General features: G+C 37.2%; 44 protein-coding genes and 5 tRNA genes (1 of these 49 running past the window's edge). 29 read left to right on the forward strand and 20 right to left on the reverse strand.

Features of this window, described 5'->3' with window-relative positions; translation table 11 throughout:
* Nucleotides 1–88 precede the first annotated feature (88 nt).
* The 5 genes from rpsA to DNK84_RS02505 all read right to left on the reverse strand — a co-directional run bounded on the left by rpsA (nucleotide 89) and on the right by DNK84_RS02505 (nucleotide 5,632).
* Nucleotides 89–1,750, reverse strand: coding sequence for a 30S ribosomal protein S1 (gene rpsA, locus DNK84_RS02485; RefSeq protein ID WP_119342999.1), 1,662 nt, complete (start codon nucleotides 1,748–1,750; stop codon nucleotides 89–91).
* Between the two features lie 173 nt (nucleotides 1,751–1,923).
* Complete coding sequence (locus DNK84_RS02490) at nucleotides 1,924–2,961, reverse strand: HlyD family secretion protein (protein ID WP_119343000.1); 1,038 nt, start codon at nucleotides 2,959–2,961, stop codon at nucleotides 1,924–1,926.
* A 12-nt stretch (nucleotides 2,962–2,973) separates the two neighbouring features.
* Nucleotides 2,974–4,290, reverse strand: a complete 1,317-nt coding sequence (locus DNK84_RS02495; protein WP_119343001.1) for a glycosyltransferase family 2 protein — start codon at nucleotides 4,288–4,290, stop codon at nucleotides 2,974–2,976.
* A complete protein-coding gene (locus DNK84_RS02500) occupies nucleotides 4,290–4,502 on the reverse strand; it encodes a hypothetical protein (protein ID WP_119343002.1) in 213 nt (70 codons plus the stop codon). The genes DNK84_RS02495 and DNK84_RS02500 overlap by 1 nt, the downstream gene beginning before the upstream one ends.
* 35 nt (nucleotides 4,503–4,537) lie before the next feature.
* Nucleotides 4,538–5,632 (reverse strand): TackOD1 domain-containing metal-binding protein, encoded by a 1,095-nt coding sequence (locus tag DNK84_RS02505; RefSeq protein WP_119343003.1) that lies wholly within the window; start codon nucleotides 5,630–5,632, stop codon nucleotides 4,538–4,540.
* 180 nt (nucleotides 5,633–5,812) lie between these two features.
* Here DNK84_RS02505 and DNK84_RS02510 point away from each other — a divergent pair, with 180 nt between their 5' ends.
* On the forward strand, nucleotides 5,813–6,280 hold the full coding sequence (locus DNK84_RS02510; RefSeq protein WP_119343004.1) for a nucleotidyl cyclase domain-containing protein: 468 nt from the start codon (nucleotides 5,813–5,815) through the stop codon (nucleotides 6,278–6,280).
* A 16-nt stretch (nucleotides 6,281–6,296) separates the two neighbouring features.
* On the opposite strand, the gene DNK84_RS02515 is transcribed toward DNK84_RS02510, so the two are convergent.
* Both DNK84_RS02515 and DNK84_RS02520 read right to left on the reverse strand, forming a co-directional pair.
* Nucleotides 6,297–8,030: a two-component system response regulator gene (locus DNK84_RS02515; protein WP_162902167.1), complete on the reverse strand. Its 1,734-nt coding sequence runs from the start codon at nucleotides 8,028–8,030 to the stop codon at nucleotides 6,297–6,299.
* A 16-nt stretch (nucleotides 8,031–8,046) separates the two neighbouring features.
* On the reverse strand, nucleotides 8,047–11,169 hold the full coding sequence (locus tag DNK84_RS02520) for an ATP-binding protein (RefSeq protein ID WP_119343006.1): 3,123 nt from the start codon (nucleotides 11,167–11,169) through the stop codon (nucleotides 8,047–8,049).
* A gap of 316 nt (nucleotides 11,170–11,485) precedes the next feature.
* Between DNK84_RS02520 and DNK84_RS02525 the strand changes: the two genes are divergently transcribed.
* From DNK84_RS02525 to murB, 4 genes are all read left to right on the forward strand, one after another.
* Nucleotides 11,486–13,879: an EAL domain-containing protein gene (locus DNK84_RS02525; RefSeq protein ID WP_119343007.1), complete on the forward strand. Its 2,394-nt coding sequence runs from the start codon at nucleotides 11,486–11,488 to the stop codon at nucleotides 13,877–13,879.
* A 230-nt stretch (nucleotides 13,880–14,109) separates the two neighbouring features.
* Nucleotides 14,110–15,570: a ribosome biogenesis GTPase Der gene (gene der / locus DNK84_RS02530; protein ID WP_119343051.1), complete on the forward strand. Its 1,461-nt coding sequence runs from the start codon at nucleotides 14,110–14,112 to the stop codon at nucleotides 15,568–15,570.
* A gap of 6 nt (nucleotides 15,571–15,576) precedes the next feature.
* Nucleotides 15,577–16,875 (forward strand): UDP-N-acetylglucosamine 1-carboxyvinyltransferase, encoded by a 1,299-nt coding sequence (locus DNK84_RS02535; protein ID WP_235826804.1) that lies wholly within the window; start codon nucleotides 15,577–15,579, stop codon nucleotides 16,873–16,875.
* Nucleotides 16,872–17,711, forward strand: a complete 840-nt coding sequence (gene murB, locus DNK84_RS02540) for a UDP-N-acetylmuramate dehydrogenase (RefSeq protein WP_119343009.1) — start codon at nucleotides 16,872–16,874, stop codon at nucleotides 17,709–17,711. The genes DNK84_RS02535 and murB overlap by 4 nt, the downstream gene beginning before the upstream one ends.
* A 13-nt stretch (nucleotides 17,712–17,724) precedes the next feature.
* On the opposite strand, the gene DNK84_RS02545 is transcribed toward murB, so the two are convergent.
* Both DNK84_RS02545 and DNK84_RS02550 read right to left on the reverse strand, forming a co-directional pair.
* The gene (locus tag DNK84_RS02545) at nucleotides 17,725–18,978 is read right to left on the reverse strand and encodes a dicarboxylate/amino acid:cation symporter (RefSeq protein WP_119343010.1); all 1,254 of its coding nucleotides are present in this window, start codon (nucleotides 18,976–18,978) and stop codon (nucleotides 17,725–17,727) included.
* 24 nt (nucleotides 18,979–19,002) lie between these two features.
* Nucleotides 19,003–19,527 carry a superoxide dismutase family protein gene (locus tag DNK84_RS02550; RefSeq protein WP_208123240.1) on the reverse strand — a complete coding sequence of 175 codons (525 nt, stop codon included), beginning with the start codon at nucleotides 19,525–19,527 and terminating at the stop codon, nucleotides 19,003–19,005.
* A gap of 264 nt (nucleotides 19,528–19,791) precedes the next feature.
* On the opposite strand from DNK84_RS02550, the gene DNK84_RS02555 reads away from it, so the two are divergent.
* The 10 genes from DNK84_RS02555 (at nucleotide 19,792) to DNK84_RS14975 (ending at nucleotide 25,961) form a co-directional block, all read left to right on the forward strand.
* Nucleotides 19,792–21,927 (forward strand): adenosylcobalamin-dependent ribonucleoside-diphosphate reductase, encoded by a 2,136-nt coding sequence (locus DNK84_RS02555; RefSeq protein ID WP_119343012.1) that lies wholly within the window; start codon nucleotides 19,792–19,794, stop codon nucleotides 21,925–21,927.
* 21 nt (nucleotides 21,928–21,948) lie between these two features.
* Nucleotides 21,949–22,635 (forward strand): TSCPD domain-containing protein, encoded by a 687-nt coding sequence (locus tag DNK84_RS02560; RefSeq protein ID WP_119343013.1) that lies wholly within the window; start codon nucleotides 21,949–21,951, stop codon nucleotides 22,633–22,635.
* An 88-nt stretch (nucleotides 22,636–22,723) separates the two neighbouring features.
* Nucleotides 22,724–23,143, forward strand: a complete 420-nt coding sequence (locus DNK84_RS02565) for a hypothetical protein (protein ID WP_162902168.1) — start codon at nucleotides 22,724–22,726, stop codon at nucleotides 23,141–23,143.
* 105 nt (nucleotides 23,144–23,248) lie between these two features.
* Nucleotides 23,249–24,754 (forward strand): NAD(P)H-hydrate dehydratase, encoded by a 1,506-nt coding sequence (locus DNK84_RS02570; protein WP_119343015.1) that lies wholly within the window; start codon nucleotides 23,249–23,251, stop codon nucleotides 24,752–24,754.
* Between the two features lie 103 nt (nucleotides 24,755–24,857).
* Nucleotides 24,858–24,933, forward strand: a tRNA-Phe gene (locus DNK84_RS02575).
* A gap of 6 nt (nucleotides 24,934–24,939) precedes the next feature.
* A tRNA-Pro gene (locus tag DNK84_RS02580) sits at nucleotides 24,940–25,016 on the forward strand.
* A gap of 34 nt (nucleotides 25,017–25,050) precedes the next feature.
* A tRNA-Arg gene (locus DNK84_RS02585) sits at nucleotides 25,051–25,127 on the forward strand.
* Between the two features lie 176 nt (nucleotides 25,128–25,303).
* Nucleotides 25,304–25,379, forward strand: a tRNA-His gene (locus tag DNK84_RS02590).
* 5 nt (nucleotides 25,380–25,384) lie between these two features.
* A tRNA-Leu gene (locus DNK84_RS02595) sits at nucleotides 25,385–25,467 on the forward strand.
* Nucleotides 25,468–25,652: 185 nt separating this feature from the next.
* Nucleotides 25,653–25,961 carry an Arm DNA-binding domain-containing protein gene (locus tag DNK84_RS14975; protein ID WP_162902169.1) on the forward strand — a complete coding sequence of 103 codons (309 nt, stop codon included), beginning with the start codon at nucleotides 25,653–25,655 and terminating at the stop codon, nucleotides 25,959–25,961.
* On the opposite strand, the gene DNK84_RS02605 is transcribed toward DNK84_RS14975, so the two are convergent.
* Nucleotides 25,950–27,368, reverse strand: a complete 1,419-nt coding sequence (locus DNK84_RS02605; RefSeq protein WP_119343017.1) for a sphingomyelin phosphodiesterase — start codon at nucleotides 27,366–27,368, stop codon at nucleotides 25,950–25,952. The two genes, DNK84_RS14975 and DNK84_RS02605, sit on opposite strands and share 12 nt — an antisense overlap.
* Before the next feature lie 469 nt (nucleotides 27,369–27,837).
* On the opposite strand from DNK84_RS02605, the gene DNK84_RS02615 reads away from it, so the two are divergent.
* From DNK84_RS02615 to DNK84_RS02625, 3 genes are all read left to right on the forward strand, one after another.
* A complete protein-coding gene (locus DNK84_RS02615) occupies nucleotides 27,838–28,230 on the forward strand; it encodes a hypothetical protein (RefSeq protein WP_119343019.1) in 393 nt (130 codons plus the stop codon).
* Nucleotides 28,231–28,365: 135 nt separating this feature from the next.
* Nucleotides 28,366–29,760: an MFS transporter gene (locus DNK84_RS02620; protein WP_162902170.1), complete on the forward strand. Its 1,395-nt coding sequence runs from the start codon at nucleotides 28,366–28,368 to the stop codon at nucleotides 29,758–29,760.
* A 94-nt stretch (nucleotides 29,761–29,854) separates the two neighbouring features.
* Nucleotides 29,855–31,267, forward strand: coding sequence for a coniferyl aldehyde dehydrogenase (locus DNK84_RS02625; RefSeq protein ID WP_119343021.1), 1,413 nt, complete (start codon nucleotides 29,855–29,857; stop codon nucleotides 31,265–31,267).
* Between the two features lie 13 nt (nucleotides 31,268–31,280).
* On the opposite strand, the gene purH is transcribed toward DNK84_RS02625, so the two are convergent.
* The 5 genes from purH to DNK84_RS02650 all read right to left on the reverse strand — a co-directional run bounded on the left by purH (nucleotide 31,281) and on the right by DNK84_RS02650 (nucleotide 36,715).
* Nucleotides 31,281–32,852 (reverse strand): bifunctional phosphoribosylaminoimidazolecarboxamide formyltransferase/IMP cyclohydrolase, encoded by a 1,572-nt coding sequence (purH, locus tag DNK84_RS02630; RefSeq protein WP_119343022.1) that lies wholly within the window; start codon nucleotides 32,850–32,852, stop codon nucleotides 31,281–31,283.
* Nucleotides 32,853–33,014: 162 nt separating this feature from the next.
* On the reverse strand, nucleotides 33,015–34,190 hold the full coding sequence (ftsY, locus tag DNK84_RS02635; RefSeq protein ID WP_235826805.1) for a signal recognition particle-docking protein FtsY: 1,176 nt from the start codon (nucleotides 34,188–34,190) through the stop codon (nucleotides 33,015–33,017).
* Nucleotides 34,191–34,225: 35 nt separating this feature from the next.
* Nucleotides 34,226–34,996, reverse strand: a complete 771-nt coding sequence (locus DNK84_RS02640) for an acetolactate decarboxylase (protein WP_119343023.1) — start codon at nucleotides 34,994–34,996, stop codon at nucleotides 34,226–34,228.
* A gap of 161 nt (nucleotides 34,997–35,157) precedes the next feature.
* Nucleotides 35,158–35,643: a hypothetical protein gene (locus DNK84_RS02645; protein WP_119343024.1), complete on the reverse strand. Its 486-nt coding sequence runs from the start codon at nucleotides 35,641–35,643 to the stop codon at nucleotides 35,158–35,160.
* 79 nt (nucleotides 35,644–35,722) lie between these two features.
* The gene (locus DNK84_RS02650) at nucleotides 35,723–36,715 is read right to left on the reverse strand and encodes a type IV pilus assembly protein FimV (RefSeq protein ID WP_119343025.1); all 993 of its coding nucleotides are present in this window, start codon (nucleotides 36,713–36,715) and stop codon (nucleotides 35,723–35,725) included.
* A 349-nt stretch (nucleotides 36,716–37,064) separates the two neighbouring features.
* Between DNK84_RS02650 and DNK84_RS02655 the strand changes: the two genes are divergently transcribed.
* The gene (locus DNK84_RS02655; protein ID WP_119343026.1) at nucleotides 37,065–38,888 is read left to right on the forward strand and encodes a leucine-rich repeat domain-containing protein; all 1,824 of its coding nucleotides are present in this window, start codon (nucleotides 37,065–37,067) and stop codon (nucleotides 38,886–38,888) included.
* On the opposite strand, the gene murJ is transcribed toward DNK84_RS02655, so the two are convergent.
* Nucleotides 38,885–40,459, reverse strand: coding sequence for a murein biosynthesis integral membrane protein MurJ (gene murJ, locus DNK84_RS02660; protein ID WP_119343027.1), 1,575 nt, complete (start codon nucleotides 40,457–40,459; stop codon nucleotides 38,885–38,887). The genes DNK84_RS02655 and murJ overlap by 4 nt on opposite strands.
* A 40-nt stretch (nucleotides 40,460–40,499) precedes the next feature.
* Entirely contained in the window at nucleotides 40,500–41,903 is a 1,404-nt protein-coding gene (gene asnS, locus DNK84_RS02665; protein ID WP_119343028.1) for an asparagine--tRNA ligase, read from the reverse strand.
* A 203-nt stretch (nucleotides 41,904–42,106) separates the two neighbouring features.
* Here asnS and prpB point away from each other — a divergent pair, with 203 nt between their 5' ends.
* Together prpB and acnA are read left to right on the forward strand one after the other, a co-directional pair.
* Nucleotides 42,107–42,964 (forward strand): methylisocitrate lyase, encoded by an 858-nt coding sequence (gene prpB / locus DNK84_RS02670; protein WP_119343029.1) that lies wholly within the window; start codon nucleotides 42,107–42,109, stop codon nucleotides 42,962–42,964.
* Nucleotides 42,965–43,059: 95 nt separating this feature from the next.
* Nucleotides 43,060–45,750, forward strand: coding sequence for an aconitate hydratase AcnA (gene acnA, locus DNK84_RS02675; RefSeq protein ID WP_119343030.1), 2,691 nt, complete (start codon nucleotides 43,060–43,062; stop codon nucleotides 45,748–45,750).
* A gap of 109 nt (nucleotides 45,751–45,859) precedes the next feature.
* Here the strand turns inward: acnA and DNK84_RS02680 are convergent, their stop codons facing one another.
* The gene (locus DNK84_RS02680; RefSeq protein ID WP_119343031.1) at nucleotides 45,860–46,090 is read right to left on the reverse strand and encodes a DUF378 domain-containing protein; all 231 of its coding nucleotides are present in this window, start codon (nucleotides 46,088–46,090) and stop codon (nucleotides 45,860–45,862) included.
* 243 nt (nucleotides 46,091–46,333) lie between these two features.
* Between DNK84_RS02680 and DNK84_RS02685 the strand changes: the two genes are divergently transcribed.
* Nucleotides 46,334–47,143, forward strand: a complete 810-nt coding sequence (locus DNK84_RS02685) for a helix-turn-helix transcriptional regulator (RefSeq protein WP_119343032.1) — start codon at nucleotides 46,334–46,336, stop codon at nucleotides 47,141–47,143.
* Here the strand turns inward: DNK84_RS02685 and DNK84_RS02690 are convergent.
* Together DNK84_RS02690 and DNK84_RS14190 are read right to left on the reverse strand one after the other, a co-directional pair.
* Nucleotides 47,105–47,875, reverse strand: coding sequence for a hypothetical protein (locus tag DNK84_RS02690; RefSeq protein WP_119343033.1), 771 nt, complete (start codon nucleotides 47,873–47,875; stop codon nucleotides 47,105–47,107). The two genes, DNK84_RS02685 and DNK84_RS02690, sit on opposite strands and share 39 nt — an antisense overlap.
* 11 nt (nucleotides 47,876–47,886) lie before the next feature.
* Nucleotides 47,887–48,267, reverse strand: coding sequence for a response regulator transcription factor (locus DNK84_RS14190; protein ID WP_162902172.1), 381 nt, complete (start codon nucleotides 48,265–48,267; stop codon nucleotides 47,887–47,889).
* A gap of 784 nt (nucleotides 48,268–49,051) precedes the next feature.
* Between DNK84_RS14190 and DNK84_RS02700 the strand changes: the two genes are divergently transcribed.
* The 7 genes from DNK84_RS02700 to DNK84_RS02730 form a co-directional block, all read left to right on the forward strand.
* Nucleotides 49,052–50,236, forward strand: coding sequence for an MFS transporter (locus DNK84_RS02700; RefSeq protein WP_162902173.1), 1,185 nt, complete (start codon nucleotides 49,052–49,054; stop codon nucleotides 50,234–50,236).
* A complete protein-coding gene (locus DNK84_RS02705) occupies nucleotides 50,233–51,000 on the forward strand; it encodes a helix-turn-helix domain-containing protein (RefSeq protein WP_162902174.1) in 768 nt (255 codons plus the stop codon). Before DNK84_RS02700 ends, DNK84_RS02705 begins: the two co-directional genes overlap by 4 nt.
* 223 nt (nucleotides 51,001–51,223) lie before the next feature.
* Nucleotides 51,224–52,306, forward strand: a complete 1,083-nt coding sequence (locus DNK84_RS02710) for a hypothetical protein (RefSeq protein ID WP_119343037.1) — start codon at nucleotides 51,224–51,226, stop codon at nucleotides 52,304–52,306.
* Between the two features lie 37 nt (nucleotides 52,307–52,343).
* The gene (locus DNK84_RS02715) at nucleotides 52,344–53,933 is read left to right on the forward strand and encodes a hypothetical protein (RefSeq protein ID WP_119343038.1); all 1,590 of its coding nucleotides are present in this window, start codon (nucleotides 52,344–52,346) and stop codon (nucleotides 53,931–53,933) included.
* Between the two features lie 135 nt (nucleotides 53,934–54,068).
* Nucleotides 54,069–54,692: a DotI/IcmL/TraM family protein gene (locus DNK84_RS02720; protein WP_119343039.1), complete on the forward strand. Its 624-nt coding sequence runs from the start codon at nucleotides 54,069–54,071 to the stop codon at nucleotides 54,690–54,692.
* A gap of 8 nt (nucleotides 54,693–54,700) precedes the next feature.
* A complete protein-coding gene (locus DNK84_RS02725) occupies nucleotides 54,701–55,144 on the forward strand; it encodes a hypothetical protein (RefSeq protein ID WP_119343040.1) in 444 nt (147 codons plus the stop codon).
* Nucleotides 55,137–57,671, forward strand: the 5' portion of a protein-coding gene (locus DNK84_RS02730; RefSeq protein ID WP_119343041.1) for a DotA/TraY family protein. The gene runs 867 nt beyond the window's last position; only the first 2,535 of its 3,402 coding nucleotides appear in the window; it begins with the start codon at nucleotides 55,137–55,139; the stop codon falls past the right edge of the window. The genes DNK84_RS02725 and DNK84_RS02730 overlap by 8 nt, the downstream gene beginning before the upstream one ends.

A 57,671-nucleotide genomic window follows, 5' to 3' on the forward strand; every position in this document is an offset into this window, starting at 1 on the left:
ATGGAAAAGGTACTAGTTAGAAAGGTGATATGAAAATCAGGGTTGCCATATACCTTGGCTTATGCACTTAAATATATGGCGTTGGCTTTTATTTATTTAGCTTTTCTTTAATCAAGTCACCGATAGTTGTTGGTGCCATTTGCTCAGCTTTATAGTTAGCTTTAGCAGACTTCTCGACATCTTCATCAAGTGCTTTGATTGAAAGGTTAATGCTACGACGCTTAGTATCAATATTGGTTATGCGTGCTTCAATCTCCTGTCCATTTTTTAGGATATGACGCGCATCTTCAGTATGTTCACGAGCGATATCTGCAACACGAATAAAGCCTTCAACTTCTGGTGTTAACGCAACTGTTGCACCATTTTGTTGAACATTGGTAATCACACCTTTTACTTTAGCGCCTTTTTCATTAGCAGCAGTAAATTGTGTGAATGGGTCTTCAGATAACTGTTTTATGCCAAGCGCGATACGTTCACGCTCAATGTCAACAGATAGCATAACCGCTTCAACATCTTCGCCTTTCTTGAACTGTTTAACCACTTCTTCAGGCTTATTCCAGGCAGCATCAGAAATATGAACAAGACCATCGATATTGCCTTCAAGACCAATAAAGATACCAAAGTCAGTGATAGAACGGATCTTACCAGTTACTTTGTCACCTGGTTGGTGCTTATCAGCAAATGCTTTCCATGGGTTGATCTGACATTGCTTCATACCAAGAGAAATTCGATGACGCGCTGCATCAACTTCTAATACCATGACTTCAACTTCTTGGCCAAGTGTAACGATCTTGTGCGGGTTGGCATTTTTGTTTGTCCAATCCATCTCTGAAGTATGTACAAGGCCTTCAATACCTTCTTTAAGCTTAACAAAGCAGCCATAGTCTGTGATGTTTGTGACAGTGCCCATAAGCTTGGTGCCAACAGCCAACTCTTCAGCAACGTTTGCCCAAGGATCTTCACCAAGCTGTTTAATGCCTAATGAAATACGGCCTTTGTCATTGTCAAATTTAATAATTTTCACATCGATTTCATCACCTAAAGCAAGCATGTCACTTGGGTGTTTGATGCGGCTCCAAGACATATCTGTGATATGAAGAAGGCCGTCAACGCCACCAAGATCAATAAATGCACCAAAGTCAGTGATGTTTTTAACAACACCCTTAACAACAGCGCCTTCACTTAACTTCTCAAATAATGCGTCACGATCTTCTTGCGTTTCAGCTTCGATGACTGCGCGGCGTGAAACAACAATATTGTTGCGTTTTGCATCAAGCTTAACGATTTTAAGATCAATATCTTTATCTTCTAAGTGTGATACATCACGTAGTGGGCGAACATCAACCAGTGAGCCTGGTAAGAATGCACGCAAGCCTTTGACTTCAACGGTGTAACCACCACGAACATGATTTGTGATACGTCCTAGTACAGTTTCTTGTGTTTCACATGCTTGCTCTAATGCGCTCCACGCTTCGATACGCTTGGCTTTATCACGTGAAAGTCTTGTTTCACCAAAACTGTTATCTAAGGCATCAAGAACTACATCAATTTCATCGCCAACAGCAACTTCAACTTCACCTTGATCGTTTTTAAACTGATCTAAAGGAACGATTGATTCAGATTTTAAACCTGCATCAACCCAGGCAAATTCTCTATCAATTGCAACAACAGTTGCTTTGATGATTTTGCCAACACGCATTTCAGTTTCTTGTAACGACGCTTCAAAGAGTTCTTTAAAATTTTCTGTCATGTTTTTTTCCAAATTATCTAAATTCCCAGTGTCTGGTTGTACATCAAATTGAATCACTCACTGGAATGTAATTCAATCCGGCCTAAAAGGTGCCAGCTATTCTAACTGAAAAAGCAATTTTTTTCAAACAGATTGTATTTGTTTTGCACATAATTTTATGAAAATGTGCTGGTTTAGCTTCGATCAATATCAATGAAAACAGGAAGACCATATATCTGATAGCCCTTGGGAATTTTTTCGGTTGGCTTGACAATCAAAATGATTTTTCTATCTTGCGATTTGAATATATTTACCTGTGTATTATCAATGTGTGAGAAGGTTGGTGTCTGGGTGATTTCCCCGGCAAATTTTTTATTATCTGGGAAGTAAATAGTAACTTTTTTCTCAGCATAGACATAGGGCAAATATTTGGCATCAAGGTATGCTCTAATATGCAGATTATTTCTTGTTGATAGCATCATAAGGGCCTGCCCTTTCATAACAAATTCACCTTGCTTTGCATAAATCTGTTGGATGAAGGCTTTTTGTGGCCACTGGATGGTTAATTTTTCTAATTTTGTTTCCAGGGTTTTCAGCCTTACCTCAAGGGCTCTGATGTCTTGCAAATAACTATTTTCTGTATCACGTTTATAAGTACTTTGATTTTGAGCGATTAAGTTATCAATATTAATCAATGATTGTCTTGCTTCATGCAAATCATTATAAGCTTTTTGTAGATCTAAAATAGAAAGCATACCTCTATTGTGATACTTTTGCAGACGTTGATAATAATCTCCGCTATCATCGACAAACTGCTGTGCTTTTTGCCTTAATTTTTTTAGATACGCTAACTGTTTTTTATTCTGAAATAAAGCTTTGGATTCTTTTAACTTGGATAGCTGTGTTTTTATCAGTTGAAATTCCTTTTCTAATGATGGCGAAGAAAGTATCACTAATGTTTGTTGTGGTGCAACAGTATCACCCAGTGAAACATACATGTTTTTGATATAAGCACTCTCTGGGGCTCTTATTGTGTAGACATCAAACTGAAGGACTCCTTTAGCGGTGATAAACCAGTGTGTGTTGATAAGCACCCAGGCTAAGTAAATCAATGGACTTAGTATAATAATAACAATAAAATACCAGCGCCATTTTGAAATGTTTTTCTTATGCTGGTAATTGACATTATTGCTTTGCCTGCTTTTTTGTGGTTTTTTGAAATGCAATGACATCTGTAATAACCTTTATTTAACTTTTCTGTTTATCCAGCTTGGTGCCATGGTACTGTCTTTGTGTGATTTAATGAGTATCTCTGCTAAAAGCGCAATGCATGCAATAACTTTTACTATAGCCATATAAAATGGCATAAAAACCAAAAGAGGGAAGTAACCCAGGTCACTTTTCTTACGCTCTGAGACAAATACAATAAAAATGGAATAAAGCAACGTGTTGATTACTAAGTAATATAAATAGGTAAGTAAAAATACAACGGCTATAAAAGATAAATGATAGAAGAGCGCAAGATAGACAAAACTGAAAATAATTAAAAAAGGTAAGACCATATGCATAATCAAACCAGACCATAATATAAAAATAAACGTAGGTAACCGAAGAAGACCAGGTGAAATTTTTTGTTTGTGGCGACTTATATAGATATAGTATAAATCGCCATCCCAACGCAGACGTTGCTTAAATAATTTTTTGATTGTTGATGGAGCCTTTGTGTGTACGATGCCTTTTGCACAATGTTTAATTTTTAAATTTTTATGTTTTGCTAAATAGCCTTGTAATCTTATGGTAATATCTAGATCTTCGGCTGAACCATTATGCCAACCTGTTGTATGTTGTATAAAGCGTTTATTAAAACCCGCAAAAGCAGAAGAAATTAAGTTGATATAATTAAACTGGTTAAAACTTAAACGGGCAAGTTGAATACCTATTAAGTACTCAATTGCTTGAAAACGTGTCAGAAAATTTTCTTTTACATTGCTAACACGAAGAACACCGGTACTTGCAATAACATCTTTGTCTTGGAATACATTAACCATATGCTGCACCATGTCATTATCACAAATACAATCGCCATCAAGTTTAATCACTAACTCACCTGTGCAAAATTTAATGCCTAGATTAATGGATGAGGCATGTCCTCCTCGTGTTTTTTTTTCAATGACTTTTAATGTGCGTTTATCTGTGGTGGTAAAATTTTTTTGGCATTGTTGTGCGATAGCTTTGGTAGCAGGATTGGTATTTGCACCATCAAGCACAAGCACAATTTCAACATGGCCTCGATAAAGTTGCTCTTTTAGTGTGTTGACCACAAAAATCAGCGCTTTTTCTTCGTTGTAACAGGCAACGATGCAGCTTACTTTGGGTTGATATAAAAGGGTTCTTTTCCTGCTAAAGGCCGATTTAAGTGCATAATTAAGCGCGCCTAGAATGATAATAATATATATGGGAAGCTCAATCAATAATATGATAGGGAAGTAAAATAGCAAAAAGTCTTTTGGTGTCTGATAAGCGGTAATAATAAAATAGTAGGCATTGGTGATGATTTCCATTAGGTTGCCTCGCTCATAAATGTGGCTAATAGCTGTTGAGCATTGTCAAAGGGTATTAATTCTTTTGCAGTATAGCTTTTGACGGTGAATTCATGTGGTTTTGGCATGCTGTTTATTTCTTTGCTAATTAATTCTTCAACTGTTTTCATGCCTTGTATTGCCGTGTTTGGTAGCCATATCCAAATAAAATAAGTATGGATTCTTGTCAGCATGTCAGTTTTTCTTAGGATATCTCTGAGTTTCTTTGCTAAAAACTTTGTTGCCTGCGGTGTAATGCCTTGGGGGCTTTAATCATAATAAGTGAGAACTGATAATCCTTATTACGATGATACATCTTTGCACTCCACTCAATGAAGGCATAGAAAAACTCAGGCTTTAGATAATTGATTTCGTCAAATACCTGTAAACTATAATCTGTATCATATTGAATATACCGTTTGCCTGTTTCTGTGAGCTTATAGTTGTAGATACTTTGTTTTGCCAGTTCATGTGTTTGATGCTTATGGCCACACAGCATGCAAGCCGCAACAGCTTCGGTTTCAGAAAACTTATGTTGACATTCCTGACATAAATAGCTTTCAAGTGGGCGATCATACTCAATACCAAACTGTTTAAGTTTGCTATGGCATTGCGGACATCGTAATTGATTATTAAGCATGAACTTTTTTTCAAGATCAGTGTTCCCGCAGTGAAAGCAGTGGATAAATTCAACTGTTTCAATATGAAAGCTTTTGCATTTCGGGCAATGTTCTGAAAATTCAAGGTGAGCTGCATAACACTGGTTGCAACAAAAAAAAGCAGCAATATGTTTATCCCTTTGGATAATTTTATTATGCCTTATCTCATCAAGCCACAAAGATATATTGCTATTATCCTGGTTAAATAGTTCAATGACGGGATAATAATAAAGATAAGCATTATGCCAATCTTTGCTGACATCCATATTTTTATAGGCTGCCCGTGTATAAAAATAAGCAAAACACCTTGCCTGCCAGCTGGCTTGTATGTTTGTGATCTGTGCTTTTTTTTCGTTAATCGTGCGACAAAATTTTAGTAATGTATCTATGTTGTCATAAATACCATCATATAAATATTCAAACTTATCTTGTGCTGTAAAAACAGGCATCAGGAAAATATCTTTATCTTCACTACTTCTGACACACTGGAGTTGTTGTACTACTTGTTGTTGTGCATCTAATGTAAGAATCATGATGTCGATATCATGCAGATTTAAATCCTGAAGACTTTCGCTTGTAAAATAGGACACTGAGTGATTGCTGCCTTTTTCAAGTTCTAGATAATCATCATTTTGTATGACTGCAATGTGATAATGATCCGTCATAAATCCCGTTCATGGCATATCCTAACTTTAAAACTAAGTATAGGCGCTCATTTAAAGTCTGTCGATAAATGTGATTTTATTTTATACCAAGATTCAATAATGATTTGGCTAAATTGGATTATACTGTTAAATAAAGCTTTTTGTGAAACCGTCACATGAAAAAGTATAAAAGGTATCGATATGATTATTTGTGAAACTCAAAATGAGTTTATCAAAGCATCCAAATGCGCCTTAAGTTTAACAAAGCGTCTGGGAAGTCATTTTGCTATTGCAGCTTTATATCCGCATGGGACGAAGAATAGTAATATTTGTAAGGTAGGTTCGCCTGCTTTAATCGGCATTAAAGACATCCTCTATAAACACTTACGAGAAATGGATCTGTTATATTGTCATCAAGGGTTTTTATATATTGCCTTGATTCATTTGATGGATAGTAGCGATTTAAGAGAGATTCTTGATCGGTTATTAGAGCAGTTATCAGATCAGATGATACCAGATAGCTTGGAGACAATGGTTATGAGCATTGGCGTTAGCAGCTACCCTGAGATATCAGATACCATACCAACGCTCATGAAAACAGCATCACAAGCGGCAAAGGCCGCGTATGCATCATCGCCGACATATCATTGTATTCATTATTATGAGTAATGAAGTTCTTGTATGTTTATCGTTTAATCTGCTTTTGATAGTAATTTTCAAATTCAGATGCAATTAATGGCTTTGCATAATAATAGCCTTGTGCTTCATGGCAGCCATGTTTTTGTAGGAATAACAGTTGTTCTTTATTCTCGATACCTTCTGCAATAATACGGAATTTTAATGACGTGGCTAATGCAATAATTGCTTTTATGATGGCATCATCATCAGATGATTTATGGATATGTTGAATAAAGGATTGATCAATTTTTAGTATCTGAATAGGCAGAAGTTTTAACCTTGAAATGCATGAATAGCCTGTGCCAAAGTCATCAATTGAGCAGCGAACACCTAGTTGATGTAGATTTTGTAACATTGCATCTAGTTTTTCAACATCGCTGGAAAACACTGATTCAGTCAATTCAATCTCAATATCATGCAGGTTGATATTATATTGATCTGCTAACGACTGTAGATCATGGTGAAATTGCATATCGAATAATTGGTGCACAGATAAATTGAATGAAAAATGTAAAAAAAGTTTACCAAACTTCTTTTGCCATTTTGCAATCTGGTCAAAGGCCTCATTAATTATCTGGCAGCCTAGTGTATAAATATGTCCAGATGTTTCTGCTATATTAATAAACTCAACAGGTGAAATATTTCCAAGTTTGGGGTGGTGCCATCGTGCAAGGATCTCTGCGCCTGTTATCTTGTTTGTTTGTAGATCATGACGCGGTTGATAGCTTATAGAAATCTCTTTGTTCTGAATGGCCTGGGGTAGATCACGTTCGATGCGTAATTGTCGCTGATAAATTTTATTTAATGGGCCACTGAAGTGAATGAAACAGTTTCTCCCTTGCTCTTTTGCTTTATAAAGGGCGATATCTGCTGCTTTGAAAATACCTTCTGTGCTGCGACCTGCATGTGGATAAAAAGCAATACCAATGCTTGTGGTTATTTTAAATGGATGTTTATTAATAACAAAAGATTTTGCAAAACTGTGAAGAAGATTTTTGGCGACGGTATTTACATCATTAACGTTTTGAATTTGCGGGAGCAAGATAGTATATTCATCGCCACCGATACGGGCAACGTGATCTGATTGACGTACACAAGCCATTAAGCGTTTTGCAACGGCTATAAGTAATTTATCTCCTGTATCATGCCCATGTAAATCATTCACAGCCTTAAAGTTATCCAGATCCAGTAGTAAAAGTGCAAACTGGTGATTATGACGCTGATGCATGGCTAAAAGTTTATTAAAGAATAAATTAAACTGATTACGATTAGGCAAGCCTGTTAGTGGATCTGTGCTGGCAATTTGATTGAGTTTGCTAATGGTCTCTTTAAGTTTGGCTTTACTTTCATAAAGTTGAATGAAAATATTGGTTTTTGCAATTAAGATGCTCGGCTCAATTGGTTTCATTAAGTAATCTACGCCACCAGATTGATAGCCTTCTAGGATATTTTTTTGTTGATAGGATATGGCAGTGACAAATATGATAGGTATATTGTGGCTTGATTGGTTTTGTTTAAGGCATTTAGCAACCTCATAACCATCCATTTCCGGCATTTGGACATCCAGGAAAATCAAGGCAAAATCATGTCTTAAGACAAGCTTTAAAGCTTCTTTTCCATCGCTGGCAAGATAGATGTTAGCATGAACTGATTTCAGTACACTTTCCATGGCATACAAGTTTTTTTCATTATCATCCACAATAAGAATTTTTGCCTTGGGGATGTCTTTATTATCTTGCATTATGTAGGTTCCATATTTAAGCTTTTTCTGATCGGTGCGTCCAATGAGAAATAAGTGCCAATAAATCATTAATATCAACAGGTTTGCTCATATAGTCATCAGCGCCTGCAGCGAATGATTTTTGCTTGTCTTGCTCAGTTGTTTTTGCGCTAAGTACAATAATAGGAAGGTCATGGTATTTGGCTATTTCTCTGATTTTTTTTATGGCGGTAAACCCATCCATAACCGGCATCATGATGTCCATAATAACAAGGTCAATCTTTTCACTTTGTTGGAGCTTTTCTAAGGCAAGCTCACCATTATCTGCAATAATGACTTTCATTCCTTGTGATTCTAAGCTTCTGGATAATGCAAACGTATTGCGTAAATCATCATCTACTAATAAAATTACTTTGTCTGTAAGATCAAGCTTGGGGGGTAATGCTGTGGTTGATATTGCTTTAAGCTGTTTTTGTGATCTTTTTAGACCATGTGTGTTTTTTCTATCTTCCGTCTTTTTCTTTACTTGGGCTTGATGTGACTTTTTAGGTAAACTTAGCGTAAATGTACTACCGATGCCTTTTTTGCTTTTTAGTGTAATCTTTCCTTTTAATAAATGCGCAAGCTTTTGTGAAATAGATAGACCAAGCCCAGTTCCACCAAATTTTCGACTAATAGAACCATCTTCTTGGTGAAACTCATCAAAGACTAATTTTTGTTTACTCTTTTCAATTCCGATGCCTGTGTCAGTTACTTGAAAGTGAATTTGTTTGGTTGTCGTGGTAATGATGAGTTTTACCGAGCCTTTTTCGGTAAATTTAAATGCGTTGGATAACAGATTTTTTAAAATCTGCATCAATCGTGTTTTATCAGACTCAAACACAACATTATGCATCGTTTCATCATAATCAATTGTGAAGGTAAGGTTCTTATTTTTGGCCTGCGGGGTAAAATGCTGGTCTATTGACTTGATCACCTCTTTTAATGAGACTTGAGTTATTTCAACCGCTAGTTTTCCAGCTTCAACCTTGGAAATATCCAAGATGTCATTGATTAAAGCGAGCAAATCATTGCCTGCTTCATAAATGATACGTGCTTCTTGTTGTTGAGTTTTCGTTAAATTTCCCTGTTTGTTTTCCATAAAACTTTGTGCCAGGATTAAAAGGCTGTTTAATGGCGTTCTAAGCTCATGTGACATGTTGGCTAAGAATTCAGACTTATAACGACTTGTCCTTTCAATTTCCTTGGATTTTTGGATGATTTCTTCTTTTTGCTGTTCGATTAATTGCATCTTAAGTTGCAGGTCTTCATTACTGTTTCGCAATTTTTCTTCAGATTTTTTAAGCTGTTTTGCCTGGGACTCTAATTCTTCATTAGATTGGCGTAAGCTTTCTTCCTGTTTCAATAACTGTTGATGCTGCTGTTTGGTTTTTACCAGTAATGTTTGCAGCTCTTGTTTTGCAATTACCATGTTCAACCCAATGACTAAATTATTACTTAACAGCTCCAAATGCTGTAATTGTTCACCTGAGAGTTTATGTAGACAACCAAGCTCTAAAACGCCGGAGATAGTCCCTTGATATATCAAAGGAATAAACAGGACTTGCTCAGGTAAGGCCTGACCACTGCCTGAACTAATATAAAAATAATTACTTGGCAATGTTTCAATAATAGTCACCTCTCGCTGTTGAGCGATATCATCAACCAATATTGGTTGCTTGATATGGGCCTTTTGCTCAGCGTCAATACCATAAGTGTTAATAAGCTTAACCTTATGATCATTCGTTATTTGGTAAAAAAGCCCAATAAGTGTTTTAAAGTGTTTGGCAAAAAAGGCCAAAGATTTTTTTGTAAATAATTGCAAGTCATCAACACCGCGCAGCATATCCTCTAATTCAGCATTAATTGTTTTGACCATGTTTTCATGTTTAAGTTGTTGGTTGAGTTTTTTCATCTCATTAGCTTGCGCTTTTTCTTTACGTATATCGTGGATAATACCGGTAAAATATCGCACACCATCGACATTGATTTCGCTAACTGAAAGCACAATTGGAATACGCTCACCTGATTTTGTTAATGCTTCAACTTCTCGTGATAGACCAATAATCTTTTTAACGTGAGTGGAAAGATAGTTTTTTAAGTATTGGTCATGTTGAGATCGGTAAGGCTCTGGCATCAGCATTGCAATATTCTCGCCGATAAGAGCAGATTCCTTATGCCCAAGCAAGGTTGTAGTGGCACTATTACAGGATTGGATAATACCTTTTGCATTAATGGTGATAATTGGGTCAACAGCCGTCTCAATAACTTGAACAAGTCTTTTCTCAAGAAATCTTCGTTGTTCAAACATGGTATTAAAAGCACGGGTAAGCTCTCCTAATTCATCATTGGTTGCAATGGGAATATTATCTTTTAGATCGCCGCTTGATAATTTTGTAGTAGCATTTTTAAGCAGCTGGACTGGTTTTAAAAGCTTGTTTGCGTTAAAAATTGCCAGCCATATAGAAAATATAACCAAGCCAATAATAAGAAAAACCAGGCCATAAATGCTACTATCAATTAAGAAAATAATTGTTGTTATCTTTTGTTTTTGTGTTATCAGTGTCGTATTGATGAGCTTATTTAATAGTAAATTAGTTTGGTTCAGTAAAGGTGCACTCTCAATAATCCAAGTGTGGGCATGGGAGAGTGATGATTTTTTCTCTGTGGTATTATTATCAGCTATTTGGGTGTTTGTGCGATATCCCATATTTTCAATCTGTTGTTGCCATCCATCGATATCAGAGAGCTTTTGTTTTAAGTTTGCTATTAAAGGCAGCAAATCAGGGTTGTTTTGCACTTTAACAAGTGACTCTAGCTTGCTTAATAAAGGGGATATTTCATTTTCCCAAATGCGTTTGCGATTATCAATGAATTGCCTTTGTGAGGTGCTCTCCCATTCATGCAAAGAAGAAAATGAGTTCTGTAATTGTGTTTGTAGTTTTTCTGCGGTTTGTATGATTGGCATATCAACGAGAAATAATCGGTTCATATGATCTTTTAACCAAAACATAATGGTCAAAGAAACACCTAAAGATACGATACCAATAAATGCAACCAATAGATGTGAGCGTGCAAGCTTATTCTTTAGACTTGATTTATGCTTTTTCCAATTTTTCATAGCGTTACCATGTATTTAATGGTGATTAAACAATGATTATTGAGTCCCGTATGTTTTGATTATTAAGGCACTTGCTTTTATTATATGTTCCATACACTAATGTTCAGTGTAGACAAATTTTATTTTCGTGCGTAGTCAATTGCTTTGATAATTCATTAAAGAAAAATCTTTTATGCATGCTAGATCATATCTGATATGCTAAGCATTCATCATGCATACATATTTGTTAAAATGCATCCGTTTCATTGGTTGATTTTAATGTGTTATCTATACTGATGTTTATAGATTAATACAATTTCTTGCCATGGTTTAAAAGATGCGCTTTATTAACAGGTTTAAAAATGTGCAAATCAGTCTTAGCTATAAAGTGGTCTTGATTTTTTTGATCGTCACCATATTATCAACTTTTTTGACTGTGTTTGTATATCACCAGCAAACACAGCGTGAATTAAGCACAATGGTTTATAGCTATTTACGTTCTTCTATCAATCAACAAACCTACTTAATTCAGCAAACGATAAAAGCAAACGAGAAACAGATTGACCTTATTACAAGTCGCACGCAATTACGCCTTTCATTGAAAGGCTGGCTGGAAGGCAATCAGACAAGAAAGCCTTTTCATGCGGATAAAATCAAACAGATCTTAAAAGATGCTGAAAAAGCAGCTCCTGATTTTATAAGCTTGAGCGTATTTGATTTACAAGGGTCACTTGTGGCGACAACAGCCCAAAAGGCACCTGCTATAGATAGTATAGAAAGATTAAACTTGCCTTCAATGGCAGTTAAACAGGCGAAAAATGGCCAAAAACGCCTTGTGTATATTTATCCTTTGTCCCTTAATAACGGTAAGATTGGTATACTCTATGTTGAATCGAGTTTACAGCCATTTTTGGCAAGTCTTGCAATGCATACGAAACTTGATAACGCTGAAAAAACAATGCTGTTATATAAGCAAAATAGTCATTATGATTATCTGACCACAGCCAAGGAAACACAACTGACTTTGCTACAGTTAGTGAGTGCTGCACAAATAGCTGCATTATCTCATGATATTCAGGTGGTGCATGATCAAAAAGGTAATCAGATGTTGTTACTGGCGCACTATTTTCCTAAGCTTGATTGGCTATTGGTTTTTTCAATTAGTAAACATGCAGCGTTATCAGCCTTATGGCAGAACACGCAGTTTTTAACGGTAACGCTGTTAGTGGCTTTTTTAGTTGTGCTTATTGTTGCAGGCTTATTGGCACGTTCTATCACACGACCCATTATCGAGATGGCGGGCGTTGCAAATAAGATTTCTCAAGGTGATTTATCTCAGCGAATCACATACCATTCAAAAAATGAGCTTGGCACGTTGGCTAAAGCATTCAATAATATGACGGACAACTTGGTTTCGCTGTCAAAGAAGCTCGATCATGTGGCACATTATGATCTTGTAACAGGCTTACCTAACCGTTTGCGGTTATTGCAAGAGCTTCAATCCATATTGCCTAATGCCAAAGCACAGAACATGCGCTTTGCTTTGTTATTTATTGATATCGATAATTTCAAGCGTATTAATGATACATATGGGCATAATTTTGGTGATAAATTTCTGCAGCACTTAACAAAGCTTTTGATTTCAGTAACAAAAAAAACAGATTATATTGCAAGAATAGGTGGAGATGAGTTTGTTATTTTATCACCCTTAAAGCCTTTAGAGTCTGTTGATACCGTTGCAAGAAAAATCAGTAGAATTGCTAAAAGTGGTATTGATGTTGATAATATTCTTATCAGCGCATCTGTCAGTATAGGTATCAGCATTTTCCCTGATTCAGGGCAAACGGAAGAAGGATTATTAAAAAATGCAGATACCGCAATGTATGAGGCAAAACGCTTAGGTAAACATCAGTATTGTATCTTTAGTGATGCGTTGAATAAAGAAACACAACGACATGCATTAATTGCAAATGAATTAAGAAAAGCCTATTTATATAAAGAATTTCATCTGGTTTATCAGCCGCAAATTAATATAAAAACGCGGAAAATCCATGGTGCTGAGGTATTATTACGTTGGGATAGTCCTATTGTTAACAGCGTGATGCCGGAAGAATTCATTCCAATTGCCGAATCGCAAGGAATGATGCAGGAGATTGGTAGCTGGGTCGTAAAAGAGTCTTTTAAGCAGCTTGCTATATGGCAAGAAAAGCAACCAGATATGGCGATAGCACTTAGTATCAATTGTTCTGTTTTGCAAATACAGCACGAGAATTTTTGTGATTTTATCCAGCGCCAGCTGGATATCAATGGACTAAATGGTCATAACATCATTTTAGAGGTGACAGAAACCGTACTGATGAATAATTTAGACCAGATTTTAGAAAAGATTATCGTGCTTGGAAAAATGGGCATCAAGATTGCAATTGATGACTTTGGGACTGGGTTTTCATCATTGAATTATTTAAGAAAACTACCTGTTTCTATTATTAAGGTTGATAAATATTTTGTACAAGAAATCAAACAAAATACAAATGAAATCATTTTAATCGATGCAATTGTACGTTTGGCGCGTTCGCTGAATTTAGATGTTATTGCAGAAGGCGTTGAGACACAGGCACAAGTTGATTATTTACTTAATATTGGCTGTTATCTTGTACAGGGTTTCTTTTATAGTACGCCATTGTTGGCAAAAGACTTTGAGGTGTTGCTATTTGATGATATGGAAAAATAGTCTTTACAATAGATGCTCGTCGTATTTGGCTTCTTTATGGCGTCGTCAAGTAGCACTGTCCTTGTTCCAAGTAAGGCATAAAAAAATGCTATCAACATATTCAAACGCAAATCGTGGTAGCATGTTCTAAAATAATAAGATTTGACAAGAAGTCTCACCATATATTATTTGTTCTTTTGATCAAAATACGTTATATTTCAAGCCAGTTTTAAGTAAGTGAAATAATTATGATGACGCCTGTTATTGCAATTGTTGGCCGACCCAATGTAGGTAAGTCAACATTGTTTAATGTTCTAACGCATACACGCGATGCGCTTGTTTATGATATGCCAGGGGTGACGCGTGATCGTCAATATGCCCAGGCGCAATTTGAAGATAAAGCTTATATTTTGATCGATACCGGTGGATTGTCTGATGATGACCAGGGAATTGATAGCTTTATGGCTGGGCAGTCATTATTGGCAATTCAAGAGGCTGATCTGGTTTATTTTATCGTAGATGCGCAATCAGGGTTAACCGCAGGTGATGATTATATTGCCGATGTGCTAAGATCAAGAGGAAAGCCCAGCGTTTTGGTTGTCAATAAAACAGATGGGTTGCAAGAGGAAGTTGCGCTTTCAGATTTTTATCAGCTTGGTTTTGACGCAGTTTATCCAATCTCAGCAAGTCATAGGCGCGGTGTAACAACATTACTTGAAGATACCTTGCTGCCATTATATGAAGATGATGCTGATATATCAGATTCACAGGCTGTTATGCAGCAAGCCAATAAGCATGGTATACACTTTGCACTTATTGGCAGGCCAAATGTCGGAAAATCGACACTTACAAACCGTATGTTAGGTGAAGAACGTGTTGTTGTTTATGATATGCCAGGTACAACCATTGACAGTGTCTATATTCCTTTTTGCCGTCATGAGGATGATTATACGATTATTGACACCGCTGGTATCCGCCGTCGTGGTAGAGTCAAAGAGGTTTTGGAAAAATTTTCAGTTGTTAAAACACTGCAGGCCATTAAAGATGCGCATGTTGTTATTGCTTTAATCGATGCCAAAGAAGGGCTTACAGATCAAGACTTACATTTAATTGGTTTTGCCTTAAATGCTGGTCGCGGTTTGGTTATTGCTGTGAATAAGTGGGATGGCATGAGCCAGTCCAACAAAGAGGCATTAAAGCAGGATATAAAAAGACGCATGGCATTTTTAAAAGACTATGTTGATATCCACTTTATCTCTGCTTTACACGGGACCAATGTTGGGCATTTATTTGATTCCATTCAAGCGGCTTATCAAAGTGCAAATAAAAAAATATCTACACCACAATTAACGCAAGTACTGAAACTGGCAACACAAGAACATCAGCCACCGATATCTGGCAAAAGTCGTATTAAATTGAAATATGCCCATATGGGTGGTCATAATCCGCCTGTTATCGTTGTTCATGGCAACCAGGTTGAGAAACTACCTGGCGCTTATAAACGCTATTTAGAAAACTTTTTCCGTGAAGCTTTTGAGTTTGTTGGTACGCCCATTCGATTTGAATTTAAGCAATCTGATAATCCGTATGAGCCTCAAAAAAAGGATACAAAAACACCTTTGCAGCGTTATAAGGCGCAAAAAAAAGGACAGCTGAGCAAGAAGCAAACACAAAGAAGTGGTACGCAAAAAAAGCGCACGAGAAGTAAGTGATATATTATGCAGCTAAAAGTCAGCCATCGTAGCAACATCTCTGATTTTATTGAAATTGAGCTAGCAGGCGCAAAAAATGCATTGTTGCATCTTTTGTTTGCAAGTTTATTGCCTGAAACTGCCACCGTTTTTTATAATGTTTCTACTACCTTACATGACTATCATGGTGTTTGTGACATATTAAGTGAAATTGGTGCTAAGGTGAATCAGCTTGATAAATCCACGGTTCAAGTGCTACCGCCTTCTCAAATGGTTGATGTTATTGTCCCAGTCAAACAAACGCACAAAACACGGACCTCACTGATGCTTTTAGGTGCTTTGGCAAAACAGGTAAAAAGCTTGAAAATTGGTTATCCTGGGGGATGTTCTTTTAGTGATCAGCGGCCATTTGATATCCATTTGCAAGGCCTGGAAGCATTAGGTGCGCATATTGTTGTCGATGAATATTCTATTTATATAGAAAGCATTGAAGAAAAGAATGCACAGTTTTGCCTGCGTTATCCGTCTGTTGGTGCGAGTATTAATCTGATGCTTTATGCCGCTTTAGGAAAATCGCAGGTAGTATTAGAGAATGTCGCTTTAGAGCCAGAGGTCATTGAGGTTGCCAGTTTTTTGAATCAATGTGGGGCAACGATACGCCTTGATCATAAGCATCGGCGCATGTTCGTTACAGGAATGAAGCGATTAAGCGGTGTTGAATTTTCGATTATGTATGATCGCATTCAGGTAATGAGTTATGCCGCACTTGCTTATCTGCATAAAACAGATGTGAAAGTGAAATATGTTAGTACAAAAGAATATATTGCCAGACCCTTGCAATTACTTAAAGCCATTGGTGCGAAATGGCAGTTTGACGCAGCAAAGCAGGAGCTTGTTTTTTTAGGTAAAAGTAGTCATTTAAGGGGAGCGAGTATTGTTGCTAAACCATATCCGGACTTTCCAACCGATTTACAACCTATTTTTGCAGTGATGTTAAGTGTTGCTGAAAACGGCTCAAGCATTGTTGATACGGTATATCCTGAGCGGATAAAGTATGTTTTTGAGCTACAAAAAATAGGCTTTCCAATCACCTATCATGATCATATGATTCATATATCACCATTAAACCAAACCAAACTACATGGTGCAAGCATGCAAAGCTTCGATTTAAGAGCAGGAATGGCGCTTGTGATGGCAGCTTCCTTATGTGATCAGGCATGTCTTATCACAAAAGCACAGCAAGTATTTCGTGGTTATGAGAATCTATTAGAGAATATGTCTAATTTTATGCATATTGCAGTGGACAGAGAGTATTACGAGTTATGATTTCTCTAAAGCCTTATAATACATATCAGCTTGATGCTTATGCGCAGTATGTATACTTTCCACAAACAATTAAAGAAATTCTCGATATCTATGCAAAGCATGATAAGGTTGTTTTATTGGGTAATGGCAGTAATGTTATCTTGGCCAAAACACATTACAACGATACCGCATTTATTATTATGCAAGGGCACTTTGATCACATTTATGCAGTGAATGAGGGGATTTACGCGCAAGCGGGTGTGTTGTTGAAATCATTAGCGATGCATGCCTATGAATCATCGCTATCAGGGGTGGAGACTTTTTTTGATGTGCCAGCAAGCATTGGTGGGGCAATGGTGATGAACACAGGGGCATATGGCGATGAGATTTATGATCATGTGGTGTATGTCGATGTATTAGATCTGACAACAAAAAATGTGAATCGTATTGAAAAATCGGTGATTGATTATGGATATCGATATTCGATGTTCCAGACAATGAACTGTGTGATTTTAGGGGCTTGCTTTTCTTTGATTGAGAAGCCAAAAGCAGTTATCCAGCAAAAAATGGATACAATTTTGGCGCAAAGACAATCTAAGTTGCCCATAGATCCTAGTGCTGGTAGTGTGTTTAAGCGCCCTGATTATCATATAAGTGTTGGTGAGATTATTGAGCGAATGGGGCTTAAGGGCTACAAGATTGGTGGTGCAAAGATATCAGTCAAGCATGGTGGTGTTATTATTAATCACAATAACGCAACAGGTGCCGATATCTTGGCATTAATTCGTTTTATGCAAGATAAAGTATGGGATTACTGTCAGGTACGTTTAATGCTGGAGCAGATTATCATTGACTAAATTGGCATGTGCATTAGGAGACAGGTGCCTTATATGTATCATAAGACAGCTGCTTTTCTGTTTTGGCAACAAATGTTGTTACAGCCGCATCACCGGTTACATTGACTGCAGTTCTTAGCATATCTAAAATACGATCAATACCAATAATAAGCCCAATACCTTCAACAGGTAAGCCTACTTGTGTTAAAACAAGTGTTAAGGTAATAAGCCCAATACCTGGAACGCCTGCCGTGCCAATTGAGCTTAGTGTGGCGGTTAAAATAACGGTTAAATAGCCTGCTAAACTTAGATCAATATTATAAACATGGGCAATAAAAACGGTTGCAACACCTTGCATAATTGCTGTCCCATCCATGTTAATTGTGGCGCCAAGTGGAATCGTGAAGCCTGCGACTTTATTATCCACACCAAGATTGTTTTCAACGGTTTGTAGCGTAAATGGCAGTGTGGCATTACTGCTTGCTGTTGAAAAGGCGAATAATTGTACGGGAAACATTTTTTTAAAAAAAGGCAATGGATTTAATCGCGCAAATATCGTAAGGATAATGCCATTGGTAAATATCACATGAAGCAATAAAACCAAAATAACCGTGAAAAAGTAGCCAAAAACGTGCAAAAATTTAATTAACTCTGTTACCAGCACAAGTTTTGCAATCAAGGCAAATACACCATAAGGCGTGATGGCAATTACCATTTTCACTAATGACATAATAACTTCATCAAAATCATTAAACCATTTTTTAATGCGATTTCCAGCCTCACCTGTGATATTGAGCGCAATGCCTAATAAAAGTGCAAAAATGATAATTTGCAGCATGCTCCCTTTTGCCAAAGACTGAAAAGGGTTTGCGGTAAATAGTCCGATAAGGGTTTCAGTAATGCTTTGCGGACTTCCTATCACAACCTGATCAACGTTTAAAGGGATATTGGCACCGGCACCAATTTGCAATAATAACGCAACTGTAATTGCTAAAGTCACTGCAATGGCTGTTGTTATCACATACAGGATTAATGTTTTTCCGCCAACACGCCCTAATGACTTAGGGTCTGAGACATTGCTTGCCCCACAGACAATAGAGACAAACACAAGTGGCACAACAAGCATTTTCATTAAGGTGATAAAGATCGTGGCCATAATGTATAAAATGCCGTTGCTAAGATAGGTGTGAACCCAGGGTGTACTTGCAAAAGGGTGGAAAATCAAGCCAAAAATTGCGCCTAATCCCATGCCGATTAAAATATTACGTGTCAGTTTATGGCCTTTCATTGTGCACCCCTTTTGATATCAATATTAAGGTTGATCGTTTTGCGCTTTGATAATCCCGCATGCAACACGTTTGCCACCACCACCAAGTTTTTCAGGTGCGTCACTATAATTATCCCCACCTTTATGTATCATGATTGCATGGTTAAGAATCGCATTTATCGTAAGCCTTGGTGCCAAAACAGGCAACGTTGCACGATGATCTTTATTGACAATTAATACAGGCAAGTCACCCAAATGGCCATTTTGGTAAGGGCCAAGGTGTTTATTTGTGTTATCTGGATCAAAATGGCCATTTGCATTTAAGCCATGATCGCCGCAGTCAGGGACTTCATGGATATGAAACCCATGAATACCCGGGGTTAAATCATGTAAATCAGGTGTAAAGAGCACACCATTTGAGGTCTGTTGTGCGATAATATTCCCTAGATAAGTATGCTTATTTGAGGTGGCATAAATCTTGATGGTGATTTTCTGTGGTAATGTGTTTGCATGGGTTGTGACCCCAACAGTAAGTCCAATAAGTAACATCAGTACGCTTAAGTGTTTCATCATTTCATCCTTAACATTGATATGACACTTCCCCAATAATAGTAGGCAATAATTGGCAAAACAACGTGTTCTGCTTTTATTTTTGTAAGAAATTGTTATAAGAATTTAAGCTTGTGCTGCCAGAGGGCTTTGTCAGTGCATTTCATGCAAGTCAAGTCATTGTATGAAAATATAAATCGAAAAAGTCATTCATCATTTTTTATAAAATTGTTTACAATAAGAAGGTAATCAATGACTTTTCTGTATGGGTAAAAGAGTAAAACTATGTCATCAAGTGAAACGATTATGGATTTTGATTTACAGCCTGCATCATTGGATATCTGGGATAGTAAGTATCGTTTGAAAACAAGGCTGGGTGAGCCGGTTGATCAAAGTGTGGATGATACATACAAGCGTATCGCACAAGCATTATCAGAAGTAGAAAAAACACCTGAACTGCAGCAGAAGTGGTATAAAAGCTTTTTATGGGCGCTTAGAAATGGTGCAATTCCTGCTGGTAGAATCGTGTCAAATGCCGGGGCCTTGGCGCATAAACCGGCAACTTCGACGATTAACTGTACGGTCTCAGGGGTTATTCATGATTCAATGGATGATATTTTGCAAAAAGTGCATGAGTCAGGGTTAACGCTTAAAGCAGGTTGTGGTATCGGCTATGAGTTTTCAACTTTACGACCAAAAGGTGCTTTTGTTGCAGGGGCAGGTGCGAATACCTCAGGCCCAATGTCCTTTATGGATATTTATGATAAAATGTGTTTTACGGTAGCATCTGCCGGTGGCAGACGTGGCGCGCAGATGGGTACATTTGATGTGGGGCATCCTGATGTATTTGATTTTATTCGTGCCAAGCGTGAGAATGGGCGCTTGCGTCAATTTAACTTATCTTTGCTTATAACCAAAGACTTTTTATATGCGGTTGAGCATGATTTGCCGTGGCATTTGGCTTTCCCGATGAGCGCATCTGAACAGGCTGCCTATAAAATTGATTTAAAAGATAAAGCAAAAGTCTTATGGCGTGATTGGCCATTAAAAGATGACTATATCACCGATGAAAGTGGTTTGGTGGCTTGTCGAATTTATAATACGATTAAAGCACGCAGGCTTTGGGATATGATTATGTCATCGACATATGATTATGCAGAGCCCGGGTTTATTTTGATCGATAAAGTCAATGAAGAAAATAATAACTGGTTTTGTGAAACAATCCGTGCAACAAACCCTTGTGGCGAACAGCCATTACCACCTTATGGCTCCTGCTTATTGGGCTCAGTGAATCTCACAAAATTTGTGAAAAATCCTTTTTCAAAATCAGCTGAATTTGACTGGTCGACCTATCGTAAAGTCGTGCGAATTTTCACACGCATGTTGGATAATGTGGTCGAGATCAATGGATTGCCACTAAAGCAGCAGCGTGATGAGATTATGTCTAAACGTCGCCATGGCATGGGCTTTTTAGGGCTTGGGTCAACACTTACCATGCTTAAGAAAAAATATGGTACTAGAGAATCACTTATTTTTACCGAAGAAGTTGCCAAACAGATGGCTTTAGAAGGCTGGAAAATTGGTGTGGAGCTTGCCAAAGAGAAAGGCTCAGCACCTGTGCTTGAAAAAGAATATGTGATCGATGAAGCATTATTGCGGTTGCGTCCTGAAATGGCAGCAGATGGTATCAAGGCAGGTGATGTTGTGAAGGGGCGTGTATTGCATGCTAAATACAGTCGTTATATGCAGCGTGTTGCTAAAGAAGATATTTCAATTATTGATGATATATGTGAGTATGGCTGTCGTTTCACGCATCATACATCAATCGCGCCAACAGGGACGATTTCATTGTCATTGGCCAATAATGCCAGTAACGGTATTGAGCCAAGCTTTGCGCATCATTATGCGCGTAATGTTATTCGTGCCGGGAAAAAAACCAAAGAGAAGGTGGATGTTTTTTCCTATGAGTTATTGGCTTATCGCCATCATGTGAATGAAAATGCAATGCCATTTTCAAAAGATGAGAAAACAAAGCTGCCAGATTATTTTATTGCCGCAGATAATGTGACACCGAAACAGCACGTTGACATTCAGGCCGCGGCACAAAAGTGGATAGATTCAAGTATTTCTAAAACGGCTAATGTACCGACGGATTTCCCTTTTGTTGAGTTTAAAGATATCTACCTTTATGCGTATCATCAAGGATTAAAGGGCTGTACGACTTTCCGTTTTAACCCGGAAGTTTTTCAAGGTGTTTTAGTAAAAGAGCAGGATCTGCAAAACACGACCTATCGGTTTACCCTTGAAGATGGCTCGGTATTGGAGCTCAAGGGCAATGAGATGATCGAATATGATGGTGAAACACATACAGCAGCAAATCTTTATGATGCGCTTAAAGAAGGGTATTACGGGAAGTTTTAAGCATTGAGTAGTGGAGAAAAAATGGCAGTTAAGATTGATAAGAAAATCACCGGGTTTGCAATCGTCAAAGAGGATGAAAAACTCACAAAGGTCGCCTTAGAGAAAAAAGAAAAAGGGCATGAGCAGATGAGTGAGCGTATTAAGCGCCCTGAATCACTTGCAGGTGAGACATATAAAATCAAACCACCGCATGCTGAGCATGCATTGTATGTGACCATTAATGATATTATCTTAAATGAGGGCACCGAGCATGAAGTGCGTCGTCCTTTTGAAATTTTCTTAAGCTCAAAGAATATGGAGCATTTTCAATGGACGATTGCATTAACACTGATTATTTCAGCTGTTTTTCGCAAAGGGGGTGATATTACCTTTTTGGTTGAAGAGCTTCGTTCAGTATTTGATCCTAATGGGGGATATTTTAAACGTGGCAGCAAATATGTACCATCGCTTGTGTCTGAAATTGGTGATGTGATTGAGAAGCATTTAAGAAAGATTGGCATGCTGCCAGAAGAAGATGTAGATGAAAACCAACGGCTTTTTATTGCAGGCAAAAAAGCTGAGCTTAATCAAAAACAACAGCCAAGCAATGATGATGAGGTGAGCTTTCCACCAGAATCCCAGCTTTGTCATAAATGTAATACAAAAGCAATGGTGCAGATGGATGGCTGTATGACTTGTTTAAGTTGTGGCTATTCCAAATGCGGTTAATTGCAAACTATTGTTGATGTCGTTTATGTTATATCTTTTATTTTACTTGGCCTTTTGTATTTACCTTGCTTATTTCTTGAAATCTAAAATGGCAACCTTGCTACTCGTGCTGTCTTTTATTAGCTGGGCACTGGTGCGTTCTCCTGTTATCAATGAAGTCCTTGCGCTCAGAGGTGTTCTCATGGTGCTATGCTATGTGTTTGAGTTTATAGTGTTATTGTACTATTTGCCTAAGAAAATCATTGATAAGACATATCCCAATATAAAGAAATCCTTGATTATCTGTACGGTATTATTAGTTATATTTAGCACGATTGCTTTAGTCATTAGCCTTTATATCCCATATGCGCAAAAGGTGTTAATGCAGCAAAGTCATGCTGATATAAACCAGTTATTGCAAAGGATAAGCCAGTTTTATAGGTTTGGCGTGTTTGCCGGGTTCTTAAGCTTTTGCTGTTATATTTACTTGTGGTTTGGCATATCAAAGATATTATCAAATAAAGTCTGATTTTATATTCAAGCTGTTTTTATGCCCTAATAAAAAGTTGCTGCTTGCATTCAAAAGCATTTAAAAATAAGCTTTAACATATCGCTTTTAAAAAGGTTTTTGACGATGGCTTTGGAAGATGGATTGTTTTCAGCGCAGCAATCACAACAAATAGATCAGTATTTAATTCAGGGAATAAAAATACCAAGCTTAAGCTTAATGGCAAAAGCCGCTTTTGCCTGTTTTTGCGCGCTTGAAAAGCAAAGGCCAAAGCATGTTGTTATTGTGACTGGAATGGGGAATAACGCCGGTGATGGCTTTATGGTTGCAACCTTAGCACATATGGCAGGCATTAAGACAAGCATTTATTCTTGTGTGCCTTTAGTGAAGCTTGCAGGTGATGCGGCATATATGTATCATCATGCACAGTCATTAGGCGTTCAGATGTATCAAGTAGAAGATTCATTGACATTTCATAAAGATATAGCTCAGGCTGATGTCATTGTTGATGCTATATTTGGTACGGGATTAAATCGTGATATAGAAGGCGTCTTTAAAAAAGCGATTGAAGCGATTAATAGTCATTATCGTTTTGTAATCAGTGTTGATATTCCCTCTGGCATATGCGCAACAACAGGGAGAAAGTTTGCAATCGCCGTTAAAGCAAATATTACGGTGACATTTATCTGCCAGAAAATGGGGCTTTATAGTGGCGTTGGGCCAGATTATGTCGGGGATATTATTTTTGCTTGTTTGGTTGATAGCGGTGCCTTGTCACTAAATGATCGATACCAGCCACTTGCTTTTTTGTTAACAAAAAATGACCTTCAACACTTTCTCCCGCTATATAAGTATCACCAGAGTATCAATAAATCTGACAAAGGGCATGTGGGTATTATTGCAGGAGACAAAGGAATGGCTGGTGCTGCCATTATGGCCGCAAAAGCTGCTTTGACTGTTGGGGCTGGCCGAGTGACCCTGTTTACGCATCCAGCGCATGCCGCGTTGATAAATGTAAAATGCCCAGAAGTGATGTGCTATGGTGTTGATGATTTAACCGACTATCAGACTTTAATCGAAAAGCTGGATGTTTTAGCGATTGGTTGTGGTAGTGTGAAAGGTCAGCCATGGTCAGATAAAGTGATCAAAAAAGCCTTAACACTTGATAAAATTAGCATTGTTGATGCTGGTGCTTTAGATTATCTGACTAAAGGTATGGTTAGATCTGCACGGCTTATCACACCGCATGAAGGTGAGGCGGCAAGGCTTTTGCATATAGCAGCGCCAGATGTCAAAAATGATCGATTAAAGGCATTACAACAATTAGGTGATGATTATCAGGTATCTGTTTTATTAAAGGGGTGCGGCAGTTTGATATATGATCAAAAAAATGTTTATCTTTGTAAGGCTGGTGATCCAATATTGGCAACTGCCGGTTCAGGAGATCTGTTAACAGGTATAATTGCAGGCCTGTGTGCACAGAACAAATCATTAAAGAAAGCCACTTTATTGGCAGTGTTACTGCAAGGCATTGCTGCAGAAGATTATGTGGAAGCAATTGGTAAGTATGGATTTTGTGCAACGAAATTATTGCCATTTGTCGTTGATGTATTAAACCAGTCTGACCGGTAAACAACCAAATCAAAGCCAATATTGGCCATGGGTGCGCGCAATAAAAAAAATCTTCAAAAAGTGCTTGACCAAAAACGGCAAATCCGTTTTAATAAGCGTCATTGGCCAGATAGCTCAGTCGGTAGAGCAGAGGACTGAAAATCCTCGTGTCGGCAGTTCGATTCTGCCTCTGGCCACCATTATGTCGGAGCATAGCGCAGTTTGGTAGCGCATCTGGTTTGGGACCAGAGGGTCGGGGGTTCAAATCCCTCTGCTCCGACCACTTGTTTTAACCGTCAGCGAGCGGGTTAGAATATGCGCCCGTAGCTCATCTGGATAGAGCATCGGCCTTCTAAGCCGAGGGTAGCAGGTTCGAATCCTGCCGGGCGTACCATAAAACAGATTTATGGTGGGCGTAGCTCAGTTGGGTGAGACCGTATAGAAACTACAGCGTAGTTTTAGGTCGAACGGGCGGAGCACGGATTGCGCAGCACCGGTTTTCTTAGCAAGGCAGGAGCCGAGCTTAGAAAAAGCAGCTCTAGCAAATGAGCTGTAACATTACAATTTATGGTGGGCGTAGCTCAGTTGGTAGAGCCCCGGATTGTGATTCCGGTTGTCGTGGGTTCAAGTCCCATCGTTCACCCCAGTCATGCGGACGTGGCGAAATTGGTAGACGCACTGGATTTAGGTTCCAGCGGGAAACCGTGGGAGTTCGAGTCTCCCCGTCCGCACCAAATAATCATATTACAACGCCTCAAATTATCTCATTATCATCTTTAAACCCTTGTTTTATAAGGTTTTACGTGCTCATGATATTTTATATTGTTTCATGACGACTTGTATTTAAGTGTCCCCTGTAGTGTCCCCTGTGCTATAATTTATCAATAAAAATTTCCAAATGTTGGATTTGGGGACACTTATGCGGCTGAATGATACTAAAATAAAGGGTTTAAAGCACACAGGGAAGGAAAAGCTTTGCAGCGATGGTAGAGGTAGCATGCTATACCTTCGTGTAAGAGAGGTTTCAAAATCTTTTTTGTTTAAATACAAGATGTCAGGTAAAACCTGTAAACTTAGCTTAGGGACTTATCCTGATTTGTCCTTAAAAAACGCAAGGGAAAAAATGTCCCAAAAAGTGCAGACAGGTCGTTATCTAGCCATGGAGGTATGTGGGAGTAAAGTTGCAGTATCAGAAAGTATATTTTGCTTGAACCATTTAATGGTCTGATATTTCTACATTACCATAAGCGTATACTTTGCTAAGCGAATTTAACCAGCTTCTTTGATACATTGAAATTTTATCTAGCGCGCGAATCGGGGTTACTTGAAATGCTGCATCTATTGGTTGACGGTAATCTTGTAAAGGCGAGATATAGTCATATAAGCCATATTCAGCTTTAGCATTTGGGTCAATCATCATATTTAAATCGGCATCATAGCTGTATTTTGGGCTTTTGTTTTGCGTATTTAGGTAGACGCTTGGCTTTAAAATTTGTTTAAAGTACTGATATTGGTTTTTATTATAGTAATCGGTGTTCAGGTCGCCTAATAAAAGTACAGGTTCATTTGTTGGGATGTTTTGTGCGTAAATAAATTTTTCAATTAACCTAAACTCTCTTTGGCGTAGCTGGATTGCTTTTTCTGTATCTTGCGCTTGGGTGTGTGTTGCAAAAATATGATAAATCTGACCATTTTTGTTTATTTTGATATAAAGGACACCTTTGTTTGTCATAAAATCAGCATCGGTTAAGGTTTGTGTGTCAGTATAGTTAAGAAATTTTTTGGTCAAAATTGGCCATTTGCTCAAAATTAAAAGCCCGCTGTTTAAGGGTTTTAAGTGTGTGTGTTGTGGTATGGGATCATAAAAGTATGGATAGCTTTGCTTCATATTATTAATTAATGTATTTCTAACGTCATAGGCCCAGGCTTCTTGAAATGCGATAGCATCAAAATCTTTAAAATATGGTGAATTTGACAGATAGGCTATGCGAGAGTGAGTTTTGTTAAGATCTAAAGCAACCCCAATATAAAATGGAAAAGCCTGGATGTTGTAAGATGCTAGGGAAATTGAGTTGGGGGCATTATCTTGTTTAAAAATCTCAGGTTTCATGCTGATCGCTAAATAAATACTGTCCACTTTTTGAAGAGATGTGCGGTCTTTTAATGTTGTGGCGTAAATTTCAATAGCTTGGTGTTGTGCGGTTATAAATGTATAGCTGCCAAGTTTATTTGCAGTGATTTTTCCATCATTTGTAGCGCTTAGTAAGTGATGATTCTCTCCGTTGATAAAGAGATCAATGGCCTGAATATGAGAGCCAATGGCATCACCTTTTAATGTAACATTAAAATAGCCTTCTACAGTATCCTTCAACGCAAAATAACTTTTTAAATCGTAGAGCCGGCCATTTTTGATTTTTTGGTCATAGTTGATCGTAAATGCTTTATTTCGTTGGTATGCTTTGATGACAGCTGTATTATAAGCCCTGCAATCCGTTTTTTCCTCTGGGCAAATGGATTTTACCAAGAGAGGTTCTGGTGTGTTGTTTAAAAGCGATATTTGGTAAGTTGCGTTTGCTTGTATGACGCATAGAAAAGAAGTCAAAAATAATAAAATACAAGCTGTTAAGCGTGGCATAAGTTTTGTCCAAAAATAACTGTCTTTGCTTTATTATATGAGATGTTTTTTTTGATAAAAAACGTAAATATACGTAATTATACGGACCCATTTGCTTTTTTTGATGCCTTATGCTGCATATACCCATCACAAACCATTTTATAGTATTCTTGTTATCAAACTCCTTGCATTTTTTGAGCAAAGTAATTTTGCCAATAGTCTCTTTTATTACCTGCAATCCAATCGCTCAAAACCATCAAAAACTTCTTTGACATTGAACGCTGCAGAATGATTGACGATGGGTATAGATACCCACGGACTGATCCTGTGGTGTTTTGTCAGAAGGTTTTAAAATATATTACATTTAAGAGAATGACTTTGCAGACACCATATAATGCTTTTGTTACACTCGTTGTGAGCAAAGGATTGCCAATGCTCAAAATAAGTTACACTTTTAACTGTATCAAAATGGAAATTGTAGGAGAGTAATATGTTGCGACGTCATATTGTTAAAGTGATTATTTGTGTGGGTCTAATAAGCACGATTGGCTATAGTAATGGTGCGCTTAATCTTGCGAATCTGGGGACTTATGCGTTTTTGCCTCAGCAACCTGTGGTTATTAAAAACCCATTGTTCTGGGGGATATCTGCGACCTGTTCAATATCAATTGCTTCGCAAAACCCACAGAAGATAATGGGCAAAATGTTGAAAAAATCAGGTACGATTAATGGGCAAAACGTTGGTGATAAACTGATTCTTGAGATAAAAAACGGAGACTCAATGCGTATTTCAGCAGATGGGCTTGCCCAGGTTGAAATTACTAACCAGGGTGATGAGACTATTACGGCAAACTGTGGTTTGGGTATGCTGCAAAAATCATAAAATACTTTACCGATAATGCGAATATAACGCTCAATAATAATTTGTTAAATCTTGAAAAAATTGCCTGTCTTATCGTGCTATTTCCTTGAGATAGGCGTAAACTGTGGTGTAGTTTTGGGAGGCTTTGACAAATTTATGCAAAATCAACGACTTATTGCCTACACAGTTGGGATTATTATTCTAATGGAATTAATCGATGGCAGTGCATTAAATACAGCTTTGCCTCAAATGGCCTTTAGTTTGCAAGTCAATCCCATTAGCCTTAAAGTCGTGATTACGGTTTATTTATTAACATTGGGACTTTTTATCCCTGCATCCTCCTGGGTAGCTGAACGTTGGGGGATTAAGCGAGTCTTGTCGTTATCGATTGTTGGATTTGTTGCAGCATCCATTGCTTGTGGTTTATCAACAAGTTTAACGATGTTAGTTGTCTCGCGGGCTTTTCAAGGAATGTTTGGTGCCTTTTCAATGCCAGTGGCACGTCTTGCAATGGTGCGAATATTCAAAGGCAATATGATCCGTGCTATGGCAATCGTTGGCAGTGTCGTGACGATTGGCCCGATGATTGGCCCATTGGTTGGTGGTGCGATTACCACATGGTTGAACTGGCGATTTATCTTTTTTATAAACCTTCCTATCTCTTTACTGGCTTTATTATCTATCCGGTATGTGTTTCCTGATTTTAATGAAAACCGGCAAACAGTCGCTAAATTTGATACTTTCGGGTTTATGCTGCTAGGCAGTGGTATTGCTATTTATCTTTTTTGCCTGGATACATTTATTGATCATTCCATTAGCTGGGTTGTTAAGCTTATGAGTTTTATTATTGCAACAACTTTATTGATGAAGTACTTTCATCATGCGCGTTTAAAGGGTGAATCTGCCGTATTTAACCTGTCAATTTTTAAAGATAAAACTTTCCGCTACTTTACGATCATCAATGTTTTGATCCGCTTATCAACAATGGGAATTATGTTTATGTTTCCATTGTATTTGCAGACACAGCACCACTTTAGTGCTTTACAAGCTGGATTAACCTTTTTAGCCTTTATGGTGCCTGCATGGGTGATGAAAAGTTTTATTCGACAAATATTAAGCCATCTTGGGTATTACCGGTTATATATCATGATTTGTAGCCTAATGCTGGTATCCTTTTTATTTGGCATTTGGGTGCTATTGAACTTTAACCTGTATTTATACTTATGTATGTTGGGTGTTCTTGGTATAAGCTTTAGTAGTTTTGCAACGATTACCAACGCAGGGTCCTATTCTTTGGCTGCTGAAAAGTTTGCCGGCACAGCAAGTGTTATGTTAAGCGCGCTTTTACCATTATCCAGTGCTTTTGCTGTGGCCTGGTGCGCGATTACTCTAAGCGCTGGCATACAAGGGGCGTTGTTAGATCCTAATGCATTGATTCCATTGGATAATTTTGCATTGGTAATGGGTGTTTGCGCAATGGGGGTTTTTCTCACTTTTATTTGTCTTTTGCGTTTCCCGGCTAATTGCTTTAAACAGGTATCTACAGAATAACCATGCATTATTTATCATGATGTTTTAGGTGTTCAAGTATTAATAGGCAATATATAATCATTATTATTTATTAAATATCTTTACTATTATACCGATGTCACAGCATTTATTTAACGAACTGTATAAAACCTTTGAACGGCAAAAAAATGCTTTTTCGTCAATGCCTTATCCGTCATATAAAAAGCGAATTCAGGATTTAAAACGTCTGCGTGAGTTGGTGCTTCAATATCAAGGCGCATTGGCGAAAGCGGTTAGTGAGGATTTTGGTGGGCGTTGTGTCGAAGAAACTTTGCTCAGTGAAATTTTTCAGGTGATTCAAACGATTGACTATGTTTGTAAGCATTTACGTGGCTGGATGAAAAAACAAAAGCGTCATACGAGTATCTTATTTCAACCGGCAAAAAGTTTTGTTTACTACCAGCCACTTGGCGTTGTGGGGATTATTTCACCTTGGAATTACCCTGTGTTGTTAACGCTGTCCCCCTTGGTATATGCTTTGGCTTCTGGCAATAATGTCTGCTTGAAAATATCTGAATATACACCAAAGACATTCCAGGTGATTAAAGAGATATGTAAACGATGTTTTGAAGTCTCACAGGTGGCTGTTTTTATTGGAGATACGCTATTTTCCAAAGCTTTTTGTGAAGTAAATTTTGATCATCTGCTATTTACCGGTTCAACACAAACTGGTAAAAAAGTCTATCAGGCGGCAAGTCAGAATCTAACACCCGTAACATTAGAGTTAGGTGGTAAGTCCCCACTTATTATTGATCGGGATTATCCTGTAAAAAAAGCTGCGAAAACAATTTGTTTTAGTAAAGGCATGAATGCAGGGCAAACCTGTATTGCACCAGATTATGTTCTAGTGCCTGAAGACAAACTGGATGAGTTAATTTCTGCTTTACAAGCAGGCTTTAACAAGATGTATCCAGATTATCTGAACAACCCGCAATACACAAGCATTTTGCAAGTATCGCATTTTCAACGATTAAACGATCAATTATCTCAAGCTAAAACATCAGGCTGTAAAGTTATCCCATTGGCAAAGATTGAAAAGCAAACCGATGGTAATAAAAAAATGCCTTTAACGCTTGTAATAAATCCAGATATATCACTTGATGTGATGCAAGGTGAAATCTTTGGTCCGATTTTGCCGATATTAACTTATCATGAGTATCATGATGCCTTATCTACTATAAATAAAAACACGAATCCACTGGCACTTTATCTATTAAGTCACAATAAGGCAACACAAGCATTTTTTCTGGAAAATACACAAAGCGGAGGGGTTTGTATTAATGATGCAATTGTGCATATTGCACAGCATGCACTACCATTTGGTGGCGTAGGTGACTCTGGTATGGGGCGCTATCATGCAAAAGAGGGTTTTATTACTTTTTCAAATATAAAAAGCATTTTTCAAAGAAAGAAATGGAATCCAGCTGCTTTATTGTACCCACCGTATGGTAAACTGTTTAAGGGATTTAAGCGCTTATTTATCCGCTGATTATGCCGTAAGTTTAATGGCGAAAGTGTCGGGTATTGGTAAATACCATGGTAATATCATGATCGTTTGCCGCAGCAATCACTTCACTGTCTCGCATCGAGCCACCTGGCTGGATAATCGCAGAAACACCCGCTTTAGCAGCAGCATCCACGCCATCTCTAAAAGGGAAAAAAGCATCAGAGGCCATTGCGGTGCCTTTTATTTCAAGCTCTGCCTCATAGGCTTTTTCAATGGCAATTTTAGAGCTAAACACACGACTCATTTGCCCAGCACCAATACCAATAGTACGGTTGCCTTTGGCATAAACAATGGCGTTGGATTTAACAAACTTGACAACCTTCCAGGCAAACAGTAAGTCATCCAGTTGTTGCTGTGTTGGTTTTTTATGGCTAACGACACGAAGCTGGTCCATTTCAACGGTGGTGTTGTTTTTATCTTGAATTAATAATCCACCATCAATTTTTTTAAGATCAAACTCGTAATGATTTTTATCTTTGTCATAACCTGCAGCTAAAACGCGTACATTAGGCTTTTTCGTTAATATATTAACTGCCTCGGGGGTGATTTCAGGTGCAATAATAACCTCAACAAACTGCTGTGAAATAATGGTTTGTGCCGTTTGCTCATCAAGTGGTTGATTAAAGGCAATAATACCCCCAAAAGCAGAAGTAGGGTCACCGGCAAAGGCTTTTTGATAAGCAGTAGTCAGGTTTTGGTCGCATGCAACACCACAAGGGTTGGCATGCTTAACAATCACACAGGCCGGAATATCAAAAGATTTCACACAGCTAAAAGCGGCATCTGTGTCGGCAATATTATTATAGGATAATTCTTTTCCCTGGATTTGTTTGGCATAGGCCATACAGGATTTTGGATAGTCTTTTTCAAGATAAAGACAGGCATGCTGATGTGGATTTTCTCCATAGCGCATATCTTTGGCTTTGTAAAACTGCAGATTAAGTGTATTTGGGAAGTTGTGTGTTATGGTTTTTGCTGTAGGATCAATTCTACCTAGATGATTCGCGATAACACCATCATACTTTGCGGTGTGCTCAAAGACTTTACAGGCTAATGAGAAACGTGTTGCAGGATCAAGCTTTCCATGGTTTTCCCGAAGTTTTTTGCCAATATCTGCATAGTCATCTGGATCACAGATAACCGCGACATCACGGTGGTTTTTTGCAGCTGACCGAAGCATTGTTGGCCCACCAATATCGATATTCTCAATAGTTTCATCAAAGCTTACATTTGGCTTTTGAATCGTCTTTTCAAAAGGGTAGAGATTAACTACAACCAGGTCAATTTCTGGAATGTCATGTTGTTCCATCACTGCTTGATCGATATCACGTCGGCCTAAAAGTCCACCGTGGATTTTAGGGTGGAGTGTCTTAACACGACCATCCATCATCTCAGGAAAGCCAGTATAATCGGATACTTCGGTAACATCAATGCCAGCATTGCTCAGCAGTTTTGCTGTGCCCCCAGTAGATAGAATTTCAATATTAAATGCAGCTAATTCTTTGGCAAATTCGACAAGGTTGGTTTTATCTGAAACGCTGATCAAAGCGCGTTTAATCGTCTTCATAAGTTCGTAAACTCCAAATGACTTAAAGGCGTTATTATATACCCATCACAAACCATTTTATAGATTTTCCCGCGTTATATTTTGATGCGATAGATTTAACAGATATATAGCTTGTTTTTTATGTATAATTCATACCATTTGCAAATCATTGTACCAATGGTATTAGTGATCGCTGGGTAGTGATTGATCAAATAGGGCATCAATAAACTCTTTGGCTTCAAAATCACGTAAATCTTCGATTTTTTCACCCACACCGATAAAACGAATGGGTAAATGTAATTTTTTTGCAATGGCAAAGATGACACCACCTTTTGCAGTGCCATCCATTTTCGTAATTGCAATACCAGAAACACGTAGCGAATTATTAAACTCTTGTGCCTGCATAATGGCATTTTGACCAGTACCTGCATCCAAAACAAGCATAACCTCATGTGGCGCGGTATCATCAAGTTTTTTCATAACTCGTGCCACTTTTTTCAGCTCTTCCATTAAATTACTTTTGGTATGTAGTCGACCGGCAGTATCAGCGATTAAGATATCTATATCTTTGGCTTTTGCCGCCTGAACTGCATCATAAATAACCGAGGCGCTATCAGCACCCGTATGTTGGGCAATAACAGGGATATTATTACGCTTGCCCCAGACTTGTAATTGCTCAACTGCCGCAGCACGAAATGTATCCCCTGCAGCAAGCATGACAGATTTGCCTTGTGATTGAAATTTTTTAGCAAGCTTGCCAATTGTTGTTGTTTTTCCTGCGCCATTAATACCCACCATCAAAATAATATATGGTGTTTTTTGTGTGTCAATGGCCAAGGGTTTTTGGCAAGGTGTCAAAATATCCTGTAATTTTTGTTTTAGCAATGTATTAAGCTGATCCATGGTTTGTAATTCATTGCGACTAACCTGGCCACGAACGGCTTCCATCACCTCTTGTGTTGCTTCAATACCAACATCTGCCGTTAGAAGCTGCATTTCAATATCATCGATAAGTTCTTCATCGATGACTTTTTTCCCTAAAAGCAGATCACCAAGCCCACTGCCTAACTTGGTGCGCGTCTTCTTTAAACCTTCTTTTAAACGAGAAAACAGCCCACTTTTTGTCGTTTTTTCTTCAAGTGTTTCTTCTTGGACAAAAGAAGCATTAGATGTTTGCTCTACATCACGAGAATCCTGTGATTGATCAAGCTGTATTTCTGGTTGATCATTCTCAAGCACCTCTGGTTGTCTATCCTGCTCAAGCTGTGTTTTTTTTTCAGCAACACTTTGATTGCGTTTAAAGCGTTTAAAAATACCCATGGTTGAATAAAGCGTTATGAAACTAATAATATCAGGCATTCTGCATGATTGCCTGAGTGATTTCAAGGTTTATTTTATTTCTCAGTGCTGTGCTCCATTTTGTTTAATGAAGCAGCAGATAGGCCGGATATCTTTTTATTCTGATACGCTTTGCTTTCAGGCAAAGAAAATTCAAAATTCTGTACTTTTTCCGCCTCAAAATGCACCTTATCCGTCTTAAAGTCATAAACATGATAAACTTTTTTAAGGTTTTTCGTAATAAAATGAAAATGAAAGCCAGGCACGGCAACGCTTGATAGATAGCTTGGGCTATAGATACCAATGATTGTCCCTTTAATATCATTTAGGTCATGTTTTTTTTGATTTTGTGCAATCCATTTACCCAATGTGGCATCTTCTTTTACTGGTGGTATTGTCCTTGCTTTTATATGAGCAAACTTGCCGGTAATTTTAAATATATAGAAATAGTTTTCACCACTGAGTTTTTGTTGTATCAGGTTATTGATTTCAGTTGGTGTTACGCCTTTTAATTTTTTATTAAGCTGTGGTTTGTCAAAGTTAAATACATCAGCAAAAGGTGTTTTGGTATCCGGTTTTAATCGTACAGCATTACCATTGATATCACTTAAATACCCCTTGCCTTTGTAGATAATCATCTCACCTTTAGCACCTTGTACTGTGCCAAGACCATAAGCGCCTTTTTTAACCAGTGTGCCTAAAGTCATCGAGCCATCATATACACCATCACTTAAGCTTGTGATGGTACCAGCCTGAAAAACCTGACCTGCAAAGCTTATACTGGATAACAGCAGCATTCCTGTAAATAGCATTCTTTTGAATTTCATGTTGTCTCCTAGGTTTTGATCAATTGTTATTTCACTATGTCATATTCGGCGATAGGTTATTGCATCTATTTTATTCAATAAATAAAATGTATCAATATGGGGTAGCTACCAAATTTTTGCGCGTACAGCCTTGTGCTTTTTTTTCTTTAAGTGACATTGTTTTAGGTCGTTGGTTGTATCACTGTGTTATTATCATATTGTTTCTTAGTATATAAGGCAGTAAAATCCTGCAGATTCTGATAAGACAATGCTGTTTCGCTGTCAATATTAAGCGTCTTACAAATGATTTCTTTTAGGCAAGCTGCATCTAGCTGTAATGTTTCATTACACATCCCAATAAATATAAAACTTTCTTTTTCATTTAAAAGCTTAAGTGCTTCTTGCCCTGTTTTGGTCTGACTTTGTAAAAAAGCAAAAAAATCATGATCAAGTGCAACCTCCAATATGGATTGAAGAAGCACACCGGTGTCTTCATTGCTTTCTATCCCCATCATTTCTATTTTTTCTAATTCCATCGTTTTTTCAATCAAACTGGAAAAACGACTTTTTTTATCCTGATTTGTGGTTGTCTTTTTTAGTTTTTCTGCGAGCAGTTTTAGCTGATGATAAGGGTTTGAGGCCTCTATAATTTTTGTTTTTTTAGGCATATATTGATTCCTGATTTTACAGTAAAGTATGAGTTTATAGGATCAGGCTTATTATATAAAATGTGGTTCTACCACATGTTTAGTGTAGGAAAAAATATTTCTGGTAAAGTGCATCAATTTCTTTCCATCTGGCATCATCATAAGGCAAAAGATTTGCAGCCAAATAATCACGCTCACTATTAAATGAAATAGCATCACCATCAGCACCATAGACTTCTAAGAGTTTAATGCGAATGTCGAGGTTTTTAGAGTTGTGATTAAGCGCTTCTTGTAAAATAGCCTTAGCATGTTGAATATCACGGTCTTGAATGAGCTTATCGGCTTGCTGGAGAACTTTTTTTACATCAACAGCTTTAGCTTTTAATGGCAAGGTGGCTTTTTCCTGAGGCTTGTCATCAGACAGATCTTTTTGATAGAACTGATCCTTCATTTTTTTGGCAGAAGTGTTGGCTTTATACCTTTTAATGCGTCTACGCCATAAAAACAAAATAACGATGACGACTAAAAAGATAATAAACCAGGGCAGGTCATTTGAGGATTTTTCTTTTTCTTGAATGGTTGTTTTATTTGTGTTGCGATCAGCGTGCGGCACAATTGTACCACTTGCCGGTATGACTGATTCGTTATTATTGCTGATGTCAGTAAGAGGTGCGTTTGGTGATGTGTTTTCCTTTACGGTATTTGATGAAGTATTTGTTGCTGGTGTGGATGTTTTTGTCACTGTTTTGGTGGTTTGTGTTGGAGCGGTTGCTGGTTGTGGCTTTAAGTATTGTGTGTGACGCAAACGATAAAGTTTTAATCCATCATCTACCTCAGCTTGCGTGGTCGGGATTAAAAGCTTCTGATTAATATTGATGATGTTATCATTGATGGATGGGTTTTCTTTTGCATTAATTCCTTTGATAGCAACAACCATATCTTTATTAGATATATTTTTAATAGGGTTTTTTGAAGCGATTTTCCAAAGTGAGTCACCAGGTTTTACCGTATAGGTTGTAATCGCAAATACAGATACACTGGCACCAAAAAGAATAAATAATAACAAGGCTTTTGCAAAACAGGCTAAGCGCACAGTAGCAGGCTCCTGGTTTTTCTTAGATTATATATAACTAGATTGTAATCGAAAAAAAAGCCAATGCCTATAATATTTGCCGGTCAATTTACATATTTGGATAGGTAGTTCTGGCTTTGCTTAATTTGTTTTAACTTGGGACTTCTTTAGCATAGCGATTAAATAAGCACAAGTTGTTCGCAAATCAATTTTTGATTGAAATATGATTTAAGGTATGCACAGTTTGATCTGTGAAGATTTCTTTAAAATCACCTAAGTATTGTGGTGGCTTTCCCACGTTTTAATCCAGATAATTTTTGATTATTATTTTTTAAGGTGAAAGTGAACATCCAGTAAAAAGGGAAGCGCTATGGGAAATATACAAAACAAGCCTAAAATTGATAGTAGAAATCCGAAAGATATACGTATTGATATGTTCAAAGCTCTAATAATAGATGCCCAAGAAACAGGTGAGCTTAATTTATTCAACCTATCATTGGACAGTGATGACTTACAGAAGCTAATGTTGAATATTATTGAGGGATCACCTAATATTAAAATTTTAAATTTAGAGGGTAACCCTGATATAAAGTTGCTACCGACGACAATTGGACAGTTGAAAGAGCTTGAAAAATTAAACCTCAATGATTGTAAATTAAAAGGGTTGCCTGATGAAATTGGCCATTTAACAAAACTTAAACGTTTGCAGGCATCAAATAACAAGATAGAAAATCTGCCTGAGAGTGTTAAAAATTTAACGCAGTTAGAAAAACTAGAGTTAACAAAGAATAAATTAAGCAGTTTGCCTATTGGCATAGAAAATTTACAATCCTTAATCACGTTAACCTTGGCTCAGAATAAATTTGTAAGCTTACCTGAAAGTATTTATCAGTTGCAAAAACTTACATATTTATATCTATCGAGAAATCAATTAGAAGCCCTTCCAAATGGGATTAGCCAGCTAGGAAAATTAAGAATGCTTTGTTTAGATGATAATCAAATCAGGACATTGCCAGATGATATTGAAAACCTAAGTGCAAGTGTGTTTATTAATTTAGATGATAACCCATTAGCACAACAAACGGTTGAGCTTATAAATGCCTTAAATAATGAAGGGTTGAATATCGAGTATAATATGGTCGCTTATGAAGAACCTATCCAATGGCAAGTTGTGTTTGATAGGCTTAAGCCAGCGTTAGGCGAGGTCAATATGATTCAAGAAATTATTGCACAGGATGAAAATTTGCAAGATTTTATTTCAAAGGCTGGTGCCTCATCTTTGTATCAATCAAACCCAGAAATTATCCATAAGGGCCTTGCTTATTTCTTAGAAAAACTGACCGGTGATGAAGCGGAAAATGTAAAGGAAATCATTGGATTACATAGTACGGATTGTGCGACACCCGTTACAGATTTATGTGTGCAAGGCTACTTGCAAAAATCAAATGAAGAAAAAACACCTTTACCTGAGGGATTAATCACTAAACTTGCTGTGGCGGATTATATTACAAAAAACAAGCAGTACTTTTGTCTGAAAAATAATGAGGAGGTTGAACAATTAAATGGATTGTTAAATGTCCTTTTTCTTAAAGATGCTTGGTTGTATCAAGAAAATAAGGTAAAAGTAAAACATGACAATGACCTTTTTTCATGGAGCAATCATATTCAGTTTGCTTTTAGCCAAATTAGTAATGCTACAAAACAGTCTTTTATTAAAGCTTTTTTACAAGTTGGTGATAACAATGTACCACTAAAGGATAATCAGGGTTATTACCTGATAGACCAGCAAAAGCTTGATAAAATTACTGAGCGTTATAAAGCTAATAGCTTAGGGTATCAGCCACAAGAAGCACTTAGCTTGCTAAGTAAAGCTTATGATACACTTATCAATAAACTGCAGATAGCACAATACACTGATTTCTCAGCCAGTAGTGTGCCTATAGTAGATGCATTATTTAAAGATAATATACATAAAGATTATGTGATAGAGCAACTAAGAAAACAAGCGAATATCTCTGAATCTGATTCAGTGACAGAAATGCATAATAAAGTAGAGAGTTTTTTGGCTCAGGTAGACAAAGAATTAGCAGAATATACTAAGAAATCATCAAGTAATAACAATATGACTTTTTTTACTTCACAAGTTCAAAGTAATATGGGAAATGAAAAAGACACATTAGGCAAAAATTTTTAGATAGTATCGTTTTTATGTAAAGCCATGTCCTGCTGTTTAACCCTCAAAAGCCAAAGCAAGGCACCATAGCTTATAAGTCCTAGGATAACTAATCCTGCAAGCCAGCTGATTCGCTTAAAAAAGGAAAGCTTTAGCCAATCGCTAATGTCGCCCTTACAGACATATAAAATAACTGCCATTACAATGCTTGCCAGTAAGATACGTAAAATAAAAGTAACAAGTTGTTTATTCACATGAAAGTGATACTTGCGGTGCAGTAGTAGATAAAGCCCAGCTGCATTTAATATGGCAGTAAGTGTTGTTGAAATTGCCAGGGCCAAATAGCCTAGTGAATATGCCTTTAAAAAGTAAACCAATATGAGGTTGCTGATAATATTAAATAACAGGCAAAGCGCACCAATTTTAACAACAGGCTTCGTTATGCCATAGGCATAAAGTGCTGAGATAAAAACTTTAATCAAAACAAAAGCGCTTAAACCAATTGAAAAGGCAATTAATGCACGTTGAGATTGCATTACATCAAAAAGGCTAAAGGCGCCATAATGAAACAGGGTGATCAATATTGCTGATGATAAGACACACATGGCAAATGTTGCAGGAACGCTTAATAAAAAAACCCATTTAATTGCCCAGTTTAGTGTGTGATTAAAATGTGTGGCTTGGCGTTTGTATTTGCTTAAACTAGGAAGAATAATCGTTGATAGGGTTAAACCAAATATGCCAAGTGGAAATTGATTGAGTCTGTCAGGATAGTATAGCCAGGATAAGCTGCCTGTTGTCAAAAAAGAGGCAAATACAGTCTCAATTAATAAGCTTATCTGGATAATAGAGGCGCCAAATATTGCAGGTAATATTCTTTTGAGGATACGTTTGACCGTTTTTATTGGCCATTTGATTACAGGGGTAAGATGAAAGCCTAACCGCCATAGTGCGTAGATATGAAAACAACATTGTAAGATGCCGGCGATTAATACAGACATAGCCACTGCATAAATGGGAATGGAAAACTTCGATGAAAAGCAGATAAAACTAATCATGCATACATTGAGAATTACGGGCGTTAATGCGGGTAAGTTAAAACGCTGAAGACTATTTAACAAGGCGGCAAAAACAGCGGTTAACGACATCAAAAATATATAAGGGAACATGATAGCAAGCAGGTTTTTTGCAAGATTTAATCGCATGGGATCATCATAAAATCCAGGTGCAAAGAGCAATACCCACAGTGATGAAAATATCATGCCAAGCACGCTTAATAATAAAGTAAAGCCACCGATATAGCTAATTAACTGGCGTAAGATAAGATTTTGCCTTTTTGGTTTATCTTGTAGATGAACAAAGCTTGGTGTCAATGCTTGGGTAATCGCACCTTCAACAAAAAGCCTGCGAATAAAATTAGGCACACGAAAGGCAACCAGAAACGCTTCCATTGTGGCGCTTGCACCAAAGTATTTGGCAAACAGCATATCACGGATAAAGCCTAAGATGCGGGAGATCAACGTAAATAAAGCAACAAATATGCCAGGCTTAGCAAGTGTTGTAGTTTGTTTTGAATTTTTTTTCTTAATCATTTTTTACTTAATTTACGTGCCAAGTTCGCTGTAGTTTTACCTAGAACCTAGCATTACCGGGGGTGCGCGGAAATGGGATTAAATCACGCACATTACCCACACCTGTGATATAGCCTAAAAGCCGCTCAAACCCTAAACCAAAACCGCTGTGTGGCACACTGCCGTAACGGCGTAGATCTCGATACCAATACAAGCCTTTGGCATCAACGCCGGTTTCTTCAATGCGCTTATCAAGAACATCCAAACGATCTTCACGCTGGCTGCCACCAATGATTTCCCCTATGCCAGGAACCAATACATCCATGGCAGCAACGGTTTTATTATCATCGTTTAACCGCATGTAAAACGCTTTGATATTTTTGGGGTAATTCATGAGTATGACCGGCGCTTTGAAGTGTTCTTCGCATAAGAAGCGTTCATGCTCAGATTGTAAGTCCAATCCCCATTTTACCGGGTATTCAAATTGTTTGCTGCTTGCTTTTAAAATATCAATCGCGTCGGTATATTCAAGGCGAACAAACTTGTTGTCAAGGACATGCTTAAGTTTGTCCTGCAAACCTTTCTCGACAAATTGATTAAAGAAATTAATATCATCCTCACGTTCAGCCAATACTTTTTGGATTACAGCCTTTAATAATTTCTCAGCCAAATCCGCATCGTCATTTAAATCAGCAAAGGCCATTTCCGGCTCAATCATCCAAAACTCAGCTAAGTGGCGCGATGTATTGGAATTTTCTGCACGAAAGGTTGGCCCAAAAGTGTAGACGTTTGACAATGCCATACAATAGGTTTCAACATTTAATTGGCCTGAAACCGTTAAAAAAGTCTCTTGCCCAAAAAAGTCTTTTGTGTAATCCACTTTGCCGTTATTGTTTTTAGGGAGATTAAGCTGATCAAGTGTGGATACACGAAATAACTCACCGGCACCTTCACAGTCATTGGAGGTTAAAATAGGTGTGTTAACCCAGAAGAATCCATTGTCATTGAAAAAGTTATGGATCGCTGCAGCAAGTGTGTGGCGCATGCGTGCCACCGCACCAATAATGTTTGTTCTCACTCGCAAATGGGCATGTTCACGCAAATGCTCCATTGTATGGCGCTTTGGTGAGACAGGGTAGCTTTCAGGATCATCAATCCAGCCATGAACGAAAACGTTATCTGCCTGAATCTCAACAGATTGTCCTTTGCCTTGTGAGGCAACAAGCTTTCCAGTGACCTCCACAGCGCAGTCTTTTGTAAGCCTTATGATTTCAGTTTCGTAGTTTGACAGTGTGTCAGGCGCAACTGCTTGAATCGGATTGAAACAAGAGCCATCATGGATCGCTAAAAATGAAATACCCGCTTTAGAGTCGCGTCGGCTTCGAATCCAGCCGCGAACGGTGACTTCTTTGCCGATTAATGCTTCATCGGCAAAGAGCTTTTGTATTGTATAGACACTACTCATATAACCAATTCCTTTAATATAACAATTGTAGGTTTTAAAATTTAATCGGCAATTATAACCGATTTATTATTAAATGTCGGTGGGATTTTGTTAGAATTTATGCTCATTATAAAAACTAAAGTATTGTATAGTTTTTATGGGTGGCTAATATCCATACATTATCGTAATCTTGGTATTAATATTTCACAATAAAGGTTTAAAGTATGGAGTTTACATCATTAATCAAACAACAAAATATTCTACCAATTATAGGAACACCCACCGCACTGACAGCAGTTATGGCACAAAAAGCAGGTGCTAAGGCCATTTATTTATCAGGCGGTGTTTTAGCTGCAAATCAATATGGTTTGCCAGATTTGGGACTGACTTCTTTAGATAATGTGCTAATTGAAGTAAACCGTATTACCGATGTCTGCGATTTACCTTTATTGGTTGATATTGATACCGGCTGGGGTGGGCTTTTGGGGACAACGCGTGCGGTAAAAAAGCTGATAAAAGCAGGTGCAAGTGGCCTTCATATTGAAGATCAGATCGATATCAAGCGCTGTGGTCATCGACCGAATAAACAGCTTGTGAATATTAAGGCGATGCAAGATAGAATCAAAGCTTGCGTTGATGGGAAAACAGATGAAAATTTTATGATTATGGCGCGTACTGATAGCTTTGCATCAGAAGGCTTACAAGGTGCAATTGATCGAGCTCATGCTTATATTGAAGCTGGTGCTGATAGCATTTTTGCTGAGGCTTTTACAAGCCTTGATGATTATCAAACATTTACGCAAAACTGTTCGGTTCCCGTATTAGCCAATATGACAGAGTTTGGTAAAACCCCATGTTTTACCCAGGATCAGTTAGCGCATGCTGGCGTGAAAATGGCATTATATCCTGTAACATTGGCAAGGATGATGAATAATGCGGCACAAACAGCAATAGAGACTATTTTACAAAAAGGAACGCAAGAAAGTATTATTCCTTATATGCAAACACGTCAAACGCTTTATGAAGTGTTAAATTATTATGATTATGAAACAAAAATTGATCACTATATGGACGAGCAATGATGACGCTTGCCACTGCTGTACAAAGCCTGTCAAATCCTTTAATATAGCCAAAAATGTATTGTGAAAAATAATAAACTTAAAGAGGAGACCTCTTAATGACGGATCTTAAGCGATCAGCAAAAGTATTGCTTGAAAGTAATGGGCAGGAATATATTGCTTATTCTTTACAGAAACTAGCTGCTGAAACTGGAAAAGATATCACACGTTTGCCTTATTCTATTCGTGTTTTAGCTGAAAATCAGTTGCGTAATATCGATAACTATAAAGTCAAAGAAAGTGATGTTAAAAGTGTATTGGATTGGGATGCAAAAGCCAAAGTGCGACCTGAAATTCCACACATGCCAGCACGTGTTGTAATGCAGGATTTTACAGGCGTGCCTGCAGTGGTTGATTTAGCGGCAATGCGTCAAGCCATTAAAGATGCAGGTGGTAATGCAGATAAAATCAATCCTTTGGTTGATACAGCGATGGTGGTTGATCACTCAGTTCAAGTAGATTTTTATGGCTCTAAAGATGCTTTGAAGAAAAACGTTGCCAAGGAATATGAGCGTAACAGTGAGCGCTATAGCCTTCTTAAATGGGGACAAAAAGCCTTTAATGATTTTACCGTGGTACCACCTGGCATGGGTATTATCCATCAGGTAAATCTGGAGTATTTAGCCAAAGGGGTGCTTGTTAAAGAAATCGATGGCGAGCATGTAGCTTATCCGGATACTTTGGTCGGTACGGATTCACATACAACCATGATCAATGGTATTGGAGTCATGGGCTGGGGTGTTGGTGGTATTGAAGCTGAAGCAGTCATGCTTGGCCAGCCTTATTATATGGTTTTACCTGATGTTGTTGGTGTAAAACTTACGGGTAAACTACGTGAAGGTGTCAGTGCAACAGATCTTGTGTTACGCATTACTGAGTTATTACGTCAACATGGTGTTGTTGGAAAATTTGTTGAATATTATGGTGAAGGTTTAAATCATTTATCTTTACCAGATCGCGCGACGATTGCCAATATGGCGCCAGAGTATGGCGCAACCATGGGCTTTTTCCCGGTTGATCATGTGACAATGGAGTATTTTAAACAAACTAACAGAAGCAAATATATGGACTTGGCGAAAAAAGTCTATGAAGAGCAATATTTATTCCGTCATGATCCATCAGAAGAACCTGAGTATTCATCTATCATTGAGCTTGATATGTCAACGGTTGATTCAACATTAGCCGGACCAAAGCGTCCACAAGATCGTGTTGCAATGCGTGATTTGAAAAAGCGTTTCAATGAGTGCTTAACAGCAGAATCAGGTCTTCATGGGTTTGGCTTAAGCAAAGAAGATGTACAAAAGTCAGTCCCTGTAAAAGGTATGGATCACCAACTAAAACATGGTGATGTGGCAATTGCAGCGATCACCTCTTGTACGAACACATCAAACCCTTCAGTTTTATTGGGTGCAGGGCTTTTGGCAAAAAAGGCCGTTGAAAAAGGTCTTAAAGTCAAGCCTTATGTGAAAACGTCACTGGCACCTGGGTCACAGGTTGTGACACAATATCTGGAGAGCTCAGGTTTACTGAAATATTTGGAAGCATTAAAATTTGATATTGTTGGTTATGGCTGTACGACTTGTATTGGTAACTCAGGACCACTGGATCAGCCAATTATTGATGCTGTTAATGAAGGTGATTTGGTTGTTACCTCAGTATGTTCAGGTAACCGTAACTTTGAAGGGCGTATTAATCCAGATGTTAAGGCGAATTATTTAGCCTCACCGATTCATGTGGTAGCCTATGCAATTGCCGGTACCGTTGATTTTGATCCTGAGAATGACCCAATTGGCCAGGATCAGCATGGTAAAGATGTCTTTTTAAAAGATATCTGGCCAAGCACACATGATATTGCCGAGCTTCAAGCAAAAGTGGTTAATGCTGAGATGTTCGAAAAGTCTTATGCCACCATTTTAGATGGAACAGAAGACTGGCAGAAACTTTCTGCACCAAAAGGGAAGTTATATGAGTTTGATGAAAAATCTACCTATATTCAATGTCCAAACTTCTTTGAAAACTTTGCGGATGCTGGCAATGGCAGTTTGGATATTAAAGGTGCGCGCACTTTATTGATGTTGGGTGACTCGGTAACAACTGATCATATCTCGCCAGCTGGTGCCATTCCTGAAGAATATCCGGCAGGTCAGTATCTAAAAGCACATGGCGTTGAGAAAAAAGATTTTAACTCTTATGGCTCGCGTCGTGGAAATCATGAGGTTATGATGCGTGGTACCTTTGCGAATATTCGCATTCGAAATCTTCTAGCACCAGGTACTGAAGGTGGTGTAACCAAATATCATCCAGATGGTTCCATTCAATACGTGTTTGATGCGGCGATGAAATACAAAGAAACAGGTACACCTTTAGTTGTGTTAGCTGGTAAAGAGTATGGCACAGGATCTTCGCGTGACTGGGCAGCTAAGGGGACTTTCCTTTTAGGTGTTAAGGCGGTTATTGCTGAAAGTTATGAGCGGATTCATCGCTCAAACTTGGTTGGCATGGGTGTTTTGCCATTGCAGTATCTAGAAGGCCAAAGTGCAAAATCATTGGGCCTTGATGGTAGTGAAAAATTTGATATCGCAGGCCTTGATAACCTTAAACCACGTCAAAATGTGAAGGTGAAAGCGGTGCGTGATAATGGTGAAGTGATTGAATTTGAAGCATTAGCGCGATTAGATGCCGACGTGGATGTTGATTACCTGAAAAATGGTGGCATCTTGCAGACGGTTTTGAAAAACATGATGTCATAATTAAAGTAAAGATCAAAAATAAGCAGCAAGTATTTTGCTGCTTATTTTATCGCCTGTATAACGGTATTGCCCGGTTTTTATTTTTTCCTTTTATATATTAATTGTAAAATTACTCATGAGTTGATTGGCTGCTGGTTGGGCAGGATTTCTTGCAGCACTCTTTAAGCATTGGGATGCAGATAAGTGCAGCCAGGCCAACCAGAATATAGATAATTCTTTCGAATATCCATAAAGAGCCAAAGACAAAATGGACAAAATTGAAATTAAAGATACCAATCAGTAACCAATTCAGTCCGCCAATGATAATAAGTAATAATGCGATCCATTGTAGACACTTCATGTCATATTCTCCTATGTTATTGACTTACTGGCCTTTAAAGATAGGCCCATAGTAAAAATAGATGATATTTTTTACTTTGCAAGAAAGTGTATAAATTGTGCTTTGTTTTCGTGGGAAAATCACAAGCATTCCTGTGTTACATGTATAAAAATAAGTTCATAGATTGTAAAGCGATCAATTTTAGTTGAGTTATTCCCTAGACATGTTAGAATTTTCTTTCTTAAGAAAGAAACGCTTTTTAATATGCCAAGTTTTGAAGACATTCAGCAGGTGGTGTTACCCAAGCATATTGCAGGTTTTGAAAAGTTGGCGCGTCCCTTTATTGAAAAGTTTCAAATAAAAGAGCTTATTTTAAATAAATATCTACCTAATGGTGATGTTTATGATGTTATTTTATATCGTGGAGCTGCTTCAGAGCGTTATGTGGCTGAAAAGGGTTATTTAAATGAGCCAATGGCAAACTATAAAAGCATGTTGGCTTTGCCACGTATATTTTCAGAAAATGGCTTTATTTCTGAGTTTCGCCAACAAAATCATCCCATTTTTCAACAAGATATACTTTATTATTGCCAGCCGGATAGTCATGGCAATATGTTTCGTCTATCCATGGTGTTTGATGCAGAAAAGCTTACCTTATTGCATTTAGCGCATCAACATACTTTTCGCCACTTTATCAATTATATCGATTCGATATTACAGAATATGATTTCATTTGAAGAGTTTCGCTTATCTCAAGATTTTGTTTATGATGAAAGCGTTTCAATCAGTAATCCTGTTTTTCCAAAAAAAATGGTAGCAATGGCGAGTCGACTGACAAAAAAAGAAATTGAAGTTGCCCTAATGATAGTCGCAAAAAATGTTATTAGCATAAGTGAGCTTGCAAACTATCTTCATCTTTCTTATCGAATGTGCGAAGATTACGTTTATCGCCTTCGAAATAAATTGAATCAGACAAGCTTTGAGCAGCTTGTACTATTTTTAATGAAAAATGAGCAGTTAATAAAAAATTGTCTTTTATTCACGCATCAAAAAGTGATAAAACAAGCCCTGTAATATCGTCGGTTTATGGTGAATAAATACAGCAAGATCTAAGCGATTTATACACGCTAATTGCTGACACATTTTGTGGATTGCATATTCTACCGCACGCGGGTTTACCTTAAGGATTTTCTCAATGTCTTTGGTTGGAGTGTGGTTGTTATATAGACAAGTTAATATATCAATGTCAAGCTGTCGAATTGTTTTTAAGGATAGCATGGACAGATCTGGTGTATTTTGCGCGTTGTTTTTGAAGTGATATGTACAAGTTCCTATGCTTTTTAGATTAGCTACTTTCGCTTGGTGCATCACTAGCAGTTGATCCGTAAATTCCTGGTATATCTGTGAATTATTAAGGTAGTAGTAACGCATAGTTGAGTTGTCAATGGGGGAAATAAATACGGATAAGCTTACATCAGGGTGGAAATTGATACAATAGAAATAATTATGCCACGGAGCTTGTTTATCGGGTTTTATTTTTTGGTCTTTAATTGATGCCAATAAGCTGCAGATAGGTGCATTTAAAAATAGACAAGGGTTTAAAAGGGGAGTGCTTTTTTGCGTTAATAGCATTTGGATGATGATATTTATTGATATGCTAAGCTTTGTAGGAGAGTATAGGCAAATAGCATCCTTTTGAAAATTGATTACCAGCCAGCCTGCTGGATCTATAAAAGGTAGTTTTGGTAACTGGGTTAACGGAATTTTAAGATGTTTAATCGTTATGTGCTTTTGTCGTGTGGACATCGAAATGTTCGTCAAGTTAAGTAATAGCTAGTTTGTGAAAGTTGTGCATATTCAATCAGTTCAATTTTATGTTTGATATCCAGCTTATGATAAATATTTTCGATGTGTTTATCAACTGTACGTTTAGAGATATAAAGGTGCAAAGCAATTTCTTTATTGGAATGTTGTGGGTAGCTGGCTAAATGATTCATCAGCATAAGTTCTTTGCTTGAAAGCGGTGATTGCTGTGGTACAAGGTTTATATGTTGTGGGATATTATTAAATTGAATTTTCTCCTGTGTAGGCACTTTTTCCCAGTAAGGCGTTTTTAATAAATCATTGAGTAGCTTTTTAATTTCGTTGATTACCAGATGATTATTAAATAGCTGGTAAGCAAATAGAGGACTTTTCACGCGACTGCTAACAAGCAGATATCCACTGCGCGGGCGATAAAATTTCAGATATAGAATATCCTCTTTTGCGGGAGGCTGTGTGTTTATTAGCATACTAAAGAGGAAAAATTTGGGTAATTGTTCAAGTATTGTATATGGTAACTCTATTAAGGGTCGGTTTAAATTTTGAGGACGATGATTTTCTGCTGTTAAGGTGCATTGATATAAAGTATGGTTTGGCACAATCCTTTGGATGGTAAGCTCATGTAAGTCAAAATTCTGTATAATTGTTCCAATCATTTGTTGTAATGTGCTGATGTTGTTTAAGGTGCATGTTTTTTTTAATGTTTTGGTATTTGAGTTTTTATAGCAAACAGTAGACAACGACATCTTAATAAACCTTTGTGATGGGAGTTCAGCTTTCGTTAATCCACTTAATGTAGCAATCTTTTTTTTAAAAAATACCGGGAATTTACAAAATGTTGGAAATAAACAAAAACGCTACCAACTTTATGATGCTATAGGAGTATATTTTATGGTAGTGACAGAGAAACTATCAAAGGAGCTAAAAGTTATATCAATAGGCTTTTAAAAAATAGTCTTTTTTTTAAAAAATAATCGAATATTTATATAATTAAAGAAATATAAACAAAGTATTTTTATTGGTGTTTGTCTTATTGACATTTTTATGTCGATAATCATACAATTCAGCGTTTATCAAAAGAGTTATGGATCTGTTACTTAAGTAAGTATGTGCAATACAAATACAAACACAAAACAACCGCTTTTTACATATGCATTAATAATGTTTCCTTTGGTTTTTGCATTTGGCTGGTCAATTGATTTATTTATGCCGGCTACGCCTTTCTTCTTAAAGGCTTTTAAGCTTAATGAGAATTGGGTTGATGTTATCGTATGTTTGTTTTTTATACTTCTTGGTGTCACGCAGTTGGCTTGTATTTTTTTGCTGGAATATATCAATCGTTTTAAGCTTGCAATGTTTGCTGCCTTGCTTTTTTGTTTTGCGAGCATATTTTGTGCTTTTTCTGGCTCAGTTATGCAATTTATATGTGCTTATTCTCTATTATCTATTTCAGCTGGTATGACTTCAATTGCTGGTATCACCATAATTAAAAGGGATTTTTATCAACGACAAAGTGTTAAGGTGTATAGCCTTGTGAATAGCTTTGGTGCTTTTTCTAACCTTGCTGGCAGTATATTAAGTGTCAGCATTCTTGCAACACTAAGCTGGCGTTTTGTCTTTATTATACTATTTTTATTTGGTTGTTTTATTCTCTTTTGTAGCTACAAGTCGTTGCATAAACGACAAATAACAGTGTCGCATGAGAGGCAATTGTTTAGTGTTAGGCGTGAAAAAATTGGTGTGCAACTTGCCTTTTTCGCTAAACATAAAAGATTTTATTATTATGCTTGTCTTGCCATCGTTGCGAATTGTGCTTACCTTGCTATGGCTATGGTGATACCTGTGGTGTTGATGAAGTTTAATATGGGTTTAATAAAACTGTCAGTATTGCTTTTTATGCTCGCAATTGCTTTTTGGCTAGGGTCTATCTTAGTCGTTTTATTAACAAGGTATGTTAAAAATTCTTATTGCTTGCTTCAATACGGTAGTATTGTAATGAGTATTATATTCTTTTGCTTATTCCTTTATGCAGGCTATGCGAAGTTTAACTATTATTATTTTGCCATATTTGGCTTTATGGGGATCATAAGTGTATCCTTTTTGATTGGCCCAAGCATTGGTGGGGCAATGGACTATTTTAAGTGTGTATTAGATAGCTCTGCTGGTGTGATTATGGCACTGATTTTTATAAGTACGGGATTAATAAATTTGACATTGTCTTTACTGCCTCATATAACGGTAGAGGCAGTAAGCCTTTATATTGTAATTACCATCATGTTGATTCAGTTGGCTTTTTTCCTTAGTAAATGTGTATGCAAGTACAAACTAGGTGCGCAAGCAAAATGAATACTTTAGAGCAAAACTATCTCATGGTGTCAACAAGGCTGCCTAAGTCATTTATGTGTTTTGTTAACACTATCATGTCAAGTTTTCAACTGTACGGTGTTTCGTTAGAAAAAATTCAAGAAGATGGAGAAGTCTATCAATTAATCTGCAATCCAAGTGATGAGCACGAAAAGTTTTTATCAAGTCAACTGTCTTTATGCTGTCCTTGCTATTCACATAATACGCTATCAACATTGCCCAAATTTTTTTTATATAGCAGCGTGGTTGAGCACGCAGGCCATGAAGCGCAACAAGTATTTTTGCATAATAAAGATGCATTATTACTAAAGTTTCTGATAAATGATGGTAGTTATATTACGGTGACCTGCCATTTACAAAAGGGACTTTTAGCAATGCAGCTTTGCCAGAGTTTTGCTTTTATTAAAGATGTTCAGTCGTTGATTTTGATGGTGGATAAATATCATTTATGGCAAAGAATCCAGCCTATTACTGAATGTGTTAAGCCATATCAAATAAATGCTGAAACACCTGTTGGGCTTATAAAAAGTCATTTGGGAAAGCTTACGCAAAAAGAGCAGCTAATTGCCAAAAGCATTGCAAAGTATAAATTTGCCAGTAATACTAAGATTGCTGATTATTTAAATATATCAAAGCGCACAGTAGACAAGCATCTGGAAAATATCTATTTAAAGCTAAATATTCATCATAGAATTGATTTAATTAATCAGGTAAAAGTCATTGAAAATTATTATGAGCTGGTCTAAGTGGAAATGGTTTAAGGGCAGTCGAGGCTTTTGGTGTCTAATGATTGATTATATACCGGTTTTTTTGCGTTAAATCGATTGAAAACCATATCAAATATACCGCTGGGTTTTGTTTTCTTTTGTGTAATCAAGATTTGTATTGTGGTCAAGCCACGTTTTGTTTTTTATACATTGACTATAAGCTCTATGGAATTTTAATCAAGTTTACAAGTATTGTTGTATTATGGCATCGCCAAAAAAACCAGATTTTGAAGCTTATAAAGAAAATTTGTTGGAAATAATAGAAAAAAAAAGTACAAAGGAAGCGAATCAAGAGAAGGCAGATAAGCTAAAAGCGCTGCAAAAGCAAATACGAGATTTTCAAGTAGAAGCTTCATCAGGTGCAGGCACTTATGAGCAGCTACATACGCTTCGTAATATATATAACAACAATGACGCACTTTCTAAAGGTGCAAAAGAGAGCATCAATCAACTGGAGCAAAATCAACGTCAAGCGATTGCGCAACAGCTGCAAGATAGATTTCTAACGCAAGAACTACCTAAAATGTTTAATAGTTCTAAGGGAACGACTAATAAGGAATTAGACGGCACATATACAATTACTTTACCACATGACAATAAAGAAGAGGATAATGCTTTTTCATTTTCTTTAAATAAAGACGGGTCCGTTAAATTAAATTCCTATACGCAGAATTCAAGTACCATCCTGCAAGCTGTCTCAGTGGTGATCCGAATGAAAAAGGATACGTTTGATTACCAGTTTGCTGCTGAAAATATTCAAGATAAATTGAGTGATTTTTCTCAAGATAAAGACAAGAAGAACAAGCTAGAAGCACTATTTTCAAACCAGCAAAAAGATACGAAGAAAGAGGTTAGTGAGGTAGTAGATACGCTGACAAATGAGGAGACTAAAGCGCTTACTCAAATTGTGTATGATAATACACCCAGGCTTAAATATACCTTGAATAACAATGTTAAAATCGATGAAGGCAAAGAAAATCATATAACAGCTGTCTTGAAGAAAGCAAGAGATCAGGGCGTCTTTGTTGATCGCGAAGCCTTTTTAAATAGCATTTCAGATAACCCAACTGATAAACAACGTCAAAAAGCCGAAAAAGTGTATGATGATATATATAAGCCTGATGATAAGGGGATGCTTAAAGCAATGATGGAGGGGTTTTTAGGGAAAGTCAAAAGCTTGCAGGAGAATAAAATAGCACAGAAAAGTAGTAACAAAGAAGAAAAACAACTGCTATTTTCTTCTGCTGATCAGAAAAAGAATGAACAAAATATTAACAACCCATAGCTGTAAAGAAAAATTGTATTAATCAAGGATAATGAAAATGCCTTATCAAAATGAACCAGTTAAGCTCGATAAAAATAGTAACCCTTTTCAGAAACTAGGTGAAACGCTTTTTCCTGAAAAACAATCTGGTGAAAAAGTCCAGGCTATTGTTGATACGATGCATGCAAAGGTTGATAAGATGAACGATGGAGAAGTAAAGGACCTTGCTACGAATTTTGTAAATAGCTATAGTGCTTCTATGACACATAAGGAAAGAAAAACGGCCTATAATACGCTGAAAGAAGCAAATGAAGCAAATAAAGAACCGAGTGAGGTTAAGGAAAAGCTCAAAGATTTTATTGCTGCTATTTCAAAAATGGATAATGGGCATAATATCCCTGTGCTACTTCAATGCCTTGATAAACAACTTATTGAAGTCGATCAAGCAAAATTACAAAGACCAGAAGACCGCAAAGCGTTTTTTAAACAGTTTGATAGTTGGATTGAAGAAAATAAAGAAAATGAAGAAAATAAGGCACTACCGGCTGTGGCTTTAAAGGGAAGCGATAAAACATATCAGTTATTTGCTATAGAAAAAGATAGTCAAGTACCAGTGACAGTAAAAGATAAACTAGCTGCGTTGGAAAGTTTATTTTTTGAGGGTGATGGGATTAAGGAAGCTCTACAAAGCCAAAATAAGGATGAGCCAGAGTTTACGAAAGATCAACTTAAAAAAGAATACTATGCCTATCATAATTATATTGATCTTACGAAAATACAGATTAATAAAAAAATTAAAGGCTGGGTTGGCACAAGCTATAATCAAGAAAATATGGATCAATTTCAGCTAACTGAAGTATTGAAAAGTGTTTTAGGTGACGAATATCAAGACAATATCGACAAGTTAATTCAAGACTACCAAACGCATATTAACAACGTTTCCAAAAACAACAAGTTTGCGCAAAATGAACGTAACCTTTTAGAAGGTAAAGATACTCAGGACAAGCAAAAACTAGGCGGCCTGTGCAAGCGTATATTATATTGGAAAAAGGATCTCCAGCTAAGCGATGAAAGAAAAGGGCTAGTCAATCATAATTCATTAATGGCAGATGATTTAAACCAAAGAGCAAAAATACGTTTTAAATCCACACAAAATAATGATGAACAGAAATTTACGTTTAAAGAGAATGAAGGCGGAGGTTATATCTTACAAAGTTATACCAGAAAGAAAGATGAAAATGGCAATAAAATTGAAGGCTATGCCGAAAACCAGAAGGTTGAATTCTCGTATCAAGATAATGGTACGCTTGTGCTTAATAAGGTAACAGATGTTTGTGCAAAAGATTTGGCGCGTTTAATTATTGCATCGCCGGATTTTTGTAAAGAAGGCCGATTGGATTGCCAAATTTATGGTGATCAATTTAAAAAAGTTGATGGTGAATTTAATAAAGAGAAATTTGAGCAGTTTTTAGAAATATTAGATAAAAAAGCAATTGATATAAGCGGCTTATCTGTTGCCAGCAGCGTTGATGAAAAATTGAAAAAAGAAATGGATGGTGAATTAAAGAAGGCAAAAGATAGCCAGACTGGTCTTGGGCAGCATAGTGTCCTTGCGCAAATTAATGGTGACAATAGCTTAAATCTTTAGCGTGAATAGTTAATATTCCCGTGGTTTTATCACGTACTCTATATAAAGCATTCATTATAAAATAGTTCAACGACTTGAATCAGAAAAATAAATATCCGTCTAAAACAATCATATAAGTGACATGGGTAATAAGATATGAAAAAAACGAACCAATTACAAAAAATTATTGCGCGTAATGATTTTTATCAAACTGGATTTAGGCGGTTATGGATTGCTTTTATTATTGTTTTAATTGCTAATATAATCCTTGTAGTGTCTGTGTTTTCATTACTGGATCGCCATAGTCAATCGTATTACTTTGCCTCAACAGTTGATGGTCGTGTAATTCCTTTACGGCCTTTATCACAACCATTAGTCAGTGATGATAAAGTCAAAAGCTGGACTGTGCAGGCGCTTAACCATATTTATCAATTGGATTTTGTTAATTACGCTAAAGAATTCAGTGCTAATGCTGATTATTTTACTAATGCTGGCTGGAAGAATTTCAGCCAGGCCTTTTTCCCAATGCTACAAAAGATTAAAAAACAGCAGCTTGTTATGAATGCGATTACGACAGATGAGCCAATTATTTTATCTCAAGGTATTATTGATGGTATTTATACCTGGGTTGTGCAGGTGCCAGTATCTATTCATTTTGTCAGGCAGGATACTAAAACGACCTCTGATGTCGTTATCACACTGACGATTCAGCGTAAAAACCAGCAAGATACGTTATTGGCAATTCGTCAGTTTATTCAAGAATCAAAACGTACGTCTTAAGGGGTGTGATGTTTAAATTTAAAAGAACCCGAGCCTTTGTTGCAAAAGCTGCCTCATTTCATCTGTTTCGTTTGCAGCACCGCACGATTATAGCATTTATACAACCACTTTTTGCTAAAAAAAAACCACCAAAAATTGATTGTGAATTTGATGCGCTTGAACAACATGGCATAGATGATACAAAAATAAGCCAGAACTATCGGCTTTTTTGCTTTTTTTATAAGCTTTTTTTTGTATTAAGCATCATTGTTTTGCTGTATTGCATTTATCTGTTTGAAACAGGCGCTTATCATGCCCTGCTTATCGGGCTTGGGCTTTTATTTGTTTTATTGGTGCATTTTTTTAAATTTCATTTTTGGGCGTTTCAGATTCAGCAGAAAAAGTTGGGTTGTACGTTTGGTGAATGGTGGCGCTTTTTTATTTTTAATCAAAGGGTAGATAAAAATGAGTAACAGCCTGGCTGACTTAATTGCCGGTAGCAATAATGATGCTGCCATGCATGTTATTAAATCCATTTTAGGATTTAATTTAAATGGCATTGTTGCTGATGGCAGTTCAACGGTCTTAGCAGCAGATATTTTCAAAACTTTTAATGCAGTAATGCTAACATTAGCATTAGTTTTATATGGCTATATCGTTTTTGTTGGGGTGATCAATACAGCAAAAGATGGTGAGTTTTTAGGTCGGGAGTGGAATACACACTGGTCATTAATGCGGATGATTGTGGGACCTTTAATGGCGGTGCCGGCAAAAACAGGATATTGTCTGGCACAGTTTCTGGTATTTTATGTTATTGCTGTTGGTGTCGGGTTTGCGAATAAGATCTGGCACGGTGCACTTGATAGTATCAATGATGGTAAAATGCCAGCGCGAATTGACATGCTTGAAGACCCGCTTAAGACAACCATTGCAAATATGGTCATGTTGGATTTTGTCAGCAACCAGGCCAAAAGCATGCTGCAGGATAAACCACAAACGTTACAAAAGTGTGTTTGTAAACAAAACACGATATCTTTAGGCGGTAGTAGTATTAATGTTTCCGCCAACCCAAGCTGTAGTGCAGATAAGGATGAGTTCTGGATTGACCCTGATAATTCAAGCCGCAGTGCGTCAGTTTGTACAGCGCAAATGGGGACAGATAATCAACCTTTAACAGAAGTAGAAAATATTTCGGGCACAGCCTATAATGTGCAGGCACTATCAAATTTAGTTAAGGTAACACCAGCGCTCCTTGGTGAGAAGTTACCAGACGATAAACAGTTATCTGGCAATGATTTTGATCCAACGCATCAATCCTGGAAAAAATATAATATTGGTGTGCTATGGAATGCCTTGAATAATAGCGGCATTGTGATAAACCCTGCAGGTGAGTCTGGGAAAAGTACTTTGTTGATTCAGGGCCTGGATGAAGTATTAAACACAATTGGACTGGATCCCGATTTTCCTTTTGCCAGTAGTGATGATACATCTGGTCAACAGGGGAAAACTGCAAAGGATAAATTGGCAGAATTTTCTAAAAAATACCCTAATTTAGTTCAATATATGAGTGATACACAATTTGTTGCGCCTGATTACTATAAAATTGGTTTTAATGGCTTATCTGTTACTGGGGATTATACAGCACGCTTTATTAATCAAAATAATCAGTCAAGTAGTGTCATTCCTTTTGATGGCAACTATATGGAGGCGATGGATAATCATAATTATGCCTATGTGGATAATATTATTTCACAAACACTGAAGAAATTACAACCACATGGTAATATTCAAGATATCTTAGATAGTGAGCAGGCATGTAAGCTTTCAGCGCGAGATGCTTATGAGTCAGTGATTAGTTCAGGTGACGATAGTGCTAAAGCACAACAGGCAGCGCAAAAAGCGTATGAAACATGTCAAAGTCAAAAACTTTCACAAAGTTCATGGTGGAGTGCTGGGGATTTATCCTTAAAAATTGATCAGGCGATGGCCTCAACTTTAAAGTCTGTTAATGATAAAATCCAAAGCGTACAGGCAGCTTTGTTTGCTTTATTCCCAACGGATAATGAAACCGTAAAATTAAGTAGCCTGTCACTTGATCTTTCTTATGATCAATATATTTTTAGTCAGAATACTTTTCAACCACAAAAATTAACCATATCTCAAACTGGTTTGTCAGAGAGCTATCCTAATCGCATTAATATCGGTGCTGATTCAGGCTTTGTTGTTAATGCAGGGGATTTACAGCCAGCGAATGCTTATGATTTGAATTCTCAGCTGAATAACTTATTGATAAAAATGTTAAAAGATAGCACAGATCAAACACTTAAAGATAAAGCTAACCATGCAAGACAGTTAATCGCATTATATGTCAATGATCGGTTAAATAGTAACTACCTGTATATGGTGCAATTAGTTGTAAATATCATCAATACCTATTTGCAGAAAACAAATGATAATCCAGTAACACAAAGTGACAAAGTCGTGACTTCCATTAATAATTTTTTAAGCATTTTAGCGTTTTTGGATAAAAATGGGGTTGATGTTATTAAAAGAAAGCAAAGCGATAGCATGATTACATCGGTAACTTCACCATCGCAGCAGTTAATTGAAACAATCTTTGCCAAGCTTAATCCAAATGAGTCTGGTAGTTGGATTCAAAAGCTTTATGGTGTAACAAGCATGGATGTAAGTGGTGATGATTCAGGGGAGAACCAGGGAAAGCTTGATTATGGTGCACAATTTAGCGCAATACAACGCTTGCAAAACTTAGGGGTTGAGCTCATTAATGATATGGTTAACTCTGCTGTGCAAATCTTTACGAATGTGCAACAGCGCATTGCAAAAATTGCTAGCGATTATAAGGCTAAAATGGAACCATTGGCAGATACTACAACGGCATTTGCTGCAGCAGGTGTTGCAGCCTCCATTGCAGGCGCTGCAGCAGGTGGTTTTTGGGCGCCTGGTGCAGCTGCAGTTGGTACAACACTTACTGAAGCTGCT

This window comes from Facilibium subflavum (assembly GCF_003574485.1).
Lineage (GTDB): Bacteria > Pseudomonadota > Gammaproteobacteria > Francisellales > Francisellaceae > Facilibium > Facilibium subflavum.

Excerpts from the sequence above, each read along its gene's own strand:
- rpsA (WP_119342999.1), bottom strand. The coding sequence starts at position 1,750 with ATGACAGAAAATTTTAAAGAACTCTTTGAAGCGTCGTTACAAGAAACT.
- DNK84_RS02490 (WP_119343000.1), bottom strand. The coding sequence starts at position 2,961 with ATGTCATTGCATTTCAAAAAACCACAAAAAAGCAGGCAAAGCAATAAT.
- DNK84_RS02495 (WP_119343001.1), bottom strand. The coding sequence starts at position 4,290 with ATGGAAATCATCACCAATGCCTACTATTTTATTATTACCGCTTATCAG.
- DNK84_RS02500 (WP_119343002.1), bottom strand. The coding sequence starts at position 4,502 with ATGCTGACAAGAATCCATACTTATTTTATTTGGATATGGCTACCAAAC.
- DNK84_RS02505 (WP_119343003.1), bottom strand. The coding sequence starts at position 5,632 with ATGACGGATCATTATCACATTGCAGTCATACAAAATGATGATTATCTA.
- DNK84_RS02510 (WP_119343004.1), top strand. The coding sequence starts at position 5,813 with ATGATTATTTGTGAAACTCAAAATGAGTTTATCAAAGCATCCAAATGC.
- DNK84_RS02515 (WP_162902167.1), bottom strand. The coding sequence starts at position 8,030 with ATGCAAGATAATAAAGACATCCCCAAGGCAAAAATTCTTATTGTGGAT.
- DNK84_RS02520 (WP_119343006.1), bottom strand. The coding sequence starts at position 11,169 with ATGAAAAATTGGAAAAAGCATAAATCAAGTCTAAAGAATAAGCTTGCA.
- DNK84_RS02525 (WP_119343007.1), top strand. The coding sequence starts at position 11,486 with ATGCGCTTTATTAACAGGTTTAAAAATGTGCAAATCAGTCTTAGCTAT.
- der (WP_119343051.1), top strand. The coding sequence starts at position 14,110 with ATGACGCCTGTTATTGCAATTGTTGGCCGACCCAATGTAGGTAAGTCA.
- DNK84_RS02535 (WP_235826804.1), top strand. The coding sequence starts at position 15,577 with ATGCAGCTAAAAGTCAGCCATCGTAGCAACATCTCTGATTTTATTGAA.
- murB (WP_119343009.1), top strand. The coding sequence starts at position 16,872 with ATGATTTCTCTAAAGCCTTATAATACATATCAGCTTGATGCTTATGCG.
- DNK84_RS02545 (WP_119343010.1), bottom strand. The coding sequence starts at position 18,978 with ATGAAAGGCCATAAACTGACACGTAATATTTTAATCGGCATGGGATTA.
- DNK84_RS02550 (WP_208123240.1), bottom strand. The coding sequence starts at position 19,527 with ATGAAACACTTAAGCGTACTGATGTTACTTATTGGACTTACTGTTGGG.
- DNK84_RS02555 (WP_119343012.1), top strand. The coding sequence starts at position 19,792 with ATGTCATCAAGTGAAACGATTATGGATTTTGATTTACAGCCTGCATCA.
- DNK84_RS02560 (WP_119343013.1), top strand. The coding sequence starts at position 21,949 with ATGGCAGTTAAGATTGATAAGAAAATCACCGGGTTTGCAATCGTCAAA.
- DNK84_RS02565 (WP_162902168.1), top strand. The coding sequence starts at position 22,724 with ATGGCAACCTTGCTACTCGTGCTGTCTTTTATTAGCTGGGCACTGGTG.
- DNK84_RS02570 (WP_119343015.1), top strand. The coding sequence starts at position 23,249 with ATGGCTTTGGAAGATGGATTGTTTTCAGCGCAGCAATCACAACAAATA.
- DNK84_RS14975 (WP_162902169.1), top strand. The coding sequence starts at position 25,653 with ATGCGGCTGAATGATACTAAAATAAAGGGTTTAAAGCACACAGGGAAG.
- DNK84_RS02605 (WP_119343017.1), bottom strand. The coding sequence starts at position 27,368 with ATGCCACGCTTAACAGCTTGTATTTTATTATTTTTGACTTCTTTTCTA.
- DNK84_RS02615 (WP_119343019.1), top strand. The coding sequence starts at position 27,838 with ATGTTGCGACGTCATATTGTTAAAGTGATTATTTGTGTGGGTCTAATA.
- DNK84_RS02620 (WP_162902170.1), top strand. The coding sequence starts at position 28,366 with ATGCAAAATCAACGACTTATTGCCTACACAGTTGGGATTATTATTCTA.
- DNK84_RS02625 (WP_119343021.1), top strand. The coding sequence starts at position 29,855 with ATGTCACAGCATTTATTTAACGAACTGTATAAAACCTTTGAACGGCAA.
- purH (WP_119343022.1), bottom strand. The coding sequence starts at position 32,852 with ATGAAGACGATTAAACGCGCTTTGATCAGCGTTTCAGATAAAACCAAC.
- ftsY (WP_235826805.1), bottom strand. The coding sequence starts at position 34,190 with ATGCCTGATATTATTAGTTTCATAACGCTTTATTCAACCATGGGTATT.
- DNK84_RS02640 (WP_119343023.1), bottom strand. The coding sequence starts at position 34,996 with ATGAAATTCAAAAGAATGCTATTTACAGGAATGCTGCTGTTATCCAGT.
- DNK84_RS02645 (WP_119343024.1), bottom strand. The coding sequence starts at position 35,643 with ATGCCTAAAAAAACAAAAATTATAGAGGCCTCAAACCCTTATCATCAG.
- DNK84_RS02655 (WP_119343026.1), top strand. The coding sequence starts at position 37,065 with ATGGGAAATATACAAAACAAGCCTAAAATTGATAGTAGAAATCCGAAA.
- murJ (WP_119343027.1), bottom strand. The coding sequence starts at position 40,459 with ATGATTAAGAAAAAAAATTCAAAACAAACTACAACACTTGCTAAGCCT.
- asnS (WP_119343028.1), bottom strand. The coding sequence starts at position 41,903 with ATGAGTAGTGTCTATACAATACAAAAGCTCTTTGCCGATGAAGCATTA.
- prpB (WP_119343029.1), top strand. The coding sequence starts at position 42,107 with ATGGAGTTTACATCATTAATCAAACAACAAAATATTCTACCAATTATA.
- acnA (WP_119343030.1), top strand. The coding sequence starts at position 43,060 with ATGACGGATCTTAAGCGATCAGCAAAAGTATTGCTTGAAAGTAATGGG.
- DNK84_RS02680 (WP_119343031.1), bottom strand. The coding sequence starts at position 46,090 with ATGAAGTGTCTACAATGGATCGCATTATTACTTATTATCATTGGCGGA.
- DNK84_RS02685 (WP_119343032.1), top strand. The coding sequence starts at position 46,334 with ATGCCAAGTTTTGAAGACATTCAGCAGGTGGTGTTACCCAAGCATATT.
- DNK84_RS02690 (WP_119343033.1), bottom strand. The coding sequence starts at position 47,875 with ATGTCCACACGACAAAAGCACATAACGATTAAACATCTTAAAATTCCG.
- DNK84_RS02700 (WP_162902173.1), top strand. The coding sequence starts at position 49,052 with ATGTTTCCTTTGGTTTTTGCATTTGGCTGGTCAATTGATTTATTTATG.
- DNK84_RS02705 (WP_162902174.1), top strand. The coding sequence starts at position 50,233 with ATGAATACTTTAGAGCAAAACTATCTCATGGTGTCAACAAGGCTGCCT.
- DNK84_RS02710 (WP_119343037.1), top strand. The coding sequence starts at position 51,224 with ATGGCATCGCCAAAAAAACCAGATTTTGAAGCTTATAAAGAAAATTTG.
- DNK84_RS02715 (WP_119343038.1), top strand. The coding sequence starts at position 52,344 with ATGCCTTATCAAAATGAACCAGTTAAGCTCGATAAAAATAGTAACCCT.
- DNK84_RS02720 (WP_119343039.1), top strand. The coding sequence starts at position 54,069 with ATGAAAAAAACGAACCAATTACAAAAAATTATTGCGCGTAATGATTTT.
- DNK84_RS02725 (WP_119343040.1), top strand. The coding sequence starts at position 54,701 with ATGTTTAAATTTAAAAGAACCCGAGCCTTTGTTGCAAAAGCTGCCTCA.